This is a genomic window from Paenibacillus plantarum, assembly GCF_013141695.1.
In the GTDB taxonomy this organism is placed as follows: Bacteria; Bacillota; Bacilli; order Paenibacillales; family NBRC-103111; genus Paenibacillus_E; species Paenibacillus_E plantarum.
The window spans coordinates 1-57,671 of record NZ_WHNY01000095.1; the positions used below are offsets into that span (position 1 = coordinate 1).

Genomic DNA, 57,671 nt, shown 5'->3' on the forward strand with positions numbered 1-57,671 from the left:
TTTTTTTGAATAAATCGGTAAGCGTTTCCAAATTATGGTTATGGCGTTTAGGCTATTTAAAAGGGGGTTGTATGGATGACTAGAAAAGTTGGAAAAAGAATATTTGCTTCTTGTCTTGCTTTTACTTTAGTTTCACCTGTGTTTTATGGATTAACTACTCAGAAGGCCAGTGCTGCTACGACTGCGATCACGTTAGATCCGAGTAATATGCAACAAGCATGGGATGGGTGGGGAACTGCATTAGCTTGGTTTGGAAATGTAACAGGAGGTTGGCCAGACGCTAAGCGAAATGCATTGGCCGATGCCCTCTATTCACCTCAAGGTTTGAATTTTAATATTGCCAGATATAACATTGGCGGCGGTGAAAATCCAGCTTATGAGACGATGCGTCAAGGTGGAGAAGTGCCTGGGTTCTCGCCATCCGCAGGAGTGTACGATTGGACGCAAGATGCGAATCAACGCTGGTGGCTCCAAGCAGCAAAAGCAAGAGGAGCTAATAAATTGGAAGCGTTCTCCAATTCTGCTCCCTACTATATGACGGTCAGTGGCAGTACGACTGGTCATACAGATGCTTGGAAAGATAACTTGAAATCGACAGAGTATGACAATTTTGCTGAATATTTGGCGAAAGTTGTCGAATATTTCGATGCGGAGGGGACTCATTTCAACACACTTTCCCCGGTGAATGAGCCGAATACGAATTATTGGGGATTTGGCGGGGGACAAGAAGGTTCGCATTGGGATACGGCTTCTCAAGCCAAAATTATTAATGCCACTCGCGCTAAGCTTAATGACAAAGGATTGCAATCTGTTCAGATTTCGGCCATGGATGAGACAAGTGTAGATACATTTATGACCAATTGGAACTCTTATAACGCTACAACTAAGGCTAACATAGGACAAATGAATACCCACACGTATAGTGGATCAAATCGAACTGCTGTGAGAGATGCCGCTAAATCTGCTGGCAAGCCGTTATGGATGTCTGAAGTGGATTTGGGTCCTTCGGGCGTTGCTCACAATCACGATGATTTTGAACCGGCATTGGCATTAGCCGAAAGAATAATGACGGATATTACTTGGCTTGAACCTAAGGCTTGGGTCCTTTGGCAAGCTATTGAGAGCGAGAAAAATATGCAGAAGGAAAACATGAACTGGGGTCTCCTTCACGCTGATTTCGATACACAAGATTGGTATTTCGGGAAAAAGTATTACGCGATGGCGCAATTTAGCAAATTTATTCCCCAAGGTTCGAGATTCATTGCTGATAACAATGACAACACATTATCGGCCTATGACCCTATACAGAATAAAATCTATGTTGTATATCGAAATGCAAATACGAGCAGCCAAGACATCTCCTTAAACATGTCAAAGTTTGATTCGATTACCGGGAATGCCACACCTTATGTTTCTTCCGCTACGGAAAACGTGGTCCAGCAGGGAAGTCTTCCGGTTATGAATAACACATTGCGTGCAACTGTTGGAGCGAAATCAATTACAACGTTCGTTATTGATGGCGCCTCGTATACGAGCAGCACCGTTATTCCTCAAAGCCAGATGAGTGTAACGGCAAGCAGCGCTGCCTCAGGGGAAGGACCAGATAAAACGTTAGATGGCAATACGGGATCCAATTGGCACTCTGCTTGGTCAGGCACGCCAGCTCCGGCTCCCCATTCTGTCATTTATAAATTGGATAAAACGAATGGAACAACTTATAACGATATTTATCAGTTGAAATACTTGCCTAGACAAGATAGTAGTTTCAACGGTGTTGCAACCAAATATGAAGTCGCTGTCAGCACAGACGGCACGAATTTCACGAACGTTGCCGAAGGCACTTGGAGTAACGACAAGTCAGAGAAAACGGCCACATTCTCGGCAGTGAGCGCTTCCTATGTGAAGTTCACAGTTATTCAGTCCAATAACGGATCTGGTACACAGTACGGGTCGGCTGCTGAAATCAATATCGTGAGAAAGCCAGGGTTTACAGTAGATAAGGCCATGCTAGACCGAGCAATTACTAGTGCAGAGGCGCTGCTTGCTACTAATCCAGAATTGACTGCTTTGCAAACGTTAGTTACACAAGCTAAGACAGTTCGTGATACGGTCAACGTAACACAGGAAGATATTTCGAAGATGGCAGGCAGTCTGGCTACGGAATATAACCTCCGTTACAGCCCGATCGGACGAATTCCACAAAGCCAAATGACGGCATCGTCAACGAGCTCAGCCTCAGGTGAATCATCAAGTAAGACGTTGGATGGAGACACCGGAACGAAATGGCATACGGCCTATGACGGTTCCTATACACCACTTCCACACACGATTACTTACAATCTTGGCAAGGCTTATGACGGTGTATACAAGCTTAGCTATGTGCCTAGACAAGATTCAGATTGGAATGGTGTAGTGACTAAGTATGAAGTTTCCGTCAGCACGGATGGCATCGCTTATACGAAAGTCGCAGAAGGTGCTTGGGATGTGGACAGATTGGAAAAAACAGCAACCTTCAGCCCGCACGGTGCTACTTATTTAAAATTTACGGCACTTGAATCGAAAAGTGATACTGGCAAGCAGTATGCATCAGCTGCAGAGATCAATATCTTTAGCATGGCTGGTTTTACAATGGATAAGTCCAGCCTCGTAGGAGCGATAGCAACTGCAACTACATTTGTGAATGGCTTTACGAAAGATCCTTCCTATTTGGTTAATTTGCAATCGCTTCTTACGCAAGGTACAGCGATGCTGAGTAGTGCAACCGCTACGCAGGAAGGAATCGTGAAACAGGCAGGAAAAATTACAGCTGAGATTGCAAATCTCCAAGTTGATGAACAGAAGATTACTGGTATTAAGGTGTTTTATGCGCCAGAAGCTTATTCTTCGAATCCTGCCAGTCTTATGCTGGATAACAACAATTCGACTTACTATGAGACCAACTGGGCATCGAACGGAAGAAAATACGCATCGGGCGATTATTTGATCATAGATCTGGGTCAGAGCAAAGCTGATGTTGGCAAGATCACGATTACACCAAGGCAAGATAAAGCAAACGGTAGATTTAAACAATTCAAGGTTTACTACAGCGATGAAGATTTAACGAATGTACCCGCTAACGGCACGCAAACGTATTTAAATCAGCACTTCACTTTTGTGGCGAATGGGACATGGGATGCTACAAGCACAAGTAGTCAGACAGCTACGTTCAATTCTAACAAAGCCAGATATGTTGCTATTCAGGCGATAACCACTGGTGGAGATGGCGATACGCTGACTACAGCAGAAATCTCAGTTAGTCAGAAACAAAGAACGGCTTTCGATACAAGCAGTTTGGACAATGCAATTGTTCAATTACGTACAGCTTTGAGCACTAGTCCGAAAGTAGCAACCACGATTGAAAATCAAATTGCAGCGATCGGTACGATTAGCGATTTGACGAAGGAAAGTATTGCTTACTACACCAAAGTTCTGCAAGACATGTACAATTTATACGCGACCATAGGTCAGACAGATTCCATTAAGAGCGGTGAAGTGTGGCTGGATGGAGACGGCGTTCCTATCCAGGCTCATGGCGGTGGCATTCTGTACAACGAGAAGAACAAAACATATTACTGGTATGGCGAAGACAAAACGGAAAATAATGTTGGCTCGGGTTATGTACCGGTAACAGGCGTTCACGCGTACTCTTCGAAAGATCTGTACAATTGGAAAAATGAAGGGGTTGTCTTGCCGGTATTCAACAACCCGCAACTAGGCGAAGATGTATTGTCTGGCGGAAACCTGCCACTGTACTTGGATGAGAATTCTGAGACTTACAAGAACAGCGGAGTTCCATTCGATCCTAATCGAGTTGTCAATATCACGGATCGAAATGGCGATTACACACGTTCGATGAAATCGCCGGTCAATTCGTTAAGCAAACATAATTCACCTGAACGCATAGCTGAGCTTAATGCATTGTACGCGGACAAAACAAATGCAGAGAAGCAAGCGATGTATAAAGAATTCAACTGGGATAAAGTTGTTGAACGTCCGAAGGTCGTCTACAACAAGAAAACGGATAAATATGTGATGTGGTGGCATCAAGACGGGCCGATCGCCGGTAAGTATTGGACGGCGGCAGGCGGCGTTGCGATCAGCGATTCGCCAGCGGGTCCATTCAAGTATCTCGACACGTTCCGATTGCCGAATAGTGGATGGGGTGGCAGCGAAGGAGAAGGCATGCTTCGCGACATGACGCTGTTTGTAGACGATGACGGCAATGATGCGACGGATGACAAGGCTTATCTGATTTATGCATCCGAAGGGAACGAGCGGACTGTCATCACGATGCTGAATGATGACTACACGGGTCCGGCTACGAATGCGAACGGTCAGTCTGTGGAAGGTACTCATTATGTGAGAGCTTTCCCATGGTACAGAGAAGCGCCGGCGATGTTCAAGCAGGATGGTGTCTATTACATGATTACATCCGGACAGTCAGGTTGGGACCCGAACCAAGCGGAATATCATGTGGCGACAAATGGCATATTCGGCCCATGGGAACATAAAGGTGATCCGTTCGTGGATGACTGGAAACACACGACACACGAAAGCCAGAGCACATATGTTCTACCTTACCGAGATGGCAATGGAGATCTTGTGCCGAATAAATTCATCTTCATGGCTGATCGCTGGTACCCGAGTGATCTGAAGGATTCCAGATATGTATGGCTTCCAATCGATTTGAATGCTCAGAATCGAACGATTGCCGCAAGATGGTATGCGGAGTGGGATTATTCTATCTTTAAAACAGGTACGACAGTGAGTTTCAACACAAACGGCGGCAGTGAAGTTCGTTCCGTTTACGGAGCCGTATCCGGTTCTACTATTACTGCACCAGAAGCTCCGACGAAAAATGGATTTACGTTCGCTGGCTGGTACCAAAATGCGGCATTAACTACCGGATGGGATTTCGCTGTTAATACCATTCCAGCAACAGATATCACCCTATATGCGAAATGGGAAGCCATTGCAGCACCAGTAATTACAGGAGTTATGCCAGTAAGCGTGGCTACGGCTACCTATGCTCCGCCAGTACTCCCTGCGAATGTGACTGTCGTTTATAACAATGATACAAACATAACGGCCACTAAATCGGTCCAGTGGAATCCGATTAACGCTTCTGCGTATGCAGTAGCTGGTACTTTTAGTGTGAACGGAACTGTAAATGGCACAGCCATACCAGCTGTAGCTAATGTTACGGTTACGGATAACGTGTATAACGTACTATCGATAGCAGTCACAAGTTCGACGTCGACGATTACCGTGAAGGATGGAAGTCTTCAATTGCAAGCTTCGGTGCTCCCTGCCAATGCGACGAACAAGTCAGTGGCATGGTCCGTCTATGAAACAGATGGCGTAACCCTTACTGATCGAGCAATTATCAATAGCAATGGAGTACTTACAGCTAAGAAGAACGGAATCGTGAAAGTGGTAGCAACGGCTACAGACGGCAGCGGTATCCAAGGCTCCACGTATATTATCATTAGTGGTCAGACACCTCTGCCGACTACTGTGATGCAGTCAACACTTACGGGCCCAGTCTCGATTCTAGCTGGCGCAGCATTCTCTACGAATTTTGGCTTAAACAACGTGTCTGCTAACGAATCTTCTTCGGTATACGCGATTGATATGAAACTGAAATTTGATGTGAATTCCGTTAATTATGTATCTGTGGACTTGTTAAGATCCGATTATGAATTGATTCCGACCATCACAAACGTACCAGGAGAAATTCGGATTATAGCTGCAAGCAAAGGAGCAGCGGGGGCTATAACAACAAGCGGAGATGTATTCAAGATCAATTGGACAGCGAAACCGAATATACCATCATTGCCGCTGAACTTTGAACTGACGAAGGTAGCTGTTTCTAATGGACTAGGTCAAAAAGTGGATTCCCAGTTAACTACTTTAATGGTTTCCGTTGGAACTGTGAATAAGACAACGCTTCAGACACTTATCGACATAGCACAAAACATCTATGATAAAGCGGTAGAAGGATCTGATGTCGGACAATATCCAATTGGTAAGAAGGCAGAGCTAGCCCAAGCGATTGCCATCGCCAAAACGATCAAATCGAATTCTGCGTCTACGCAGCAAGAGATCGATAATGCAGCTAATGTGTTAAATCAAGCGGTGCAAGTCTTTAACGAACAAATGATTACTGTCTTCGCACTAGGAGATGCCAATGAAGACAATTTAATCAATATTGGAGACTTAGGCACAGTAGCTTTATATTTCGGAATGAATACAGGAAGTGCGGATTGGAATAAGGCTAAAGCAGCAGACGTCGTTCATGACGGAAAGATCGACATTCTCGATTTAACGAAAATTGCTAGTTTGATCTTAGAATATTAAATGACATGAATTGGAAAGAGAAAGGAGAATCCTTTCTCTTTCCAGTTTCCTATGCTACTAAAAAAGGAGTGTGCCAAAATGCGCAAAGTTGGTTTATTACTAATGACCTGGATGCTCTTATTGACGGTATTACCGATCGGAATGGCCCTAGGGGCAGGGACTCCGTCATTCACAGCAGAGCCAAATATTTCTCAAGTGAAGGTAGGAGAGAACGTAACCATTACAATTCAAGGTCACAATGTAACGGATTTGTACGGATATGAAGTTGTATTAACGTATGACGCAGCGCGACTGGAATTCAACAAAGATCAATCGAATGGCTCATTTGAGGGTTATAAGGTTGTTAAAAATACTGGTAATCAAATTACTTTCGCTTTGACCAAAGTAGGTAAAGTAGCAGGTGAGAGCGGCGACCTTAGTATGTGTACGTTGTCATTCAAAGCTATTCAAAGTGGATCGGCTAACGTAAGTCTGCAAAAAATGACGACAGTGACTTCACAATTATTGCCTGCTGTTTGGCAAGTAAGCCATCAAGCTTCCATTCAGATTGACGCAAAGACCACTAATCCGGGCCCAGGTGGAGGTGGAGGTGGAGGTGGAGGTACAACGCCGACAAAAGAAGATCCGACTCTATATGTACCCAAAGAATCAGAAATGCGGATTGAGGGCGGCGGGACATCGGTAACCGCAGTTATCGATCGTGAGAGACTGACTCAAAAACTAGCAGATCTTCACACATCAACCAGTATGGATCATCCAGTTCTTAATTTTGATATTCCAGGGACTCGTGCATCGAACGCTGTAGAACTGCCACTGGATATCTTGCGCAACAGTCTGAAAGATAATCAAGGAACCATTTTGACGATTCGCACGCATTTAGGCACGTATGATCTGCCGCTTTCGATCCTAAACCAAGTTGGTACGGATGCCGGTTCAGATGCTAGCGCAACACTCATCATTCGCATTGATAAAGCGAAAAGCCAGCATGAACTGCAATTTGATCAATCCATCACAGAGAATGGTATGAAGCGAGTAAGCGATATCATCGATTACAAAATCATTCTGAAATCCAAGGATAAAGAAGAAGAGATCCACAATTTTGGCAACACGTTTGTAACACGTGTCATTCAATTAGATAGTGTCATTCAGGATCCTTCGAAGGCTACTGCAGTTGTGTACGACCCGATCACGGGGGAAATGCAATTCGTTCCATCTGTGTTCACAACGAAGAACGGTAAGACAGAAGTAACCATCATCCGTAACACGAACAGTATGTATGCTATCGTTCAGAATAAGAAATCATTTGACGATATGATTGGTCATTGGGCACAGAAGGATGTTGAGGAGTTAGCTTCCAAAATGATTATTAACGGGACAACGGATCACACGTATACACCGGAGATGCAAGTGACGCGGGCTCAGTTTGCAGCACTTCTCGTACGAGGACTTGGCTTACCAACCGAAACGACGCCATCCTCATTTACAGATGTTGCCGCTACAGTGTGGTATGCGTCAGAGGTAGGTACAGCAGCGAAATACGGCTTGGTCGAAGGTGTTGGCGAAGGCAGATTCAACCCAGATGCTCAGATTACAAGAGAGCAGATGGTCGTGATGATGATGAAAGCGATTGGGCTCGTTCAAGGAACATCAGCATTTAATGCGGCTTCGACGAATACTTCGTTCGCTGATCAAGACCTAGTGTCGGATTATGCTCGCAGCGCGGTAGCAAATGCCGTGGGCAAAGGTTTGGTTCAAGGCAAAACAGAAACGACTTTTGCACCTCAAGATGTAGCGACTCGCGCTGAAGCGGCTGTCATCATCAAACGAGTGCTTCAGTATGTGAATTTGATCAATAAATAATGGCTATGTCAAAGTGATTTATGGTAAGCCCGCTGTCAGCGGGCTTGCTTCTTCCCGTTAAGAACTTATTTCTGTTTTGAGCAAGTATTAAGCGCATAGGAGGGGAATTATTTGTATAAGAGGATTTCAACATGTGTAGGGCTAATATTTATGCTTTTATTTGTCTCAGTGGCCCCCGTGTTTGCGACTACAAATAATCAAAATATAGCAAGTCCTGTTGTAAATGATAGTTACACGAATCAGAAAAACTATGTGGACCTCAGGTTTGGCATGTTTATCCACTATAACATGGGAACCTATCATGATCAGGAATGGGTAACGCCAGGACAAGATCCACTTTCTTTTAATCCTGAGCATGTGAACACGGACCAATGGGCGACAGCCGCCAAATCCGCAGGCATCAAATATACGGTTCTTACGACCAAGCACCATGACGGGTTTGCCCTGTGGCCAACCCAATATGGCAATTACAATGTGATGAACAGCTCCTACAAGAAAGATATTGTGAGGCAATATGTAGATTCCATGCGTGCGCAAGGAATTTTGCCCGGGCTATATTTCTCTATCTGGGATCGTCAGCAAGGTATCGCGAAAGGGTCCATCAGCAGAGCAGATATCGAATTTATTAAAGGGCAACTAACAGAGTTGCTGACGAATTACGGCGAAATTCCGGTACTGATTATCGACGGCTGGGCCTGGGAGATGGGCCATAATGAAGTTCCCTACCAGGAAATTCGCGAATTGATCAAGCGCCTACAGCCTAATATTCTGATTGTGGATCACAATGGACAAACGCAGCCATGGGATGAGGACATCATTTATTTTGAAGAACCTAAGGGCGTTTGGGCACCTTCCAATAATACGTTTGCCGCAAACCAGGGCATGCCGCTCGTCTCCAATCAATGGTTCTGGCACAATTGGATGACGAATACAGAGCCGGCAAGCGTAACGAATATTGTGCAGGATCATCTAGGTTATTTGGAACCGCGTTATACAAACTTTTTGCTCAACGTTTCACCGAACCCAGACGGGGAGTTGGATAACAACGTAGTCAATCGATTAGCGCAGATCGGACAAGCATGGACTCCGAATCAATCGCGTCCTCCACTGCCGCAACAGCCAATCGTGATGGAGCATCCGATTACCGCCAATTCAGCAACGGCTACTAGCGGGAATGCGAGCAATGCGATTGATGGACTTATGGATTATGTAGGCACTTACTCTGAGACTGTTTGGCAAACCAGCGGATCTCTGCCTCAATCCATTACATTGGATTTGGGCTACACGTACAATAACATTAATATGTTGAATTACTTGCCTTCGCAAAATTTAACACAAGGCATGATTACTTCCTATACGTTATACGTGAGCGAAGACGGAACGAATTTCACTTCGGTTAAAAGCGGTACATGGGATGGGGACAAGACCATGAAACGTGTGACCTTCCCATCGCAAACAGCACGCTATGTCAAAATGGAAGTGAATGCGGCCGTTGGCGGCGGTTTCGCTGCTGCAGGAGAACTGGCAGTCGGCTCTTACACCAATGAAGTTCCAACTCGGACGGGGATTGACTCCTTTGATGTCAACACGTTGTATCGCATTGTTAATAAAGCGACCGGCAAAGCATTGGGAGTTGGGAATTTATTGACGAATGGAGCGGCTGTTGCCGGACGAACCCAATCGGGTGCGCTGGATCAGCAATGGGTCATCGATGATTTGGGTCTGGGCAAATATAAGATTGTTAATAAACAAAGTGGACGAGTTATGGATGTTACAGGCGCTAGTAAAACGCCTGGAAAACCAGTCATTCAATGGACAGATTCTGAAACTGCTGCAGATCCTTCAGCCATAAACCAGCAGTGGGCCATCTCCAATGTTGGCAATGGCTACTTCAAAATTACCAACGTAAACAGCCTGTTGGCATTGGAAAACAGCAACGGTTCTACAGCTGACGGAAATCCGGTTGTTCAAAACACCTATACTGGAAGCGACAACCAATTATGGAAAGTGGAGAGACTGCCTTCTCTGATTAGAAATGTGAAAGTGAACGGAGTGCCAGTCAAAGGCCTTCATGCTGAGAATCGCACAGCGACACTGGCTGTTTTGAGAGAGAAAAACCTGGAAGTTCCAACCGTTACAGTGGACAAAGCGTCTGAAGACGTCCAATTGGTCATCACCCCAGCTAACAGCTTGCCAGGCGCGACGACCATCACAGCTACTGCTGACGGCGGTGCGACGCAAGAAGTATACACGTTGAACTTTGAACTGGTGGATCGGTATGCGAGTGATCTGAACTGGTTAAGCGCATCCTCAGGCTGGTTAACCGTTAAGAAGGATAAAAGCCTGGACGGAAACGCGATAAAGTTAATGGGCAGCAACGGCGCTGTAACGTACGAGAAAGGCTTTGGCGTACATGCCGAGTCGAGAATTATGTTTGACATTTCCGATAAAAATTACAAGTCCTTTACCGCTCTTGTCGGGGTCGACCAAGAAATGGCCAAATCGCCGTCTTACGCTGACGTGGAATTCAAGGTGCTTGTAGACGGCGTAGAGAAATTTGCGAGCGGTGTAATGAAGGTTACCGACGTGGCTAAGCCGGTCGATGTCAGTGTAGCTGGCGCAAGCATCGTGGAACTTGTTGTTAAGCAGAGCGATAGCGATAATAGCGAGGATCATGCAAGCTGGGCCAATGCGACGTTTAGAGTTGCGGATGGCAAATCCGAACAGAAGGAAGAATTGCCTAGCGTTGACTATTTAAGCGACTTGGCTTGGGTAAACGCATCCTCGGGTTGGTTAACTGTTCAGAAAGACAAGAGCATCGATGGCAATGCGATTGTATTGAAGAATGGGGATCAGAATCTTTCCTTTGCCAAAGGTCTTGGGACCCATGCCAATTCAATAGTCAAGTATGATCTTACTGGCGCTAATTATGAAACCTTCTCCGCCTTTATCGGCTTAGATAAGGAAATTTACGGTGGAAGCAACAACGGTTCGATACAGTTTAAAGTGTCAGGAGTGAAGAACGATGACACGATCGAATCACTTTACTCCGGAGGTTTGTTGAAAGAGTCGGATGATGCCAAATTTGTAAAGGTAAATGTGAAAGGTTATAAAACGCTACTATTGGAAGTTACTGATTCTGGTAATGGAAACAGCGAAGATCACGGCGATTGGGCGGATGCGAAGCTGACTGTTGAAGCAGCGGTACCAGTAATTTCGGGAGTCATGGAAGTAAACGTGGCTACGGCTACGAATGTTCCGCCGATTCTGCCTGCGAGTGTCACAGTAAAATATAACAATGCGACAACCGCTACGAAATCAGTCCAGTGGAATCCGATTAACGCTTCTGCGTATGCAGCAGCTGGTACTTTTCGTGTAAACGGAACTGTAGATGGCACAGCCATACCTGCTGTAGCTAATGTTACGGTTACGGGAAACACGTATAACGTACAATCGATTGCAGTCACAAGTTCGGCGTCAACGATTACCGTGAAGGACGGAAGCCTTCAATTGCAAGCTTCGGTGCTCCCTGCTAATGCGACGAACAAGTCTGTGACATGGGCGGTCTATGAAGCAGATGGCGTAGCCCAAACAGATAAAGCAATCATCGATACGAATGGTTTGCTTACGGCTAAGAAGAACGGGATCGTGAAAGTGGTAGCAATAGCTGCAGATGGCAGCGGTATTCAAGGCTCCAACTATGTGATCATTAGCAACCAGCTACCATTGCCGACGGGCGTGCCGCAGGCAACGCTTACGGGTCCAACAATGATTCAAGCTGGTGCTTCATTCTCTACCAATTTTGGCTTAAGCAATGTGTCCGATAGCGTATCTTCCGCCGTGTATGCGGCAGATATTACCTTAAACTATAATGCCAATGCCATTGAGTTTGTATCTGTGGATTCGTTGAAATCCAAATTTACTGTGGTTCAGAAGACTACGGATGTACCAGGACAAGTTCGACTTATAGCGGTTAGTGAAGGAGAAGCAGGAGCCATTAAAATAAGCGAAGATGTAGTCAAGTTCAATTGGAAAGCGAAGCCGAATCAACAATCAGCGACGGTGAACTTTGAACTGACCAACGTAGAAGTTACTAATGCCCTGAGTCAAAAAATGGATGCCCAGCTAACCCATTTAATGGTTTCTGTTAATGGTGTAGATGAGGTTCCTGTAGCAGATAAGACGACGCTTCAGACGGTTATGACTATCGCGCAGTCCGTTTATGGCAAAGCGGTAGAAGGAACCGTAGTTGGACAATATCCGGTAGGCAGCAAGGCTGATTTAACAGCCGCTATCAACGCTGCCCATGCCATCGAATCGAATTCTGCGTCAACGCAGCAACAACTCGATGATGCGGCTAATGTGTTAAATCAAGCAGTGCAATTCTTTAATCAACGAATGATTACAGCTTTCGCGCCAGGAGATGCCAATGAAAGTGGTTCCATCGATATTGGAGACTTAGGCACAGTAGCTTTATATTTCGGAATGCATACAGGAAGTGCAGATTGGAATAAGGCTAAATCAGCAGACGTCGTTCATGACGGCAAGATCGACATTCTCGATTTAACGAAAGTCGCTAGTTTGATCGTAGAATAAGAAGTGATTTGAAATTTAAAGTTAATTCATTCATGGCAGTGAACCTTATGCTCGGCACAATGATCTCGATGTGCTGAGCATGAGGTTATCTCGTCAAAGTTGTACATACATAGAAGGGGGGATTTATAGCATGTCCTTTTTCAAAAGGAAAGTTTTGGCCAAGCGAATAACGGCAAGCGTTCTTTCAATGGGCTTGCTAATGCAACTGCCTTTGACTATCTCAATCGCTAGTGCTGCATCAACAACTACGTATACAGGGTCGTCAACACCACCAGAACATAAGCTGTCTCTGTGGTACAAGCAGCCAGCGACAGATTGGGAAACCGAGGCGCTGCCAATCGGGAACGGTTATATGGGAGGTATGGTGTTCGGTGGTGTCGCACAGGAACGTATTCAACTGAATGAGAAAACCTTGTGGTCTGGCGGTCCCGGTTCATCATCGTCGTATACGTACGGTAACCGGGACGGGGCTGCCGATCATTTGGCAAGTGTTCGTTCGAAACTGAGTACAGGGGACATCAATGGTGCGCATTCCGAAGCAAATTCTTACTTAACAGGAGTTAATAATGGCTTTGGCAGTTATCAATCTTTTGGCGACTTATATCTGGACTTCGCTGCTTCTCCAGCGTTGAACGTAGTCAATTACCGTCGTGAGTTGGATATTGAAGATGCTGTCTCACGTGTGAAGTATACCTTGGATGGCGTCGAGTATACACGTGAATATTTTATCAGCTATCCGGATAACGTGATGGTGACGCGTCTGACGGCCAATCAACCTGGGAAGCTGTCGCTTGATGTACGTCCAACGAGTGCCCAAGGAGGCACTATTGTTGCGAGTGGCAACAACATCCAGGTTCGGGGCCATGTAACGGATAACCAAATGCTGTATGAAGGCAATTTCCGCGTCCTGAACGAAGGCGGAACCTTGACGCCAGCGGGTGGCAAGATTACGGTTTCGGGCGCCAATTCAGTCACGATCCTCTCTACTCTAGGGACGAACTATGCCAATAGTTACCCGAGTTATGTGGGCGTAGATCCTCACGATACAGAGATGGCCACTATAAATGCTGCCGTAAATAAGTCCTATGATACGCTGCTAGCTGCTCATATCGAGGACTATAAAAAGATGTTTGATCGGGTGAAATTAGATTTGGGAGATGCTAAGCCAACATTACCGACTGACGAACTTCTTGCTACTTATGCAGGTACGAAAAGTAAAGCATTGGAAGTACTATTCTATCAATATGGTCGTTATTTGCTTATTTCTTCTTCCCGCGAAGGTACACTTCCTGCCAACCTCCAAGGCATATGGAATCAATCGAACGATGCCATTTGGAGCAGCGATTATCATTTCAATGTGAATATTCAAATGAATTATTGGCCGGCGATGGTAGCGAACCTCTCGGAAACGATGACTCCGCTCATCGATTATGTGGAATTTTTGCTCGTGCCCGGCCGGATTTCGGCCGAAAAGCATTATGGCGTTACGGGAGGTGGATGGTCAGTCGGCACGATGAACAACCCTTTTGGCTTTACCGCGCCAGGTTGGGAATATGACTGGGGCTGGTCGCCTTCAGCAAATGCTTTTGTGGCGAATAACATTTGGGAAAGCTATAAATTTTCAGGAGATACCACTCTTCTAAGTACACATGTTTATCCGATCTTGAAAGAGACTGCGCAATTTTGGACGAAATTCCTGATTACTGACACAGATGGAACGTTAGTATCCAACCCATGCTATTCACCTGAACAAGGTGACATCAGCACAGGATGTGCGTTCGATCAGCAACTTGTTTACGACCTGTTTACGAATTACTTGGAAGCTAGTGCTAAGCTTGGCGTCGATGGTGCCTATCGAGCTGAAGTTCAGAGTAAGCGGAATCAGCTGTCACCGATCAAAGTAGGCAGGTACGGTCAAATCCAGGAATGGAAGCAGGATATTGACGATCCGAACAACACACACCGTCACATATCACAACTGGTGGCGCTTTACCCAGGCAAGCAAATTAATAAAACGACGCCAGCTCTTATGGATGCTGCCAAAGTAACGTTGGAACATCGCGGAGACGCCGGCACAGGATGGAGTAAAGCGAACAAAATTAACTTGTGGGCTCGCGCCCAAGACGGCACGCATGCACACACGATTCTGGAAGGTCAGCTTACCGGAAGTACGCTGAAAAATTTATTCGATACCCATCCTCCTTTCCAAATCGATGGAAACTTCGGCGCAACGTCGGGCATGTCCGAAATGCTGCTACAAAGTCATATGGACAACATCGATATTTTGCCAGCGCTCCCTGTTTCATGGCCTACAGGAAGCTATCAAGGCTTAGTGGCACGGGGGGGATTTGAAGTTGGCGTGAATTGGAAGAATACACGGGCAACCAGCATGCAAGTTAAATCGAACAAAGGTAATCGTGCGGTCGTGTCCTACCCAATTTTGGCCGGGGCTGTCGTTCAGGATCAATTGGGCCAAAGCGTCGCGTATACGACGGATAACAGCAATCAAATTTCATTCGATACCCAAGCTGGATACACGTATACGATTAGCTCGATTCCTACCGAGGAACGCGATCTGTTCGATCAAAAAACGTTCAACTTGACGATTCAGCATAGTAATCTTCGCATGGATGTGAGCGGGGGTTCCAGCTCGGACGGCACGGCGATCATTCAATGGTCCGCAGGTTCCGGGGCAAATCAACAATGGACGTTTCTTAAAACGACTCCCGGATATTACGAAATCGTTTCAAAAAGCAGCTCGAAAGCACTTGCTGTAAAGGATGCATCGACAGCGGACGGGGCAAATATCGTCCAAAACACGTATACGAACGATTCGAATTACAATGATGAATGGTCCGTGGTGGATGTTGGCGGGGGTTACTTCCAATTGAAGAACCGAGGCAGTGGCAAAGTGATTGAAATTCCAGGAAGCAGTACAACGAACGGTGCACAATTCGTACAACGCACGGCGGGCACGGGCAATAACCAGAAATTCTTATTATCGTTCGACACAAAGTTGAATGATAACGATACAGGATCAGGCGACGCCCAGTTTGTGTACAGCCCCGGATGGGGATTCAGTTCATGGGAAGGCAATGCGTACAATGGCGATAACCACTATTCCAATCAGACGGATGCTTATGTCTACGTGCGGTTTACTGGCTCCAAAGTCCAACTGTACGGTGCTAAAAACAACAATCAAGGTAAAGCGGCCATCTCGATTGACAATGGTCCCGAAACGATCATCGATACGTACGCTTCATCCAGGTCAGATCAACAGAAGATTTTTGAAAGCAAGGATCTGATGAATCAAGAACATGTCCTGCGATTGAGAGTAACGGGGGACAAGAATGCCAACTCCAGCAATACTTATGTAACAATAGATCGTGCTGATATTGTGTCTCGAATCAATACAACCGTAGAAGACATGCATTATCAGGAGCTGGCTGCTCTTATAGACAATGCTCAAAGCAAGTATGATATGGCTGTTGAAGGCGACGGCAGCGGACAATATGCGGCTGGCTCGAAACAAACACTGCAAGCAGCCATTGTTGCGGCGAATCAAGTGCTCCAAAATGTTGTAGTAACACAACAGCAAATCATTCAAGCGGTTGATGCTTTGAATGCTGCGTTGCAAGCTTTTGATAATGCCATCCATGCTTCCATGGTTCAATCGATTGCGATCACAGGCGCTTCGATGAGTATTACCGAAAATGGGGGAAGCATTCCTTTAGGTGTAACGGTACTTCCTGCAAATGCAGCGAACAAAACAGTGACATGGTCTGTTTATGAAATTGACGGTATCACAACTACGGATAAAGCAGCCATCGATACAAATGGCTTGCTGACGGGTTTGAAGAATGGGGACGTCCAAGTAGTTGCGATTGCTAAAGACGGCAGTGGTGCACAAGGTTCCACTACGATTACGATTAGCGGTCAAATACCACAGCAGACAAATATACAGCAAGCTAAGGCAACTCTTCAGGCTGTCATGACTGTAGCGCAGTCCGTCTATGATAGAGCAGTTGAGGGAACCCATGTCGGACAATTTCCGATAGACTCCAAGGCAGTGCTACTACTTGCTATCAACGATGCCGATAGTATGTACTCGAATCCTGTGGCTGCCCAAGATCAGCTCGAAGAGGCGGCCAATATGTTAAACCAAGCGCTGCAACATTTTAACCAACAGATTATAAGAGTCTATGAGCCAGGAGATGTCAATGGAGATGGTTTCATCAATATTGCTGACTTGGGTTATGTAGCTTTACATTACGGAAAGACAACAACGAGTGCGGATTGGAATGAGATTAAAGGTGCCGACTTCATGCAAGACGGTGAGATCAACTTTTGGGATTTAGTGGGTATTGCTCATTTGATTCACTAATACTTTCACGTGAGATGGAAAGAGAAAGGCCAAGTCTTTTTCTTTCCATCTTTCCTATGCATAAAATAAGGAGTTGATGTAATGATAGTCCGGAAATTAAAAAGAATGATGGCGATTACAACATCGTTTTCTCTGTTGATCACGTTGCTATTCACGTCTGGGGTTCCTCCCATCGCACATGCAGCTGTGAGCGATCCGTTCGATCAAAAAACGTTCAACCTTACCGTTCAGAATAGTCAGCTTCGCATGGATGTCAACGGGGGCTCCACCTCAGACGGGGCTAAGATTATTCAATGGTCAGCAGGCACAGGGCTGAATCAACAATGGAAGTTTATCAAGACGGACACTGGTTATTACAAAATCATCTCTCAGAGCAGTTCGAAAGCACTTGTCGTACAGAACGCTTCAACAGTGGATGGTGCTGGGATTATTCAAAATAGTTACACCCAAGACACCGTCTACAATGATGAATGGTCTGTTGTGGATGTGGGGGATGGCTTCTATCAACTCAAAAATCGGGGCAGTGATAAAGTAATTGAAATGCCCGGAAGCAGCGGGGCAGGCGGTGTGCAATTCGTACAGCGCACAGCAAGCACGGGAAACAACCAGAAATTCCTATTGTCGTTCGACAGAACAGTGAACGATAATACAACTGGAACAGGGAATGATCAATTCACGTATAGCCAGGGCTGGGGCTACTACGGATCGCAATCTGGTGCATACAACAGCGACAACCACTATTCGAACACGGTGGACGCCAACGTGGTATTGCATTTTACCGGCTCCAAAGTACAGTTGTATGGGGCGAAAAACAATAATCAGGGCATTGCAGCTGTCTCTATTGATGATGGAACGGAAACGATGGTCGACACCTATGCCGCATCTAGATCCGATCAGCAGTTGCTCTTTGAAAGCACGGGACTTTCGAATAAAGATCATGTGCTGCGCCTACGAGTGACCGGTCAGAAGAATGCCAGCGCTAGTGGTACCTTTATATCGTTAGACCGTGCAGACATCCAATCGAGGATTGTTGAAGAGGCAGCAGGCAATTACTTTAGTCAGAGCACAGAGTCAATTGGTGGGGTCAATCATACCGTCATTACCCTTAACTACGCAGGCAATGACGCCGGCGAAGCGGTAAATGCGGCTATCGAGGCTGCCAAGGGTGCTCCTAAGCCGGTTATTCTGGACTTCCCGACAGGAACATATCATTTCAAAGCTTCGACAGCTAACAATGCGCAATATTATATATCTAATGCAAGCACATCCGGACAAACGCCAGACGGTTGGAGAAAAGTAGGTCTTTTATTTAAGGACATTCATGATCTTACTATTCGCGGCAATGGCTCCACGCTGATGTTCCATGGTGTGATGACACCGATCGTTATGGACCATGCGACGAATGTCAAGATGAACGGGATTAACATTGATTTCAACCGGCCTGTTGTATCGGAGATGACCGTTACCGAGGTTGGAAACAATTATATGAAGGCCAGCATTCATGCAGACTCCTGGTATACGATCCAAAATAATCAGTTTACTTGGATGGGGGAAGAGAATTGGACGCAGAATGGCACTCAAAACGTTAGTGCTGTCCAAGAATTCGATCCCGTAACAAAGAATACGTGGAGGGTTGGAAACCCGCTAAGCGGTGTAACCAACGCACAGGATTTGGGGAATCGCGTCGTACTATTCAATTATGGGAGCCGACCGAATGTGACAGTGGGCCACACGTTCCAGCTTAGGGACACAGTTCGTAGAGAACAAGGAACACTCATTTATCGAAGCAAGGATATCACGTGGACGGATGTCAATTTTTACGCGGCGCCAGGACTCGGCATCATTAGCCAATACAGCGAGAATCTGACGCTTGACCGCTTGAACTTTGCACCTAAGGCAGGTAGCGGGCGGACAAACGCGTCGATGGCAGACTTCTTGCAAGTATCTGGAAGCAAGGGCGATATTCGGGTAACGAATTCCCATTTCGCAGGTGCACAGGATGATGCTATTAATGTTCACGGCACTCATTTGCAAATTGTCCAGATTCCGTCATCCAACCAGGTGAAAGTACAATTCATGCACCCAGAGAGCTGGGGTTTCGATGCCTTTGCCATTGGTGACACCATTGAATATGTGAACAAGTCGACTTTACTTTCCAAGGCAAGTGCGGTAGTTACCGCTGTAACGCGTGTGAACGATACGCAAATTATCCTTACACTGGATAAGGCGGTGCCTACTTCCGTAACGACTAATGAGTTTGTCGTAGAAAATGCTACATGGACGCCTAATGTCAGTATTACGAATTCGACGTTTGAAACGATTCCGACCAGAGGTATTCTGATGACGACGCGCGGGGCTGTGCGTATTGAGGGGAACACGTTTAACGGCATGCCGATGAGCGCGATTTTGATTGCCGACGATGCGAACAGCTGGTATGAATCCGGTATGGTGAAAGACGTCATTATCCGCAATAATACATTTACTAATAATGGGAACGCGGTGATTAGTGTTGAGCCTAGCACGTCCCTGGCTAATCCGAATAAAACGGTGCACAGCAATATCTTGGTTGATGGCAACCAGTTTATCCAATCTAGCGGAGACTCTAAGATTGATGCCAAGAGTGTAAACGGGTTTACGTTTACGAACAATACTGCAGTTCAAGGCGGTTTGGAGCTTAATTTAGATGCCTCAAAAGCCATAACGATTGCAGGCAACAGCTTTAACCCGAGTAATGTTACGAAGAAAATTAACATGAATAACATGTACTCGGACGAGGGTTCGATCAACGCGACTCAAGGTTTTGTTGTCTCACGAACAAATTCTCTTACGCCACTGGATCCGAATGAGATTCCGCAAGAGCTCATGACGGCTGTAGCAACTAGCAGCCGTAGCGGAAACGAGGCGAGCAACGCCATCGACGGAGACCCTTCGACGATTTGGCATACGGAATGGGATCCGATGGCGAATTTACCGCAGTCGATCACATTGGATCTTGGAAGCTCGCTATCCATTTCGAAAATGCGGTATATCCCGCGAACGAATGAACAACCCAACGGCAACATTACAACATACCAAATCGCGACAAGCACGGATGGATCTTTATTCACGAACGTTGCAAATGGCACTTGGGCGGATAACAGCAGTGAGAAAAGTGCTGAATTTCCACCGACTACAGCCCGATATGTGAAGCTTACGGCTACAGCAGGCCATGGCGGATTCGCTTCCGCAGCAGAGCTCCATGTTAGCAAGGCGGCGAGCAACGTCCATACGGAGGAACTTGTTGCGCTCATTGCGACTGCGAAAGGCAAACATGACAGCGCGGTTGAAGGCAGCAGCAACGGGCAATACCCGACTGGCTCCAAACAAACGTTGCAGACAGCTATTGATGCAGCCAATCAAGCGCCCGGTGCACTTACACAGCAGGAAATACAACAAGCCGTGGATGATTTGAACCAGGCGCTTCAAGCATTTGAATCTTCGGTCATCTCTTCCGGACAGTCCGGGCAGTCTTTCGTTCCCGATCCAACGAACCGAGAGGAATTGAATTTCAACACGGGTTGGCTGTTCGAGCGTGCAGATGTCAGCGGAGCTCAGGCACCAAATTTCGACGATAGCGGCTGGGAAGGCGTTAATCTGCCTCATAGCGTGCGTCTGGAGCCGAAGATCAACGGGGGCGACAATCAGAGCTATCAAGGCTTCGCCACCTATCGAAGACACTTTTCACTGGACAACTCTTACAGCGGTAAGAAACTGTTTGTCGAATTCGAAGGAGCGATGACGAACGCCGAAGTATGGGTAAACGGCACGAATCTTGGCATTCATCACGGAGGTTATACGCCATTTTCAGTTGATATTACGAACTATGTGCAATTGGGTGGCGCAGCGAACGTCATTACAGTAAAGCTTGATAACCGCGACGATTCGCAAACGCCTCCAGGCAAGCCGCAATACGATTTGGACTTTGCCTATTTCGGTGGACTTTACCGAGACGTTAAACTGCATGTGATGGACAAACTGCACGTTTCCGATGCAGTATATGCGAATAAGGTGGCGGACGGCGGTATTTTTGTCACCTACCCATCGGTCAGTACGGCCGAAGCGACGGTGCAAGTGAAAACGAATATCATTAATGAAAATACGACTGCTAAATATACCAGCGTCAAAACGACGATTGTCGATGATAACAATCAAGTGGTTGCCACTATGGTGAGTGATGGGCAGCAATTAGGAGCTGGCAGCGATCATACATTCGTCCAATCGACGACGATAACTAACCCGAAACTGTGGCATCCCGATCATCCGAATATGTACACGGTGTATACCGCAGTGAATGACGGGACCGATTTTGTGGATAGCTACAAGACCCGAATCGGTATACGGCGGATTCAATTTACGCCCGATCAAGGGTTTCTCATCAATGGTGAAAGATTAATGCTGAATGGCGCGAATCGCCACCAGGAGTATCTGTATGTCGGCAATGCGATGCCGAATGCTGGGCAATACCGCGATGCCAAGCTGCTAAGGGAAGGAGGCTTTAATAACGTTCGTACGGCTCACTATCCGGATGATCCCGCTTTCCTCGATGCGGCTGATGAGCTTGGACTGACCGTCATTGAACCGACACCAGGATGGCAATTTTTCGGAGATTCCGTGTTCCAACAGCGGTCCTATAAAGATATACGGGATATGGTTCGCCGCGACCGGAACCATCCGAGCATTATTATGTGGGAATCTAGCCTGAATGAATCGGAATACTCGCTGGAATATGCGCAAAATGCTCATAATGCTACCCATGAAGAATATCCGGGCGATCAGACGTATACGTCCGCGGAGTGGGGAAAATGGGGCGAGCAAATTTACGATGTAACGTATAAGGAATTGAATTCAGCAACAAAACCGCTCTTTTCAAGAGAATGGGGAGATGATTGGACGGAAAGCGCTACAGATCCGACAGGCTATCGTTCCGTTCGTAAAGTGGGCGAAACTGACATGATTAACTCCCTGATCAAGCGCCAAAACGCGCTGAATGGCAACGGAGCCTCTACCAATGACTGGGCGGGTCTCAACGCCAATCCGCGCATCGCTGGAAATGCAGTGTGGAGCTTCAATGACTATAACAGAGGATATGATAACGAACAGGGCTACACAGGCGTCGTGGACTTGGACCGCTATCCGAAATTCAATTATTATTTCTTCCAAAGTCAGCGAGATCCTGAGGTGATTCTAAACGGCGTCGATTCCGGGCCAATGGTGTTTATCGCTAATTATTGGACGTCATCTTCTGCGAGAGACGTAACCGTCGCCAGCAATGCAGAGCAAGTCAAGCTTTATTTGAACAATACACTGATAGCTACTCAGAATCCTGACAGCGGATTATCCCATGTGGAACATCCGACGTTCACCTTCAAAAATGTCTCTTGGGCGGCGGGAACATTGCGAGCGGATGGACTGATTGGCGGCGTGGTTGTGGCATCTCATACCGTGAGTACGCCAGGACAGCCGCATCATCTGGCCGTCGAGTATGATACGAAAGGGAAGGGACTCGTTGCAGATGGTTCCGATCTCGTAACGGCTTATATTACGGTGCGGGACGCGAACAACAACATCGTTCCGACGAATGCCGTTTCGGTTTCCTTAAACTTAAGCGGCCCGGGCGGGATAATCGGCAATGGGGTAACGCGAACTTACGCTAATCCGGTGGCGGTGGAAGGCGGCGTTGCCGCTGCAATCGTGAAATCTTCACGTAAGTCTGGCACACTGAAGCTGACAGCCACGGCGAATGGTTTGCTCGCAGGAAGTGCCGAAATAACTAGCGAAGCTAGTCAAAGCGTGTTCGTGCCTGGTGGAAGTGATGGCGGCGACAGTTGGTTTGAAGGCGAGAACGTCGCTTTGAACAAAAGCGTGACAACAAGCAGCGAGCAAAGCGAAAATCCCGGCTCGAACGGCAATGACGGGGACGAAGCGACTCGTTGGACAGCATCCGAAGGAAGCTCGGGACAATGGTGGGAGGTCGATCTGGGAAGCTCTTATAACATTACGGGTTCCGAACTTGTGTGGGCGAGCGAGAGCTCCTATTATCAGTACAAAATCGACGTATCCGAAGACCGAGTCAACTGGACGACGGTTTTGGACAATACACAGAATACGTCCTCGGTAGAGAGAAAGCGGGATCAGCTTGCGGCTAATGCGCGGTATGTGCGCATTACAGTAACGGGAGTTGAAACCGGACTAGCAGGGTTCAAAGAGTTTAAAGTGTATGGCGTGCCTCATATTCTAGATGAGGTGCAGCAATACCCAGCTCTGGTGAATGTCGCGTTCAATAAGCCAGCTACGGCTAGCAGTTCGATTAGCGGCCACGAACCGTCGCTAGTGAATGACGGAAACAACATTTCGTGGTGGGAGGCAAACGGCAACGCTCCTGCATGGTGGCAAGTGGACCTAGGCGCTTCCTACGATTTGAAAGGCAGCAAAGTGTTATGGGGTAAAGATAGTATTTTCTACACGTACAAAGTGGAGGTTTCTGCTAACGGGACAACATGGTCTCAAGTCGCAGGCAAGACGGCTTCTGGTCAGAATTTGAACCCTGACAACTATACGGCAACCGGTATCCGGTACGTTCGGGTGACTGTTGATTCGCTTTCCGGTGGCACCGGTAATGAGAAGCCAGCGATTAAAGAATTCCATGTTTACAGCGAACCCGTAAACATTGCATTAAACAAGCCTGCAACAGCAGACAGCTCCCAAAGCAACAACCCTGCCCAGGCCGGCAACGACGGTAATGAATCCAGCCGTTGGACGGCAAATGACGGAAACGTCGGGCACTGGTGGAAGGTTGACCTTGGAGCTGATTACAACTTATCGGGCACCCGAGTAAAGTGGGAAATTAAAAATAAAAGTTATGAATATCAAATCGAGGTTTCGAACGATAATCAGAACTGGACTTTAATTTCGCAAAAAACAAGCACGCAGCAAGCCCAATTCGACTATTTTAATGCGAGTGCAAGGTATGTGCGCATCAAAGTCACGAATTTGTCTTCGGGGACATGGGCGAGTTTCTGGGAATTTGACGTATACGGCGCAGTTCCGATTGACACGTCGTTGATTCCGCAATCGCAAATGACAGCTACGGCAACGAGTGAAGAAACAAGCGGTGCGAACAATGCCGCTTCGCAGGCGATCGACGGAGACCCATCGACGATCTGGCATACGAAGTGGGATTCGGCGGGGAATTTACCGCAGTCGATCACCCTTGATCTTGGAAGCGCGCATGTTATTTCGAAGCTAAAGTATTTGCCAAGGCAGAATGGGCAGCAATACGGCAACATTACATCTTATGAGCTGTTGACGAGTCGGGATGGATCGGCTTACACGACAAATACAAGCGGTACTTGGAGCGACGATAGTAGCCAGAAAGAAGCGGCATTCGCGCAGGTCACAGCCAGATATGTGAAGCTTACGGCTAAGGCGGGGTATGGCGGATTCGCTTCCGCGGCTGAAATTAACGTCGTGAGAAACGAGATGGATGACGACTATCAAGGACTTGCAGCGCTCATCACGAGTGCGCAAAGCAAGCACGATAATGCCGTTGAAGGCAGTGCAAACGGTCAGCATCCGGTCGGCTCGAAACAAACGTTGCTCGACGCCATTGTTCAAGCAAAGCAAGTACGCGATGGTGTATCAGTAACGCAGCAGCAACTACAGCAGGCTGTAACTGATTTAACTGCTGCTATTCAGGCGTTTGAAGCGTTCACCAGTGTGAATGTACAAGCAATTACTGTTACTAGTGCATCAGCAGCTATCGATGTGAAGGGCGGGACTCTTCAATTAGGAGCTACAGTACTTCCTGTCATTGCTACGAATAAGTCTGTGACATGGGCGGTATATGAAGCCGATGGCGTAACCGTAACGAATAAAGCATCAATCGATACGAATGGTTTGCTTACAGCCCTGAAGAACGGAACCGTGAGCGTGTCCGCAACTGCACTAGACGGCAGCGGCATCAAAGGTTCATATGCGATTACAATAAGTGGTCAATCATCATCCGTCTCATCTGTCACATCCATCTCTGTCTATGGAGAAGGTGCTGCTCAAGCGATCACCCTCAAAGACGGAACCCTGCAAATGCATGCTGTCGTATTACCAGTGGGTGCAAGCAGTCATGTAACTTGGAGCATTTGGGAAACCGATGGTGTTTCAGCAACAAATAAAGGAACCATTAATGCAAACGGCGTACTTACAGCTGCGAACAACGGGATTGTGAAAGTGGTAGCAACAGCTACAGACGGCAGCGGTATTCAAGGCTCTAATTATATTTTCATTAGCGGTCAGACACCATTGCCGACGGGCGTGCCGCAGGCAACGTTTACGGGTCCAGCATCGATTCTAGCTGGAGCTTCATTCTCTACCAATTTCGGCTTAAGCAATGTGTCCGATAGCGTATCTTCCTCGGTGTACGCGGCCGATATGACATTAAGCTATAATGCCAATGCCATTGATTATGTATCCGTGGAATCGCTACAATCTGGATTTAACGTGATTCAGACCAAAACGGATATACCAGGACAAATTCGGTTTATTGCTGTAAGCGAAGGAGTAGCAGGAGCAATAACAACAAGCGGAGATGTATTCAAGTTCAATTGGAAAGTGAAGCCGACTCCTCAATCATTGGCGGTGAACTTTGTACTGACTGGCGTAGCGGTGTCTAATGCCCTGGGTCAAAAAGTGGATGCCCAGCTAACCCAGTTAACGGTTAATGTTACTGTTGTAGATAAGACAACACTTCAGACTGTTATGACAATAGCCCAGTCCGTTTATGGCAACGCGGTAGAAGGAACCTTAGTTGGACAATATCCGGCAGGCAACAAGGCGGTGCTGCTGGCCGCTATCAACGCTGCTGCTAGTATGGACTTGAATCCTGCGGCTACCCAGGTGCAGATCGATGGGGCAGCAATTGTGTTAAACCAAGCCATTCAACATTTTAACCAACAAATCATTAGCGTCTATGCACGAGGAGATGCCAATAAAGATGGCTCCATCGATATTGGAGACCTGGGTAAAGTAGCTTTATATTACGGAAGGGATACAACGAGTGCGGATTGGAATGAGATTAAAGGTGCCGACTTCAATAACAACGGCACGATCGACATTATCGATTTAACGGGTATTGCACAGTTAATTATTCAATAACATAAATGTGATACGCAAGTAAGCGCGAGTTACGAGGAAGTTATCCCCTCCAAACTCGCGCTTTTTTATATAACCCCCAAAAAATATCAATGCAAGCACAAAAATTATCATAGGAGTACATAGAAAATGTATCTAAAATCAAAATGTAAGCGCAAACAAATTTGATGGATATACATAGTATGTGTATTTGGTTGCAGTGACTTACTTGCGAAGTAAGGGGGAGTGCGAGTGAATCCAATTCGCTTTTTTAAAAAGAGTATCTTAAATAAACTAATGATTTCGTTTCTATTAGTCCTGTTATTACCTACCTCAGTGATTAGTATAAGTTCGTATTTGGTATCCGTGAAAATATTGAAAGAGAAAGTAAGTGATTCATTTCATGAGAATCTCTTATATATTGGCAACTCTATCGAAAAGGAATTATCGGGAATAGAAAAAATTACAGAATTAATTTATATAAATGAGGATATTCAGCAGGCAATTAGCTCAGATAATCATAACCAGTTAGATTACTATGCCAACTATAAGAAAGTGGATCAAGTTATAAATAATGTGGAATTTTATTCAAACTATTATAAATATGTCACTTCACTTTTTATTTTTGGAGTGAACGGAAGTGAATTTAGATATGGGAACGGGAGTGACGCTTATGCGATTGATACGAAATTGCTTCAATCCGCGGAATGGTATAAACATTCGGAGGAGTTAGGCGGGAATGTACTATGGATTGGTGTGCATGACAACGACAATAAATCCGGAATGACACAATTTAAGCAAGTATTCTCGCTCTCTAGATTTATCAGGGATTTTAACAGTAGGAATATTGGCAGCTTATATGTGAGTTTAAATACGGATGTATTTACGGATATTTTAAGTAAGGCTTCTCCCAATACACAAAGTCAACTATATATTGTAGATCAGCTGGGAAAGATCGTCTACCCGCAAGAAAAGCTTGCTATGAGTCTGGAGTCGGATGGTATTATTTTGCCCAAAGAACAAAAGCTTTCTAATTTCGAGATTAAGAAAAACGGCAAAGCCTATTTAGTATCTAACTATGATTTGGATAAGTATGGCTGGCGAATTGTTCAAATGGTTCCTATTGAAATGCTAACGAAGGATAATAAAAATATTTTTAAAATTACGACGGTTGTATTTATTCTTTCCTTGCTTTTCTCAGGCGTTCTTTGGTTTTTTATTTCCACTGGGATTGTAAAACCTATTCAAAAGTTAACGTTGACGATGAAAGATGTCAGGGGGTCTAATTTGCTAGTAAAATCCAACATCTCCAATATTGATGAAATTGGTCTGCTCAGTGTCAACTTTAACTACATGATTGAGCGTATTAATTCACTTTTTAACCTAGTCATAGAAGAAGAAGCCCAAAAAAGAAAAGCAGAAATTAAGGCGCTGCAAGGGCAAATCACACCTCATTTTCTGTACAACACCTTGAATACAATCCGATGGATGGCTATCATTCAAAAGTCGGATGGCATCAAAGAGGTTGTAGATGCTTTGGGAAGACTATTGAGAAATACATTCAAAGAGAGAAGCACATTGACTACATTGCGTGATGAATTGGGTATGATTAAGGATTATATCTATATTCAACAAACCCGATATCGTGAAAAATTTCAGGTTTTCTATGACGTAGATGAGCAATTACTTTACTTGAAATGTGTCAAATTCATCTTACAACCGATTGTTGAGAATGCCATCTTTCATGGTCTCGAACCAAAAGAAGAACCTGGATGCATACGAATTAACATATACACTGATCAATCAAACATGCAAATCGTTGTTGAAGATAGCGGCGTGGGTATGTCGGCTTCTCAGATATCCAAAATTTTGAATGAGAACATGAAAGAAGAAGATTACGCGGGCGGGATTGGTGTAATGAATGTCAATCTTCGTATCAAAATGATCTGTGGTGAACGATACGGCATTCAGGTGGAAAGTGAACTTGGTGTATATACAAGGGTTCGTATCGTGCTTCCTATGGACTTAATGGGAGAATAGGTAGGTGAACATGATGTTGAAAATACTAATTGTTGATGATGAAGCCCTTGTCAGAATAGGAATAAAATCGATTATACCATGGGAAGAATTGGGCTTTGAGTTGGTGGGAGAGGCTGAGAATGGGAAAAAAGCATTAGAGATGGCGAGAACGCATTCACCTGATATTATTTTGACAGATATTAAAATGCCTGTTATGACGGGCATTGAATTAATTAAGCAATTAAAGCATGAGAATCATCCTGCAAAATTCATCGTTTTAAGTGCCTATGATGATTTGGCCTATGTGAAGGAAGCCATGAAGCACGGTGCTGAGGATTATATATTGAAACTAGAACTGGAGCCAGAGCAATTGATGAAGATGATGGAGGAGCTTAGAGTTGCCGTACTATCGTCTCAAAAAAGGGATTTGAACAGGTCGATATCTCAAGCGTATCCGCTTATACATACAGCACTTCATAAAGAAAAATTTATCAAAGATTTGCTGTTAGGTGTTATTCAGAATAAAGAAGAAATTCAGCGACAATTGCATGTGCTCAATGCAAGTTTTTTGGAAAAAAATCTGAGTTGTTTCATCGTCGAGGTTGATGATTTATCTATTTATGATAAATACGGGGAATCCCCGCATTTACTTGATTACTCTATTCTTAACATCGTAGAAGAAGTTTTATCCAGCTATGCCGAAGGGCAGGTTGTAAGCCTTTATCCGAAACAATTTATAGCCATTTTTTCATTGAAGAAGAATGAGAGAGTTGATCGTGGAGAAAGAATAACTGAGTTGACAAACAATATGAGAACTTCATTGCGTAAATATTTAAGCACGTCAGTTTGCATCGGGATTAGCGATGACCATCAAGCGGATATGCCCATCAAACAAGCCTTCAAAGAAGCGAAAGAGGCTATCCGATATAAATTTATTTTCCCCAGAGGGAGCAATATTCATTATCGTGAAATTAAGCAAATGTCCTTACAAGAAAACGAGGATATTTCGGCAGAAATGAAAAAGGTTGAATCCGCATTGCTTGATGGAGAAGTCAAGTCGATTCATGATGCGCTACAACTGTTAGCCCAGAAAATGAGCCAATCCAATAACTTAACGAAGGAATTATTAACGGGGTTATGTTATTCCATTTATTATTTATTTCAAACCTTTGTAGAAAAATACCAATTAACAGGAAAAAACATCATTCATAAAGAGATGTACAACGAGATAACACATATGAATTTAAAGGTTGATTTTATTGAATGGATTAACCATTTGAAACGACGAATTACGGAGCAATTGATAGATAACAATGAAAATATGCGGGTATTTATAACGAAACAATTTATTAATAAGCACTACAAAGAAGATCTTTCTTTAGAAAAGGTTGCCGAACATTTGCAGCTATCTACAGCTTACTTAAGCAATCTCTATAAAAAAGAAACAGGTCAAAATTTTATTGAGTATATTACAGAGGTTAGGATCAGTCAAGCCAAGTTTTTATTAAAAACGACGGATTTAAGAATTGCCGAAATAGCCAGAGAAGTCGGATACTCGGATGAATATTATTTCAGTAAAGTATTCAAAAAAAATGTAGGAGAGCCGCCACTCAAGTATAGATAATTGGTATGATCTCAAAAAAAACCATTTTTTCTTTATTTATTACAAAATGAAAAGATGAACAATTTATGGGAAGTAGAGAAAGGTGAAAAACTCGAAAGATATTACATTTGAATGGAAGGTGTTAAGAATTATAGTAAAGAAGTAGCAGAAACAAACGAAAAGGGGTATGAAAAGTGGGGGAAATGAACGGTAGAAACGCAAGTGTTACCTTATTAATCGGCGGTATGATCGTATTGTCTCTAGCAGGCTGTAGTACGAAGAAAGATGAAATTGCTGCCAGCGCCGCTCCAACAGTTTCACCATCAAGCAGTGCAGTGACTACACCAGCTGCCAACAAAGAACCAGTAACCCTCAAATGGTATTCCACTTCTGGAAATGCTAACTTACCAGCAACTAAGACACTATTAGAGGATTATAAAAAGGTTTCTGGTAACACAGTTGAGTTGGAAACGGTTGCGGGCGATGGAGATGTGATCTATAAAAAGATCGATATTGATCTTTCGACGTCTGGGAATGTAGATGTGATCCCACTTCAAAACCCAATCATTCACGCTAAATATGCAAACAGTGGGTTCCTCCTCCCCTTGAATGATCTTTACAAGCAGGCGGGAGTTGATTATGAGAAGAAATACGGCAAATACTTGACCAAATTTAACGATAAAGTTTATATGCTGCCAACGGGCGCAGGAACATGGGCCGTATTCTATAATAAAAAGATTTTTGATGATGCTAAAGTAGCATATCCGAAGGGTGAATGGACATGGGATCAATATGTGGAGACCGCTAAGAAATTAACGGATCCAAGCAAGGGTATCTACGGTTCAAACTTCCCAGATTACGATAATACATTCTATTTATTAGCTGCACAAAGAGGTATTAGTGGTTATAAAGCGGATGGTACATCGAATTATGATGATCCTGCATTCAAAGAATCTTTACAGTGGTTAGGGGATCTAGGGAATCTATTAAAAATTCAACCGAGCTGGCTTGAAACAAAGTCCAAGAAAATTCCCTATGATGTCTTTATGAACGGAAAATATGCCATGCAATTCACGGGAACTTGGTTTGCCTTTGCACCAATTGACTTGAAGACCTATCCACGCGATTGGAAGGTGGGGATTACGCAACCGCCAGTTGATCCGAGTGGCAAGAACATGATCGGTATTACTTCTGGTAATGGTATTAATAAATTTTCTAAACATCCGAAGGAAGCAGCTGATTTTGTGAATTGGCTTGCAGACAATCAATATAAGTATGGCGGATCCGGCACGCCAGCACGTGTCGATTTAACCAAAGACGATACGGATAAAATATTTAATGAAATGGCAGCCAAATTCCCCGCTGCAGATAGTATTACTTCAGAAGATCTGAAGGATGTATTTTTGACCCCTAACTTAGGTCTCAAACCAGAAAAAATTACAGGTTCGATTGCTGCGGAATATGGGAAAATTATTTTGCAAGAAGGCGAGTCGTATCTTGTAGGACAAAAACCGCTGGATGACGCGATTAAAGCGATCAAATCACGTGCAGACGAAGCCATTGACAAAGCTAAAACCTTGAAGAATTAATACAATCAATTCGGAAGGAGCACTTAGGAAGATAGGGTGCTCCTTTGTTGTAGGAGGAAGTCGGAGATGTCTAAGCAGAGAATAAAGAGAACTATCGGAAGCCTAGAGAAACAAGAAGCTCGAGCTGCATTTGTATTTGTTTTACCCTTCTTTATTGGATTTATCATTTTTCAATTTGCACCTTTATTCTATGCCTTTTTTATTAGTTTTGTGGATTTGAATAATTTCAAACCATTGAACGCAGTTACATGGGTGGGCTTAGCCAATTACACAGCCATTTGGAAGGATCCCATTGCAGTCTCATCGTATCTTAAGAGCTTTTATTATACGATCCTCTATGTGCCATTCCTTACGGCGGTTGGGTTTATCGCTGCTGTGCTTCTGAATAAGCATTTCTATTGGAAAAGCTTTAGTCGATCACTATTTCTAATGCCTTATGTGGCAAACATTGTTGCGATCTCAATTGTGTTTTCATTGCTGTTCGATCCATTCGGTGGGTTTGTGAATGCTCTGCTTAAAGTACTCGGTATTTCCAATCCACCCTTATGGTTTGCCAGTGCCAAGATGGCGATTCCTACTACAGCAATGGTAGCCATTTGGTTGAATTTTCCGTTCCAAATGATTGTTTATTTGGCGGCACTGCAGGGTGTATCCAAGGAATTATATGAAGCTGCTGAGATAGATGGGGCATCCAAACTTAAAAAATTGGTTCGTATTACATTGCCAATCATCTCGCCAACAAGCTTCTTTTTAATAATAACAGCCACGATTGGTTCTTTTCAGAATTTCACCATTTTCAACGCGCTGACCAAAGGTGGGCCAGGAACAGCATCCCGTGTGAGTTCTCTTAATATCTACGAAGAGGCATTTTCATTCAATCACTACAGCTATGCTGCTGCACAAGCCATTGTCCTATTTCTAATTATTATGATTATTTCAGTTATTCAATGGGGAGGGCAGAAGAAATGGGTGCATTATTAATTGCCAAACAATCGACTAAGCCATTCATCGCAAAAAATAGACTATCGATCGCTACACTTGCTTACTCATTCTTCGTATTCATTGTAGCGTTGATGATGTTATTTCCTTTTCTATTTATGATATCTGCCTCACTTAAAACCACGGCTCAAGCGTTTAATGAACCGCTTAAACATATGATTCCCGAACAGATCTATTGGGGTAACTATCGAACGTTGCTAACCTCACCGAACTACTTTCGTTGGATAGGGAATTCGCTGAAAGTAGTAGCGCTATCGATTTTATTACGTGGTATCGTCGTAACAATGGCTGCATACGCCTTTGCTAGATTGAATTTTAAAGGAAGAAATGTACTGCTTTTCATATCCTTATCCACATTGGCCATTCCTCCCGATACAACAATCGTAGCTAGATTTTTAATCTATAAGTACATGCATCTGATAAACACACATTGGGTGCTCATTATTCCTGCTGTTTTTGATGTATTCTTTTTATTTCTCTTAAGGCAATTTTTTATGGGTATTCCAAAAGAACTTACGGAAGCGGCAATTATTGACGGATGTTCCCATTATCGTGTTTATTTTCGAATCATCCTCCCGCTTGCTGTTCCCGCTTTAATGACCATGATTGTTTTCTCTTTCGTTTATATTTGGAATGACTATGCAAGTCCATTTATCTTTATTTCAAGCGAGAAGAAACAAATGGTAACCGTCGGACTTCAATATTTTTCAACACAATATGGGTCCAATTATTCACTTCAAATGGCTGGGGCTTCTATTGTTATCTTATTGCCTGTACTACTTTTTGTTTTTGCACAAAAATTTTTCGTTGAGGGCATTACTTCAAGCGGTATCAAGGGATAAGCATCCTATTTAAGTTTCTAATTTATACAATGAGTTTTAGCTGAAAGGGGAAGCGAGAGCTTCCTCTTTTCACATTTTATATCTTCGACGATTCTCACCTCAATTATTGCTCATTCTTTTTCTTTCCCTTTATCTCTATATTCTTTAGGGCTCATCCCATACATTTTTTTGAATAAACGGCTATAATACGATAAACTTGATAGCCCTGTAATGTAAGCGATTTCTTGTATGGGTTGATCAGTACTTCTCAACAATTCTAAAGAGCGTTCTAAACGTATCTGACCCATGCGATCTATAATGGTTTGGCCGCTTAATTTTTTGTACTTTCGAGCTAGGTGCCCATAACTCATATGGAGGGATGCGGCTAGTCGGTGAACATCTACATCATAACTTTGATCATCATTTAAATAGATTTCAACCTTACGGAGCAACGAGTGATCAGAATTAGTTTCGGTTTCAGTCCAACGCTTTCTTTCCGGCGACAACTCGGTTATAGAAAATATGGCTTGCACGACTTGGAGCAAGGTGGCAAAGGATGTGCCTTTCTGCTTGGCATTTTCAAAGCATGACGTAAGAAGCATGCCTAACCCAAACTCATCAGCGTAGACCCCGGGCTTCCAACGCGATAAGACGTTGAGTTGTTCGTATGTGGAGAACGTATTCACGGGCATATGCGCCGTGCCATGATCCACACGCCACCGTAAGCACGCGCCTTTATGTGGATCATTGGGTTCATAAGCATGAGCATGTTCCATCCCCGGAGGGATGAGGAAAAACTCACCTGCATGAATATCCATCATGGATCCCCCGAAGCTCGTTTGCATATGCCCCTCAAACACATAATTGAGCTCATACCACGTGTGGAGGTGTGGAGGGCACTGAGCGAAGCCCGCAGGTACTTCTACTAAAAGATCGATGATTTCAACGACAGCATCATTGATCGTTAGGTTCCCACTAAGCATAGTTTGATAAGGCTGGACACCCAGAAATGGTATTTCTTGCGGATGGCGTTGATTCAATAGACTCATTATGATCACCTGTATGAAAAATTAAGATGTATGTGCTTAGTATAACACAGCGTTCTTTACATGTTATTTTTGTTCAAAAACTTGTGATTCCAGTGAATATACGCAAGGGAGAGATTCTGAGAAAATGGGAGCAGATGACATTGATTGAGGATCAAAGAGGAGAGATTACTATGCGAAAACTTCATCTATTAAGCAATGCACATTTGGATCCGGTATGGCAATGGGAGTGGGAAGAAGGGGCGGCAGCTGCGGTATCAACCTTTCGGGCTGCGGCTGCATTTTGTGAAGAATATGAGGGGTACGTATTTAACCATAATGAAGCGTTGCTATACAAATGGATTGAGGAGTATGAGCCTTCGTTATTTCGTAAAATACAGGGGCTGGTACAAGCGGGGAAGTGGCACATCATGGGAGGGTGGTATTTACAACCTGACTGCAATATGCCTTCTGGGGAGTCCATGGTGAGGCAAATCTTGCTTGGGCGGACCTATTTTAAAGACAAATTTGGAGTACGTCCAACCACAGCTATTAATTTTGATTCCTTTGGACACTCGAGAGGCCTTGTACAGCTCATGAGTAAAGCAGGATTTGATTCCTATTTATTCATGCGTCCTGAGGATCGCGTTGCAGGTCCAGCGCAAGAGTTCGTCTGGGTCGGGTTCGACGGTTCTGAAGTACTTGCCCATCAAATACAAGACGGGTATAATACGCTGCTTGGTCAAGCGCATATTAAGGTGCAAGAGAGAATGAATAAGCAAACCTCTCAGGATTTAGAACTTGTGCTTTGGGGTGTCGGCAATCACGGTGGTGGACCGTCACGGATAGATCTAAACCATATAGGTGCCTTGATTGAATCGACGACAGGTCAAGTTGAAGTCTTACATTCAACACCAGAAGCCTACTTTGCTGATCTCGCAAAGAAAGCGGATGCGCTGCCGCGCCATGAACGAGACCTGAATCGACGGTTTGTCGGATGCTACACCTCGATGATCCGAATCAAACAAAAGCATCGTCAGCTGGAGAATGAGCTATATCAAACAGAAAAAATGCTATCCTCAGCCGCTATGCAAGGATACCTTCGCTATCCACAGGAAGAGCTTAAGGATGCGTTCCATGATCTCATGGTGGCTGAATTTCATGATATTTTACCAGGAACTTCGATTCAGCCTGCAGAAGAGGCTTCCCTTCGTTTAATGGATCATGGTTTGGAAATCACATCAAGGCTAAAAGCACGTGCATTCTTCGCCTTATCGAGCGGTCAACGGGAGGCAGGAGAAGGGGAGTATCCGATACTCGTTTACAACCCGCATCCTTATCCCGTTCGAGGTGTGTTTGAATGTGAATTTATGCTTGCAGATCAGAACTGGCAGGAACAATTCTCGATGCCTGTCGTCTATCAGGATGGCGTGCGTATTCCATCACAAGCGGAGAAGGAACATAGCAATCTAAGTTTGGACTGGCGTAAAAGAGTTGTGTTCGAGGCGCAATTATCGCCTTCCGCCATGAACCGATTTGATTGTCGGATCGAGTTACTGACTTCGAAGCCTACACCGCAGGTGAAGCTTGAAGACGGTGATATTCATTTCCGAACACCATCGCTACACGTGGTCATTAATAACCAAACAGGGTTGATGGATCAATATATGGTTAAGGGTATACCTTATCTCAAAGAGGGAGCTTTCCAACCCTTGGCTGTTTCTGACAATGGGGATCCTTGGCGGATGGATACGGACAGATTTGAGGACGTGAAGGGGACTTTCCGTCTCATGACACCCGAAGAGGGGACGGCTTTCTCGGGTATCTCTGAAGGAACTCTCCCTTCTGTCAGGGTAATTGAAGACGGTGAAGTACGTACCGTTATTGAATCGTTGTTGGTCTATGGTCATTCCGCTGTCGTTATCACGTATAAACTACCCAAGCATGGGACGGAGATAGAGATCCATGTACGTGTATTTTGGCAAGAGAAGGACACGATGTTGAAACTTGCCATTCCAACCGTACTCCAAGAGGGCAGATATGCAGGGCAGACGATTTATGGTGTGCAGGCGCTTGAAACGGATGGAACGGAAGTTGTTGCTCAAAAATGGACAGCACTCATGTCCGAAACTGATAACGTCGCAGTTACTCTAATCAATGATGGGATCTATGGATCGGATTGTTCAAATGGCGTAATGAGACCTTCCTTACTACGAGGAGCGGCGTACACGGCTCATCCAATTCTTGACCGACCTTTGATGCCGAATGATCGTTTTTCCCCACGAATTGATCAAGGTGAACGAATGTTCAGGTTCTGGTTGAATGCGGGCTCCAAATCGGAAAGACTCGCACGCATTGAGCGCGAGGCGCTTCAGTGGAATGAGAAGCCGTATGCACTTTCATTTTTCCCTCATGGCGAGGGGCAAATACCTGCAGCAGCGGTTCAACTTGATGATGATGTGATTCAAATGACGGCTTTCAAGCGATCCGAACACAGTGAAGACACGTATATCTTGCGATTATTCGAGCCAACAGGGCTAGCAAGATCAACCGTGGTTAGAATTCCGAGCATGGACATGGAAATACGCTTTGACTTCAATGGTTTTGAAGTAAAGACATGTAAGCTGGATATGCAAATGAGAAGCTTATTTGAATGTGATCTAATGGAATTGTAATTTTGTATAGGATTGCCTTACGATGGTTCGGGATTAAAAGGAATCATCTTCATAGAGTTAACACAACGCCTTATCATCTCATTTAGGATGGTAAGGTGTTTATTTTTGCAATTCTTTTAGTGAGAATTATTCTCAATTGTGGTATGATAGTTTCTATAGCTGGTAAGAAAGGAATGACCGATATATGAAAATTAACGACCATCTCGTGTTGTGGAATCATGTTCTCATCAGAGTGATGGACGTTCGCCGTATGATGCTTGAACCTGGCGAAGTGATGCGCGATTATCGCGTACCGACAAGCGCCTTCCTATATGTTACTGACGGCAGTGCCCAACTTCATATAGACGGAATCGAAAGCCGTATGCAGCGATTCCAAGTTCTGCACGTAGGGAAGGGACTTAGGCTGAATATTGCAGCCGTGGAGCAGCTGGAGTATTTTATGGTGCTATATAAGGCTATATTGCCGCTTCCGAGTGGATATGAACTGGTCCATCTCATGGAGCGTGAGAATCCGTTCCAGCTGCGCTATAGTTTGTCGCCCAAGTATCCGATCTCTTGGCTGCAGAAGCTGGAGCATATGCATCAGATCTGGCAAGCACCGAGTCCACTCGATAAATTTAAGGTGAAAACACTATTCTATCAATTGCTATACGAGCTGGTAGAGCAGTTATACGAACAAGGTGTCGAAATCATCCGTCCCGATCTTGTGAGCCAAGCCATCTATTATATGGAGGAACATTATCAAGAAGCGTTGTCGCTGGAAGAATTGGCTGACACGCTGGAATGTACGTCTAGACAATTGCTTCGTTTGTTTAAAAATCAAATGAATACAAGTCCAATCGACTATTTGATCCAGTTGCGGGTGAACAAGGCGAAGGAGCTTCTCATCTATACCGACAGAACGTTGAAAGAGATCTCGGAGAGTGTCGGCTATGCGGACAGTTATTATTTCAGTCGGATTTTCAAAAAGCAGGAAGGTGTATCTCCCAAAAGGTTCAAAGAGACGTATGAGGGGGATTGGCGTCGAAATAATCCATTCTCGTCGTCGACATATTCCATTGTGGATGGGGGGCTTAAACGCTATAGTAATAATGGTTATGAGAATCATTATCACTATAAGAAAGAAGGAAATTCACACATGTATAAGAAGTCAAGAGCCTGGATGACAACCATGGTCGTCATCTGTTTCACATTACTGCTCAGCGCCTGTTCAACCGGATCCACATCAACGCCAACCACGACCAATGGAGTGACGACGGCCCCAGCCACTAGCAGTGCTCCAACGGCCGCAGTAAATAAAGAAGCCGATTCAACGCGAGTCATTAAACATGCGATGGGCGAAACGACGATTAAGGGTACGCCATCCCGTGTCGTTATTTTGACCAATGAAGGGACAGAAGCGCTGCTTGCAGTCGGTGTGAAACCGGTTGGAGCTGTCATGTCTTGGCTTGGTGAACCATGGTATGACCATATTAAGAATGATATGCAGAATGTGACGGTAGTCGGAGATGAATTGCAGCCGAATCTTGAATTGATTGCCAGCTTGAAACCGGACTTGATTATCGGGAATAAAGTGAGACAGGAAAAAATTTACGATCAGCTGAAGCAAATTGCGCCTACGGTGTTCGCTGCAGACTTAGTTGGAGATTGGAAAATCAATTTCAAACTGTACTCAGAGGCAGTCAATAAGGTAGATGAAGGCGAGAAAGCCATGGTTGCTTTCGACAAACGTGTAGCGGACGTGAAAGCGAAGCTTGGCACCAAGGCGGCAACGAAAGTTTCGTTGGTACGTTTCTCGGCGTCGCAGGTTCGCATTTATCAGAAACAGACATTTGCTGGTGTACTGCTTGGCCAACTTGGCATTGCGCGTCCCGAGTCGCAGGACAAGGACTCTTTCATTGAAGTCTTGAATAAAGAAAATATCGCCAAAATGGACGGAGATGTCCTGTTCTACTTCGTTACGGAAGCGAAAGGGAAGACCGATGCTGCGAATGTGGTGAAAGAATGGCAGAATGATCCGTTATTCAAAAATTTGAACGCAGCGAAAACAAATAAAGTCATTCAGGTTGATGAAGGAATATGGAACTCCGCAGGTGGATACAAAGCGGCAAACTTGCTGTTGGATGAATTGATCAAGTATTTCGATGTCAAATAACTCGGCCTCTTTGCTCCACAAGCGTCAAAGCAAGATCATTGGATTGTCAGTAGGAGCTGTATTGCTGCTCGTACTAGCTACAGCTAGTGTGTTACTCGGCGCGCAAACGTTCGGGTTTGGCGATTTGTGGGAGAGTTACAGGCATTTCGACGGCTCGAACGAACATTTGATTCTTAGAACGACCCGGGTTCCGCGGGTTCTGGTCGCAGCTGCCGTAGGTAGCTGCCTCGCAGTAGCAGGCGCCGTTATGCAAGTGCTGACTCGAAATCCGTTGGCATCTCCTTCCGTATTCGGCATTAATGCCGGAGCTTCCTTATTCGTCGTCATTGGGCTGGTGCTGTACGGATCGTCGCTTACGATGAATTCGATGATTTGGATCGCTTTTGCGGGTGCATTGTTCGTCGCGCTTTGCGTCTACGCAATGGCCATGCGGGGCAGTTGGTTCGAGCCGGTCAAGCTGACGCTGGCTGGCGCGGCAATGGGAGCTTTTGCCTCATCGATCACGTCCGGATTAATTCTAATTAATAAACAGTCGCTGGATACGGCTTTGTTCTGGATGATTGGCTCCGTATCGGGGAGGAAATTGGAGCATTTGCTTGCCGTAGCTCCCTACATGGCGATTGGTATAGGCCTCGCGCTGCTGCTATCCAATTCGCTCAACATTATCATGTTAGGCGAGGATAGTGCCCGAGGGCTGGGGCAAAGGGTGACGCTCGTGCGGCTGCTGTCAGCGCTTGCTGTTGTTTTGCTCGCCGGGAGTTCAGTCTCCGCCGCAGGTCCAATCGCGTTCGTCGGACTGATTGTTCCACATCTGTGCCGGTCTCTGATCGGCACAGATCACCGTTGGCTGCTGCCTTGTTGCGCCATATACGGGGCTGTGCTGCTCGTGGCGGCGGATCTTGCTGCGCGTTTCGTCCTGATGCCAAAGGAGGTTCCCGTCGGGATCGCTACAGCGATGCTCGGTGTTCCCTTTCTGGTTCATGCAGCAAGGAGGAAGGAACATGACTAACTTACGCTCGAGAAGATCAGCTCTGATCATCATCAGTTTACTCCTCGGGATGATCGTGCTTGCGATGTTCTGCCTCTCTGTCGGCAGTGTTAATATCCCAATAAGAGAAGTTTTTCGCACGTTGACCGGACAAACCGGTGGTAGCTCGGAACTGATTCTGCTCAAATTCCGTCTGCCACGAATTCTTGCCGCGATCCTGATCGGAGCGGCACTGGCTGTATCAGGAGCTCTACTGCAGGGAGTGATTCGGAATCCACTCGCTTCGCCGGATATTCTAGGTGTCACCGGAGGTGCATCGGCAGCGGCTGTTGCTTTCCTCACCCTGTTCTCCGGCTACAGTGTACACTGGGTTCCTGTAGTTGCGGTAATAGGGGCGCTGCTTGCCGTTCTGATCAATTATACCCTAGCCTGGAAACGAGGGGTTTCGACCTACAGGCTTGTGCTTATTGGCCTTGGCCTCTCGACCGCATTAGGAGCGCTCACCATGTTCCTGCTTATAAGCGGGCCGGCTTATTTGGCGGCTCAGGTGTTGAACTGGATGACAGGCAGCATCTACGGGATAAGCTGGAAGTACGTGCAGGTCATCTCTCCTTGGATTATTGTCTTTATCCCGCTTTCCTTTGTATATGCCAAAGAACTGACGATTCAGTCACTAGGCGATCCGATGGCTACGGGGCTTGGCAGCCGTCTCCAGATTACTCGCATTATGGTGCTGCTCTACAGTGTTGCACTCGCTGGTGCGGCTGTCGGAGTGGCAGGGATGATTTCATTTCTTGGCCTCATGGCTCCTCATATTGCTCGCAGGCTCGTAGGTAACTCGTATTCGCTCGTGATTCCCGTTTCGGCTTTGATCGGCGCCATTCTGCTTCTGTTAGCTGATTTGGCCGGACGTATGCTGTTCATGCCGCTTGATATACCGGCAGGGGTATTCACGGCGGGGATCGGGGCACCGTTCTTCTTGTACTTATTATTCAAACGCAAGCCGATGCATTGACGTAGATCAAATCAAGTCCGCCTAACTAGCGGGCTTTTTTTTGTTTTGGGGATAAAAGGAAACCTCTCCGAGCGTATTGTTCAAAAAGTTCTTAGGAAGCATTTTTGCGCTTTATTTTGCTGTTTTACTTCTGAATTAGCAGTGTGTATGAGCCGTCTTTCCATGCAAATATTAGCGTTTTCGTTTGTGGGAGGAATATGTGTGAGGTATACACAGATTAGATTCTAGATATGCTGAACGGCAGCTGAGTCTCGTTCGAATCCTAGATTTTCCTTTATTTTAAAAGGTTTTCTGGTTACAAATTCATTTTACAATAAATGGAAATACAATGTTTTTAGCGTGTATATTTAATAAAACAGGGAGAGATTTGTCATCATTTTATTTGTATTAAAAGAGCAAAGAGTATAGATGAATTGTAAATTAATAAAAAGCACAATAAATAAATATATTGTAAAAAACAGCATTATATATTGCTTGATAATGCTGTTATTACTATACTGAACAAGGAGAAACATGAATAAGTGGGAGGAGAAAATGATTGTTATTTTAAACGGTATGTTAGGTAAACGGCTGGTTACATGTCTTCTGTCTCTATGGTTGCTAATCGTAATTTGGCCTGTACATTCAGCTAGCGCACATATGGCAACGACAGGATATTCGGATGTATCTATTGACAATTCTACCATGCGCTATCAGTTATATCTGGACCCGGAAGAGTATGCTCAATGGCTTGATAGCAAATCCAACAAGTCAACGTATGTTTTCGATCCCGCTGCGCCACAACAGTCTGCCTGGAAAATTGATGATGTGCAGCGAATGATTACGGAGGGGCTTTTTGTAAATAGTGCGAATGTGACCGAAACAGCTACTTTACAGGGAGTAACACTTAAGCAGAGGGAAAATCGTTCCTATATGATGATCGATTTGGTTTATGATTTCCCTGCTGCAATCCAGGATTATGCCATTAACTATGAGTTGTTTTTTGATGATTTGGATCCTCAACATCAAAATTTCACGAAAATCCACTACAAGGGCAGCTCGGTAGATATGGTTTTTAACAAAGATCACCGACTTGTGGCGGAAGAAGCAGAGGGGATGAAATCTGGGAGCAGGAGCCTAATGCTGCCCGATTGGTTGGTGTCGATAATTGAATATATCGGAATTGGCGTCCACCACATTTGGACCGGAATTGATCATCTACTTTTCGTTACCGCACTTATCATACTTCCGCAACGCAAGCGAGACTATTTGAAGACGTTGACGGCATTTACGATTGGTCATAGCATTACGCTTATTCTAGCTTCTCTCAAGATTGTTAATATCCCGTCATCTGTAGTTGAACCTTTAATTGCACTGAGCATCGTGTATGTGGCAGTAGAAAATATATGGTTAAGGAAGATCAATAAGCGTTGGGCATTGTCTCTTGGTTTTGGACTTATCCATGGTTTAGGATTCGCTGAAGTGCTGCGAGATGCATTTCTGAATCATTTTATCTTATCTCTATTCTCCTTCAATGTAGGGGTCGAGATCGGACAGATCGGTGTATTGCTTGTATTGCTGCCGATTGTCGTCTTTGCATCAAAATGGCGCAATTATCGCTATGCCCTAGGCATTGCATCTGGGTTGATTGCGCTGATGGGAGCAATATGGGTCGTGGAGCGAACTCTGCTTTAACTTTGCAAGTACGTGGTAACAAGAGTCGAAATATGAACAAGGGAGTGAATATGTATGTGGCATGATAGCAATCAAACATTGGGCAGACTGAAGAAGGGAATAGCTCTACTTAGCACGATGACGATGTTGTTGGCGAGTATCGGGGGAATGACACAGCCTGTTGCAGCAGCAGCTGATTACGAACTTCAATTGAACCTTAATTTTGATAACAGTACAATTGCAGACAGTTCAGGAAAGAATCTCGCAGGGGTGCTAACCGGTACGCCTAGTTATGTGGACGGTGTAGCTGGAAAAGCCATGTATTTCAAAGGTAATTCCTTTATTGACATGGGTAAACCGGCTGAGCTGCAATTCGGCACCAGTACCAATTTCTCCATCGCTTTCTGGATTGACAATAAAGATACATCGAATACGAACATTGTATCTAACAAAAATTGGTCGAGCGGAGCGAATACGGGGTTTGCGATCACGCCATGGTGGAATACGGTCAATACCGACAAAGTGAATTTTACGGCGGCGGGCAAAACAAGGCTGGATTTATATGCAGCTCCTACCTTCGCCAACAAAGGCTGGACGTTCATGGCCTACACCTATGACAGAAACGGTATGCTGACGGTATATCAGAACAACGTGAAAATCGGTGAACTTAACATCAGTTCCCATAAGAATGCATCCATTGATTCTCTAAACTTCGTTATTGGTGCTGATGGAAATAAAAATCTAACTTTCTCCTTGAAAGACGCCAAACTTGATGAGTTCCGGGTCTATAAGGGGCTAATCGATCAGGCTGAGATGGATGAGTTGTATATGGATGGTGTTCCCAAATTAACGATTAGCAAAGTTGAAACGGCAATTAGCGATGCAAGAGCAAGTGATTTGGTATATCCAGAAAGTGCTTATGACAAGCTCGGACAGGATCTTGCTGCTTTCAAAAACGGAATTGATGCAGCATCCACTTCTGAGAAGGTCGCCATGGTAGCTGCGCTTGAGCGATCGTTGGCTGCTTTTCAGGCTACAGGACTTTCCAATGTCGTGTATTTGGATTTTGATGACGAGACAGCGACAGACCGTTCCGGAAAAGGGAATAACGGAGTGCTGAACGGGGCGCCGACTTTTACAGAAGGTGTCCTCGGGAAAGCCATGTATTTTAAAGGGAATAGTTATATTGATATGGGCAAGCCGGCTGCTCTGCAATTTGGCGCTAACATGAACTTCTCTATAGCCTATTGGATCGATAATAAAGATTCAACGAATACAGCTGTAGTATCTAACAAAAACTGGTCAACTGGCGCGAATACCGGTTTTACGATCTCGACATGGTGGGAGCAAGCCAATAAGGATAAAGTGAATTTTACGGCAGCAGGCAAAACGAGAATTGATACCTGGGCAACAACCGTAGCTGGCAAAGGCTGGACGTTCATGGTGTATACCTATGACAGAAACGGCATGCTGACGGTGTACCAAAACAACGTTAAAGTTAGTGAGGTTGATATTTCCGGTGTTAAGGGTGCATCAATCGACTCGCTAAATTTCGTCATTGGGACTGACGGAGCTAAAAACGTGAGCTTTAACTTGAAGGATGCCAAGTTGGACGAGTTTCGCGTATACCGTGGCATCATTAACCAGAACGAGCGGGAAAGTCTGCAGAGAGATGTGTTTGCCAAGCAGTTAGCTGAAAAGGTAGAAAAGGCGATAGCTGATGCTAACGCAAGCGGTATTATTTTTCCGCAAACTGCTTATGATCAGATCGGGCAAGCACTTGCTCGGTATAAAACGAATTTGGATACAACGTCCGCTGAGAGCACGAAGACGCTGATGGACGAACTGACCGCTTCACTACAAACATTCGAGGATTCGCCGGGTGTTACCTCAGGTCCGGATTTGCTCCATATGGATTTTACGCAATCCGTTGGCGGTGATAGCAGTCCTGGCCAGCATGTAGGCAGTGCGGTCGGAGCGCCGGTGATGTACGATCATCCCCTTTTTGCCAAACCTGTATTGGCGCTTGATGGAATTGATTCGTATGTCCGCATACCAAATGAGACTAAACTAAGTCCGAAGCAAATGTCAATGGCTGCTTCATTCTCACTCGATACACTCAGTCGTGCGCAAACGATATTAGGGAAAACGCATGAATCGGATTATGCAATGGCTTTCAATCCAATTTCCAAAAAACTCGAAGCCATGTTTTATGTGAAAGAGGATGCTGGCACAGAAGGTTATGTGACTGTCGATAGCGGTAAACCGTTGGAGGCGAATAAAATCTATTATGCGTTGGCGACATATGATGGAGCGACTGCAAAGCTTTATATCAATGGCGAAGAAACGATGTCCAGATCCAGAGTAGGTGAGATCGGAGGCGCAACGAAAGTTGATTTGGCCATCGGGGCCAGCGCGAATTCGGTTGGATCTCAAGACTACATGCAAGGCAAGATCGGTCTGGTGCAGTTGTACAGCCAAGCTGTAAATGCGTTTAAAGCCAAATTCTTGTATAAGCAGTATGTACGCGATTATGCATCAACGGTCACGTCCATTCGCTTGGATATTCCCACTAACTGGGTCGTTGGACAATCAGGACAAGCTGTCGTCCAACTGATCGACAACTCGGATAGCGAAGTCAAGGCCAAGCAGCAAGGCATTGTTTATCAAAGTCAACATCCAGAAGTAGCGACCGTCAATGCTCAGGGCATCATCGTACCCAAAGCTCCAGGCAAGTCTCTGATTACGGTTCAGTTAGGCACATTCAGTGCTTCAGTCGAGATTACAGTGAGAGCAAAAGTAGTGCAGTATCTTCTGATTGATGGACCGCAAACGATGCAACCAGGGGATGTTGCCAATCTGCAAGCCAAATTTATTAATAATGATGGCAGCATGGATTCCGTTACGTTGGCAACTTATTCATCCGATAATCCAAACGTTATTCAAGTTGATGCGAGTGGAAAGGTTAGAGCGGTAGCTCCTGGTACTGCACTCATTCATGTTGAAGCAAATGGATTAACAGCGGATCTGATGATCGTCGTAGCATTTACGCCACCTGTCGGTGAGCCAGGCAAGTCTCACATCATCTCACTTCAATTTGCCGGTCCACACACACTTAAAGTGGGGGACACAGCATCAACCGTTATTCAAGCTGTATATGATGATCATTCACTCTTCCCTGTAAACCAGTATGTTAGTTATCGAAGCGACAACCCAAGCGTCGTTCAAATCGATGCTGTAACGGGAGAGTTAACAGCTTTAACGTCAGGGGTAGCACGACTTTATGCCACCTACCAAGGGTTTGCTGCGAATTATGCGATAGCTGTGGTCCCAAATCAAGGACCTCTTCTGCAAGGCATTAATCTTACTGCTCCTGCGAGCATGAAAGTTGGCGAGCAAGTTTCCTTACAAGCGCAAGCCATCTACGATCACGCAGATCCAATCCAAATTGCTTCTATGGCGGAATGGACTGTGGATGATTCTTCCATTCTAAGCATAGATTCACAAGGCAAGTTGATTGGACTAAAGCAAGGAACGACGGTAGTCACCGTAGTTTATCAGGATAAAGCTGCGCAGTCGTCCATTCGTGTGCTCTATGTAGATAATGGAAGTGGCGGCGGTGGAGGTGGAGGAGATTCTTCTACTAATGAAGGTAACTCTTCAGGCTCGTCCAATCCTGCGGATCAAAAGCCAGGTTCAACGCTTGTAACAGATGAACAACTCCAAGGGCAGACAGGGAATATCCGTGTTGATATCGCGTCAGATATTACACAAGTTTTGTTCCCGGCTGTGGCGAGCAAATTGTCGGGCAGCCAAGTGGTTACGATTGGGCATGATGATCTTTCCCTTCATGTGAGCGGAAAACTGTTGCAAGCGGTAGCAAAGGAAATGGCACTTAAAACTGCGGGCGAAGGCGAACTTGCCGTATCGTTTCCGGCCATGTCTGAGCAAGACCAACAGAAATGGGAGAATACATTGAAACAAGATGCAGGAGCGATGTCACTAATCTCCCGCATATATGATTTCTCAGCTGAACTGCAAATGGCTAACGGACAGAAGATCGCTACGGAACTGCCTCAAGGCTCTGTGCAAATTGAGTTCGTAGTACCTCAAGGTGCGGACAAGGAATTGCTTGGTGTGTATCAACTATTCCAAGATGGAAGCACGAAATACGTGAGAGGTCATCTGACAGATCGAGGCATTGAATCAAATTTGGATAATAATGGTAAATACGCTGTGTTATCGTATAAGAAAACGTATAGCGATGTCCCTGTCGAGCACTGGGCATTCCGGACCATTCAGGTCATGAGCGCTAATCATACGGTTAAAGGGGTAAGTGATCAATATTTTCAACCTGAGAGGAGTATTACAAGAGCGGAATTCGTTGCGCTATTGGTTAACTCGCTAGAACTTACGCCGAGCAAAGCTGAGAAGTTTACGGATGTGCCAAGCAGCGCTTGGTATGCAGCATATATAGATTCGGCGGCAGGGGCAGGTTTGATTGACGGTAAGGGAGACAGCTTATTCAAGCCGGAAGCGGAGATCAGCCGAGAAGAAATGGCGGTTCTACTTGTACGAGCTTATGAGCGTAAGTACGGCAAGGTGGAGCTGAAGCAAGCTTCCATTTTCCTAGACATGGATCAGACTTCAACATGGGCACGCGATTCTGTTCAGATGGCAGCACAATTAGGCCTGTTGAATGGTCGAGGTAATGGTGCATTTGTTCCTGAGGAGTCATCCAAACGGGCAGAAGCGGTACAAGTCATGATGAAATTGCAAGCGAAATAGGCATTCATATTAAAGATAAAGGAGTGACCAGCTTTGAAAACGGGTTTATGGAAAAAACGAATAATGGTCATACTGCTGCTCGCGCTATTCCTCCAAATCCTACAGCCAGTCGGCGTATTGCCTACTAGCACTGCGAATGCAGCGGTTACCGCCAATTGGGCGGATACGGATCGGAATTACCGAATCAAGATAAGTTTCGACAATCAAGCGGCTGTGGAAGATTTGCAGGATTTCCCAGTTCCTGTGAAGCTTGATGCTTCCAAAATCAATTACACGGTCACCAATCAAGATGACTTGCATTTCTTCAATGACGACCAATCGGTACAATTGCCGTATGAAGTTGAGAAATGGGATCCGCAAGGCGAAAGTATCGTATGGGTGACAGTGCCAAAGATTCGCTCAGCCTCCAGCACGGATCATATGTGGCTTTACTATGGAGGAAGCTCTCTCAAGACGAATGATCAGTTGCAAGCTTGGAATTCGGACTTCTTGTTAGTCTATCACTTCGGTCAACGGATTGTGGACAATTATGCTAACCCGAGTCAAGTGGAGCAGTTCAAGGATTCTACATCAAATGCCAACATCGGCTTGCGCCAATCGAAAAGTGCCACAACAAGCGGCACGGCCTACACACTGGAGGGGGCAGATCCTAAATATCATAGGGTTGGACGCTATTTTGAGAATAGCTTGGGGACGATCTATCCAGCCAATACAACCAACAATGGGAATATAGGCGACGGAGAGCCGCAAATCACGATTTCCGGTTGGGCGCGATTAGCTCAGGGGAAAGTAGCGGGCAGTATGTTGGTTCGGGAAAATGCGTATTGGTTAAAAGCGGTAGCCGGCAAATGGATGGCTAACGTCTTTACCGATGCAACGGATAATAACTTAAATGGTCAAACAGCCAGCCTGCAATTAAATGGAGGGGCTACGGATTACAATTGGACGTACCTCTCGCTGACCTATAATAGCTCACTTGCAGGCAATAACCTGATTTTGTATCGCGATGGAGTCAAGGTTGCCGAGGGTCGGCGTACAGGAAATATTAAGGCGGGCAGCGCCTTAACGATAGGAGGCAGTTCATTCAAAGGAGGGATCGATGAAGCGAGAATATCCCGAACGGCTAGAAGCGCTTCATGGGTACAAGCTGAATATTTGAGTATGATGGATACCTTTCTTATTTACGGAGAAGCGGAATCCCAGAATGCCGCTTTACAGATGACGGTTTTTCAACCCAAAGAAGGGGCTACTTATTATTCACCTGATCTTACGTTCAGTGGATTTATTAGTCAGTCTGCTGTCATTACCTACAGGTTAGACGGCGGTGCGCCAGTTACGATCAGCTCCCAATCAACAGCATTCCAAACGACGTTATTATCGTTGAAAAGCGGCCAGCATACGCTCACAATTGACGCTGTCGCGACTTCCAACTCCCAGTTGGTAGTCAGTAAACGTATTGCATTCCAGATTGATGGAAGCAAGTTGAAGCCGATTGTTTCACTGAAAGGTGCTGACGGTGAGATTGTCGATGCCAACGGGAAAGTATCATTGAAAGCTGATGTAATCGAACCGACGGACGATACGATGGATCTCGCATTTTACGAGAAAAATGTACAATTTGTAAGCGATTTTCAAACGAATTCGTCGACGAACAAAGCGTATGATTTCACGAATTCCATGGATCCGCCGAAAACCGATGCGATTACCGTGGAGCAGCCGTTGCCGGATAACGCTTTAAAGTCCATACAGGCTTCTGATAGTTCATACTATAGTACGCAATCTTTGAAAAATTATCCATATCAACGGTTCGATATGACCGTTGAGGGTGATCTATCCCAGATAGATGAGTTGGAAGTAACTTGGCAAGGACATTCCAAGCAACAAGTAATGATCTATGCATGGGACTTTATCGCTAGTAAATGGAAACAAGTTGCGATGAAGGTGGGAAATGCGAACAATAGCGATTTCGAACTCACAGCTATTTTAAATACAGCAACGATGGTGGATGCGAATAAGAAAGTGAAGCTGTATGTTGCAGCTACACAGCAGAATACCATGCTGCCAGGGCAGAAGCCGGAACGTGACCAGTATGATTTCTCCTTCGCTTGGATGACGGATACGCAAATGGAAGCACAGGACTTTCCGGATGTTTACGATAAAATGACCCAATGGGTCGCAGACAATAAAGATAGTAAAAACATTCAATATGTCGTCCATACCGGAGATATTGTCAATGTAGCTACGTCTGAGCCTCAATGGGTAAATGCGGATCGCAGTATGAAAATATTGGATGACGCTAATGTGCGATATGGTGTACTTGCCGGTAATCATGACGTAAATTCACCTTATACGAATACAAGCTCAAGTCAGTTATATTATAAATATTTCGGTGAGGATCGATTTAAGAACAAACCTTATTACGGTGGAACCGATCGTAACAATAAAAACCATTATGATTTAATTTCTGCTGGCGGCATGGATTTTATTATCGTCTATATGAGCTGGGGTGTTGATCAAGCTTCCATCGACTGGGCGAATGATGTGCTGAGCCGGTACAAGGATCGCAAAGCCATCGTTACTACACATTCGTACTTGTTATATGATACAGGCAACTATGATACACAAGATTTTGGCGGACAAAAAATTATGGAAAAAGTCATTGCACCGAACAGCAATGTCTTCATGGTGCTATGCGGACATCGTCAAGCTGCCTTCTATAATGTGAAGCGTATTGACGGGAAAGTCGTCTATGAATTGCTGCATGATTATCAGGATACGTCGTTAGGTGGAGCAGCTTACTTGCGAATGCTTTATTTTGATGTGAAAAAACAGCTGGTTTATATGGTTCCTTATTCGACGATAACGAATGATAACTATGGTTTTTTTCAAGAGCAATATGAAACGTATACGCTGCCGCTTAACACGGATGTTGGCGATATCGAGTTGGCGACAGGTTATATCGGTCTCAAAGGAAGTAAAATACAGCAACTTGCAGCGGCTCAACCTGTCGCGAGCGGTGGACAATCAGAGTGGGAATGGTCAGGTCTGACTACAAACTCGACTTATTCCTGGTACGCGGAAGCGACGGATTCGTATGGGAATACGACGAAATCGGTGGAGAAGACGTTTACTTTGAAGGATGCTCCAGTGACGTCGATCCGTTTGAAGGGACTTGCGCCAATGAAGATTGGTGAGCAGAGAAGCACGGTTGTCGAGGCGACTTATCAGAATGGCAAAGTGGTGGAAACTACGGAGGGATACTCGTTTACCAGCAGCAATTCGGCTGTTGCTTCCATTACGGGAGCGGGAGTGGTAACCGCTCATTCGCGAGGTGAGACAATCATCACAGCGACGAACGGGGATGTATCAGGTTCTTATAAGTTGATTGTGCAAGATCCGTCAACGGCAGGTGCTGTTATGCAATCACTGCAAATTGATGGCTTGAAGCAGGCGATGGTTGGGGATCATCTGCAAACGGTTGTCACAGCCGTATATAGCGACAGCAGCAGCTCGGTGCTGCTCGATGCGAATATCCTAGCACCATCTGGATTAAACTTGTTCATTTCGGATGAAACGGTTGCGATGCTAGATCGAAGGTCAGGCGCGGTTACCGCGTTGAAAGCTGGCCAGACGGTCATCACGGCAACGTATCAGCAGTTGAGCACCAACTATACGATTAACGTTCGAGACGATTCGATCGTGACTCCTCCACAGCTAATAAAGTTGGAGATTACTGGGTTGAATCCATTGAAAATCGGAGAAAAAGCGAAAGTGAAGTTGCTGGGAACGTATAGTGATCAGAAACTAGAAACGATTACAGAGGATTTACAGTTTGCCAGCAGCGATGAAAGTATCGCCTCGGTCGATGCCGATGGGCTTGTAACGGCGAAGAAACAAGGGACGGTAACGATCACCACTTTTCATCATGAGCTTAAGGCTACCTATGAGCTGACCGTAAAGGCAGCTGATCCAGGCGGCAATTCCGGATCATCAGGCGGCGGCACAGGTGGAGGGGGTGGAGGTCAAAGCGGCCCTATACCGACGGATACTCATCTTGTATCTGAGCCATTTGTGCAGGTTATTAAACCTGATGATTTACATCTGAAGAATGAACAGGGCACTGCCACGATTCGAGTGGAAGAGGGGAAATCCCAAGTTGCTGTTCCGTATGAAGTAGCTGCACAGTTTGCCGGGGACCATCTTCAGCTTGTATTTGATTGGGGATCGGCAAATGTTTCGATGAAAGCCATTCGCGAAGCAGGCTCCAGTCTTGATGACGAGAATAGGAAAAAAAGCTCGCTTGTGTTGACTTACAACTCGATCACCGATGAGTTGCTGGGTGGCATCCAATCGGATTCCAGCCAAAGAACGGTGTTCTTAACCCCGGTGGTCCAAGTGAACTGGCAATTCCCGACAAACGCTAGCAGCAGCTTGCAAGAGCAAAGCAAGCACTTCGCACCTATACAACTAAGTATGAAAGTACCTCCGCAAGGAAATGCCAAACGGGCAGGACTATACAAGGTTTATGAGGATGGCAGTTTGGAATATCTGTCGGAAAATACGGCATGGGATAAGCCTGAAGCTGTGTTTAACGTGTCAAATGGAGGCTCCTACGTTGTTCTGGTCTACAATGTGAAATACCAAGATACCGGCGGCCACTGGGCAGCAGAGGTCATCGGTGACTTGGCAGCTAGACATATTTTTGAAGATATCGTGGCTGAACCGATTGTAAAAGGGAGAGAGACTAGTCAATTCGAACCAGACAAACGTGTAACACGGGCTGAATTCGCTGCACTTCTTGTCCGGGCGATTGGCCTATCAGGGTCAATAAAAAATAATTTCGATGATGTTCCGAGCACAGCTTGGTACAGCCAAGATGTTGCAGCTGCTGTGGAGAGCGGCGTTGTACAAGGTGTTAGCGACTCCAGCTTCTCGCCAGACGATCTGGTAACCCGTGAACAGATGGCTGTCATGTTGATGCGTGCATGGGCAATTATGCCTGAACATGCCTTGTTAGATCCACGTGCTATTCAATTTCAAGATCAAGACGAGATGTCGTCATGGGCGAAGCAGGCTATTCGCGATGCAGCTTCAATCGGGCTGCTGAATGGAACGGGAGAGGGGCAGTTCTCGCCAAAAGGCAATACTTCACGAGCGGAAACTGTTCAAGCTATACACAACTATTTATTTGGGAAATGAAATTGAAAGATGCTTGCAGAGAACACATGTTCTTTGTAAGCATCTTTTTTTGCTTAGAATATGAATGATGGTCTCTAATTCTACGGTCGTAACCGACAACATATGCAATGTCACATTTACTACACCAAGCATTTTTGCTAGGATAGAGACATACAACGCAGATGGATGCGTTAATATGGAGGAGATACGAAATGCTTGCACCAGAAAGGCATCGATTAATATTATTGGAGCTAGAATCCAAGGGGCAAGTCACGGTTGTCGAATTAAAGTCACTATTGCAAGTTTCCCTTGATACCGTTCGCAGGGATCTTGAACGTCTGGAACAAGAAGATAAGCTTCAGCGTGTACATGGAGGAGCCGTTTCCAAAAGAGACGAGTTGGCTACGAATCAAGCTTTCTTTAAGCGGAAGATTACGCAGAACGAAAGGAAGCAGGAATTAGCCGCGTATGCTGTTGAACTGGTGAGAGAGTATCAAGCTGTTTCTCTCAATGCTGGCACGACGAATATTGAAGTTGCCAAGCGGCTCGCTGCTCGTTTTGAGAAGCTAACCGTCATAACGAATTCGCTTCGGATCGCAGATATTTTGGCCCAAAAGAAGGGCTTCACGGTTATCATTCCAGGAGGCTATTTGAATCATGAGGAGTTCTCCTTGTACGGCCGCTCGATTGAACAAGAAATTATGAGTTTTAATATCGATTTTGCATTTATTAGTATTAATGCGATATCCCTTGAAAAAGGGCTGACCGATTTTCGCCAGGGCGAAGATGGGGTCATTAATGCCATGCTAAAGAGCGCCAAGCGGAAGGTCGTCGTAGCGGATTCGAGCAAATTCGAAACGGTATCGTACCTGAACATTTGTGGATTGGATCAGATTGATACGATTGTAACCGATTCTTATATGGATACTGATCTTCTTGAGATGTATAAAAAACAACGTATTTCCATAATAAACGCAGGCTAATCGCAGCTTGCGTTTTTATGTTGTTATTCGGTGTTAGAAGAGGACAAAGCTTCGTTTCTCGAAGATCGCTCGCGCTCCCTTGAGACTCCCTTAGTGCTGCTCCACCGCAATAACTGGAAAACCTCCATCTAAATCAGCCCAATTGGCCCGATCTAAGAGAATAACTGTAAAAACTCCAGCTAGTTTCAACCATTTGCTCGCTTTTCGCGACAAAGGTGAAATTTAACTGGAGTTTTTACATCTAGATGGAAAAATCAGCCGAATCGAGCGGAATTAGATGTAGCTTTTCCATCTAATCACATCCATGGCTGCGAAATGCAAGAAGGAGGCCAGCTGTATGAGTTCAGTCGTTTTCTTTAACAAAACGCAAGTTTTTATGACTTGCGTTTTTGTTATGTTTTCGCAGTGTTAAAAACAGCATATAACAGCATATAATTGTAAATTTCACGTAAACTATAGCAAAAACTATTGCATGTTTGCTTTGTGCCGATCTATAATTGAAAATATCAAAGCCACCAAGAAATGAGGAGTCATGTTGATTCACACAGAAAGCATCAAAGCAGTTATTTTTGATTGGGCTGGAACCGTAATCGATTACGGTTGCTTTGCACCCATGCACGCATTTATTCAAACTTTTGAAGAAGCAGGAGTACCCATCACGGATCGGGAAGCAAGAATTCCAATGGGTCTTCTGAAATGGGATCATATTCACGCTATTTTGGAGATGGAAAGAGTTAAGCATGCATGGATTGACGCGTATGGAACGCACCCCGTTAAGGAAGATGTTGATCGTCTATATGTTCGATTCGAAGCCATCTTGATGGAGTCATTGAAAACTTATACCGATCCGATTCCGGGAGCTTTGGAAACGGTGGAACACCTTCGTAATGCAGGGCTTGCAATCGGATCGACGACGGGATATACAGCAAGTATGATGGCGGTTATCGTACCGGAAGCTAAGCGGAAGGGATATTCACCAGACTGCATGGTCGCATCGGATGAAGTAAAGGCCGGCCGGCCGTATCCGTATATGATATTCCAGAACTTAGTGGAACTCGGCATCTACCCTCCGAAAGCGGTCATCAAGGTTGGAGATACGGTGTCCGATATTCATGAAGGCAGGAATGCTGGGGTATGGACGGTTGCTATCATACTTGGAAGCAGTGAGTTAGGTTTAACGATGGCTGAAGTTGAGAGTTTGCACCCTGATGAACTTGCAGAGCGCATGAATCAAACGAGACTTACTTTTGAACAAGCAGGAGCAGATTATATTATCGGTTCAATTACTCAACTTCCAATTGTCATTGAAGAGATTGAACAAAGCGGTTTGGAGCGGGTAATCAGATGAACCAATTTTATAATCCAGTAGCGGTATCCTTAGGAACAGAAGCGGCGGAAGCATTCGCTGAGTCGTTTAACAAACGTTATGCAGATGTCAAGAGAGTGTTGTTACTGACAAGAGGCGGGGGCGTTGAGAAGAGTGATTGTTTACAGCCTGTCTTAAACGCACTCTCCAAGAAGGAAACTTTACTGATTGAAGTGACCTTGAACAACCCTAATGTGGCAGATATCTTGAACCTGAAACAGGAGATTGAGCCTTTCCAGTATGACCTTATCGTGGCAATTGGCGGAGGCAGTGTCATGGATGCAGCTAAAGTGATGTCGGCATTGCAGCAAAATACGTTTCATACAATCGCTGAAGTTCGAGAAGCGATCACAAGTGAGGCGTACCGCAGTGAGCCCTATTTTACCCCTTGGATTGGGATACCAACGACATCGGGAACAGGCTCTGAGGTGACATGCTGGGCAACGGTATGGGACGAAGAATGCGGAAGCAAATATTCGGTTTCGGATGAGCGGCTGTATGCGAGATCAGCTTTAATTCTTCCAGAGTTAACCGTTACAATGCCGCTCCGTTTAAGCGTTTCTACAGCGTTAGATGCCTTGTGTCATGCAACTGAAGCATATTGGTCTGTTCATACAAACGCAGTTACCCGTGTTTACGCGCTGCAAGCGATCGAACGAGTTCGGCAAACGCTCCCCTTATTAATCGAGCAACCAGATAACTTGGTATGGAGAGAAGAGTTATCCTTAGCAAGTTTGATGGCGGGATTGGCATTTAGCAATACGAGAACGACGGCCTGCCATTCCATATCTTATCCGCTTACGATGCTTTTCGGGATCGATCATGGTATTGCCGCTAGCATAACATTATCAACGGTTCTGAAACATAATTTCGAAGCATTAATCGAACCGGATAAATTACTACGTGCATTTGGCGCAGCGAATGTGGAAGAAGTGGATAGTCTAATCCGAAATATATATACCATCTATGGATTGTCAAGCAATCTAAGCCTATATGGTGTTACCGTCGAAGGTATCCGTGAGGTTGTATCTCACTCGTACACGAAAGGGAGAATGGATAATAATCCAGTTGAAATCTCTCCTGAAGAACTTGAACGTATGCTCGTTTCATTATTATAGGATAGCCGCTTTTATCATAAAATATTAGGAGGCATTTTAATTATGAAAAAGAAAATGTTAACGCTCATGATTTCTTTATCTTTAGTAGCTGTATCAACAGGTTGTGGTGTGAAAGCCGATGACGCTAAGAATGACACAAAAGCGGTAAAGACCAAAGACACCATTACCCTGGCTTGGTACCCGAATGAATCTGGTGCAGATATGAAATCTTCACGGGACGAAATTGGTAAAGTCGTAGCAGCCGCTACTGGGAAAAAGGTAGAGCACAAAACGACGACTGACTACACGATCGCAATCGAAGCGATTGCTAGCGGCAGTGCAGATATTGTCTATATGGGTGCACAAGGTTATGTTGAAGCAAATGCAAAGAATAAGAAGGTCCAACCGCTAGTTGTTCAGAGTGGAGAGTCAGGAACGCTGGATGATGCTGTTTACAATAGCTGGTTAAACGTGCGTAAAGGCGATGGAGATGCCTACAAAGTCGGCAGCATTTATTCCATTGACAATATTGCAGGCAAAAAGTTCTCGTTCGTATCCAACTCCTCCACATCCGGATTTAAAGTTCCTTCCGGCAGAATCGTTACTTTTTTTAGCAAAAAAGACAAGTATAAGAGTTTAACTGCGGACGATTTGATTATGGGTGGCAAAGATAAATTCTTTAGCGATGTACTTTTTGGAGGTACTCACCAAGGTTCAGCAGTTAACTTGCTGACAGGTAAAGCTGACGTAGCTGCTTTCTGTGATACTTGCGTGGCTAACTACATCGAACTCGGCTCAGGAACGGCGAACACGCCAGGAGCTGTATACAAAGTAAAACAAGGGGCTGCAGAACCGTTTAATACACTAGTTGGTAAAGAGTTCGAGGTTATCTCCGTAACGCCAGTTCTGAACCAACCATTTGTCATTAACACAGGTACGATAAGCGCAGAGGACACGAAGAAATTAAAGGATGCATTCACATCCGATGCGGTAACGAAGAACCCTCTGATCTTCCTGCCGAAAGATTCAAAGGATGCAGGCATGTTCAAACAAAAGACCGGTAAAGAAAAATTCCTTACTGTGGATGATGCGTTTTTCAACCCAATCAGAACGCTCTACAACAACTAAAATGTATGACAACAACATGTGAAACCGATTAAGGGAGCAGCCATGACAATGTTACTGGAATTCAAGCAGGTATCCAAGCAATATGGCACGGATACAAGAGCGTTAACAGATGTTAATTTCGCTGTGAAAGAAGGGGAGTTTGTGTCGATTATCGGCCCGTCAGGGGCCGGTAAGTCGACGCTGCTTCG

The 57,671-nt window shown here is 45.1% G+C and carries 23 protein-coding genes (1 of these 23 running past the window's edge); 22 read left to right on the forward strand and 1 reads right to left on the reverse strand.

Annotated elements, in window-relative coordinates:
* Nucleotides 1–75: 75 nt before the first annotated feature.
* From GC096_RS38255 to GC096_RS38300, 10 genes are all read left to right on the forward strand, one after another.
* Nucleotides 76–6,399 carry a discoidin domain-containing protein gene (locus tag GC096_RS38255; RefSeq protein ID WP_171638555.1) on the forward strand — a complete coding sequence of 2,108 codons (6,324 nt, stop codon included), beginning with the start codon at nt 76–78 and terminating at the stop codon, nt 6,397–6,399.
* Nucleotides 6,400–6,477: 78 nt separating this feature from the next.
* On the forward strand, nt 6,478–8,259 hold the full coding sequence (locus GC096_RS38260) for an S-layer homology domain-containing protein (protein WP_171638557.1): 1,782 nt from the start codon (nt 6,478–6,480) through the stop codon (nt 8,257–8,259).
* Nucleotides 8,260–8,370: 111 nt separating this feature from the next.
* On the forward strand, nt 8,371–12,855 hold the full coding sequence (locus tag GC096_RS38265; RefSeq protein ID WP_171638559.1) for an NPCBM/NEW2 domain-containing protein: 4,485 nt from the start codon (nt 8,371–8,373) through the stop codon (nt 12,853–12,855).
* 130 nt (nt 12,856–12,985) lie between these two features.
* A complete protein-coding gene (locus GC096_RS38270) occupies nt 12,986–17,239 on the forward strand; it encodes a glycosyl hydrolase family 95 catalytic domain-containing protein (RefSeq protein WP_171638561.1) in 4,254 nt (1,417 codons plus the stop codon).
* Between the two features lie 81 nt (nt 17,240–17,320).
* Nucleotides 17,321–26,425, forward strand: a complete 9,105-nt coding sequence (locus tag GC096_RS38275) for a discoidin domain-containing protein (RefSeq protein WP_171638563.1) — start codon at nt 17,321–17,323, stop codon at nt 26,423–26,425.
* Between the two features lie 228 nt (nt 26,426–26,653).
* Nucleotides 26,654–28,441, forward strand: coding sequence for a cache domain-containing sensor histidine kinase (locus tag GC096_RS38280; protein ID WP_171638565.1), 1,788 nt, complete (start codon nt 26,654–26,656; stop codon nt 28,439–28,441).
* 10 nt (nt 28,442–28,451) lie between these two features.
* Complete coding sequence (locus GC096_RS38285) at nt 28,452–30,044, forward strand: response regulator transcription factor (RefSeq protein ID WP_246303297.1); 1,593 nt, start codon at nt 28,452–28,454, stop codon at nt 30,042–30,044.
* 182 nt (nt 30,045–30,226) lie between these two features.
* Nucleotides 30,227–31,612 (forward strand): ABC transporter substrate-binding protein, encoded by a 1,386-nt coding sequence (locus tag GC096_RS38290; protein WP_246303298.1) that lies wholly within the window; start codon nt 30,227–30,229, stop codon nt 31,610–31,612.
* A 66-nt stretch (nt 31,613–31,678) separates the two neighbouring features.
* Nucleotides 31,679–32,593 carry a carbohydrate ABC transporter permease gene (locus GC096_RS38295; protein WP_171638571.1) on the forward strand — a complete coding sequence of 305 codons (915 nt, stop codon included), beginning with the start codon at nt 31,679–31,681 and terminating at the stop codon, nt 32,591–32,593.
* Nucleotides 32,578–33,453 carry a carbohydrate ABC transporter permease gene (locus GC096_RS38300; RefSeq protein ID WP_171638573.1) on the forward strand — a complete coding sequence of 292 codons (876 nt, stop codon included), beginning with the start codon at nt 32,578–32,580 and terminating at the stop codon, nt 33,451–33,453. Before GC096_RS38295 ends, GC096_RS38300 begins: the two co-directional genes overlap by 16 nt.
* 110 nt (nt 33,454–33,563) lie before the next feature.
* Here the strand turns inward: GC096_RS38300 and GC096_RS38305 are convergent, their stop codons facing one another.
* The gene (locus GC096_RS38305; protein ID WP_171638575.1) at nt 33,564–34,481 is read right to left on the reverse strand and encodes a helix-turn-helix transcriptional regulator; all 918 of its coding nucleotides are present in this window, start codon (nt 34,479–34,481) and stop codon (nt 33,564–33,566) included.
* Nucleotides 34,482–34,651: 170 nt separating this feature from the next.
* Between GC096_RS38305 and GC096_RS38310 the strand changes: the two genes are divergently transcribed.
* The 12 genes from GC096_RS38310 to phnC form a co-directional block, all read left to right on the forward strand.
* Nucleotides 34,652–37,132: a glycoside hydrolase family 38 N-terminal domain-containing protein gene (locus GC096_RS38310; RefSeq protein ID WP_171638577.1), complete on the forward strand. Its 2,481-nt coding sequence runs from the start codon at nt 34,652–34,654 to the stop codon at nt 37,130–37,132.
* 184 nt (nt 37,133–37,316) lie between these two features.
* On the forward strand, nt 37,317–39,287 hold the full coding sequence (locus GC096_RS38315) for an ABC transporter substrate-binding protein (RefSeq protein ID WP_171638579.1): 1,971 nt from the start codon (nt 37,317–37,319) through the stop codon (nt 39,285–39,287).
* Nucleotides 39,277–40,296: a FecCD family ABC transporter permease gene (locus GC096_RS38320; protein WP_171638581.1), complete on the forward strand. Its 1,020-nt coding sequence runs from the start codon at nt 39,277–39,279 to the stop codon at nt 40,294–40,296. Before GC096_RS38315 ends, GC096_RS38320 begins: the two co-directional genes overlap by 11 nt.
* Nucleotides 40,289–41,290 (forward strand): FecCD family ABC transporter permease, encoded by a 1,002-nt coding sequence (locus GC096_RS38325; RefSeq protein WP_171638583.1) that lies wholly within the window; start codon nt 40,289–40,291, stop codon nt 41,288–41,290. Before GC096_RS38320 ends, GC096_RS38325 begins: the two co-directional genes overlap by 8 nt.
* 513 nt (nt 41,291–41,803) lie before the next feature.
* Nucleotides 41,804–42,964 (forward strand): HupE/UreJ family protein, encoded by a 1,161-nt coding sequence (locus GC096_RS38330; protein WP_171638585.1) that lies wholly within the window; start codon nt 41,804–41,806, stop codon nt 42,962–42,964.
* Between the two features lie 54 nt (nt 42,965–43,018).
* Nucleotides 43,019–47,731, forward strand: coding sequence for a LamG-like jellyroll fold domain-containing protein (locus tag GC096_RS38335; protein WP_171638587.1), 4,713 nt, complete (start codon nt 43,019–43,021; stop codon nt 47,729–47,731).
* Nucleotides 47,732–47,764: 33 nt separating this feature from the next.
* Complete coding sequence (locus GC096_RS38340) at nt 47,765–52,930, forward strand: DUF2341 domain-containing protein (protein ID WP_171638589.1); 5,166 nt, start codon at nt 47,765–47,767, stop codon at nt 52,928–52,930.
* A 191-nt stretch (nt 52,931–53,121) separates the two neighbouring features.
* Entirely contained in the window at nt 53,122–53,892 is a 771-nt protein-coding gene (locus GC096_RS38345; protein WP_171638591.1) for a DeoR/GlpR family DNA-binding transcription regulator, read from the forward strand.
* A gap of 532 nt (nt 53,893–54,424) precedes the next feature.
* Complete coding sequence (gene phnX / locus GC096_RS38350; RefSeq protein ID WP_171638593.1) at nt 54,425–55,240, forward strand: phosphonoacetaldehyde hydrolase; 816 nt, start codon at nt 54,425–54,427, stop codon at nt 55,238–55,240.
* Nucleotides 55,237–56,376 (forward strand): phosphonoacetaldehyde reductase, encoded by a 1,140-nt coding sequence (locus tag GC096_RS38355; RefSeq protein ID WP_171638595.1) that lies wholly within the window; start codon nt 55,237–55,239, stop codon nt 56,374–56,376. The genes phnX and GC096_RS38355 overlap by 4 nt, the downstream gene beginning before the upstream one ends.
* A gap of 42 nt (nt 56,377–56,418) precedes the next feature.
* Nucleotides 56,419–57,483, forward strand: a complete 1,065-nt coding sequence (locus tag GC096_RS38360; RefSeq protein WP_171638597.1) for a phosphate/phosphite/phosphonate ABC transporter substrate-binding protein — start codon at nt 56,419–56,421, stop codon at nt 57,481–57,483.
* A gap of 42 nt (nt 57,484–57,525) precedes the next feature.
* Nucleotides 57,526–57,671 carry the start of a phosphonate ABC transporter ATP-binding protein gene (phnC, locus tag GC096_RS38365; RefSeq protein ID WP_171638599.1) on the forward strand. Its footprint extends 688 nt past the window's final position, so 146 of the gene's 834 nt are visible here — the first part of the coding sequence; the start codon lies at nt 57,526–57,528; the stop codon falls past the right edge of the window.

Bases quoted from the DNA above. Each gene is read 5' to 3' on its own strand.
- phnX (WP_171638593.1), top strand. From the start codon at position 54,425: ATGTTGATTCACACAGAAAGCATCAAAGCAGTTATTTTTGATTGGGCT.
- GC096_RS38255 (WP_171638555.1), top strand. From the start codon at position 76: ATGACTAGAAAAGTTGGAAAAAGAATATTTGCTTCTTGTCTTGCTTTT.
- GC096_RS38260 (WP_171638557.1), top strand. From the start codon at position 6,478: ATGCGCAAAGTTGGTTTATTACTAATGACCTGGATGCTCTTATTGACG.
- GC096_RS38305 (WP_171638575.1), bottom strand. From the start codon at position 34,481: ATGAGTCTATTGAATCAACGCCATCCGCAAGAAATACCATTTCTGGGT.
- GC096_RS38310 (WP_171638577.1), top strand. From the start codon at position 34,652: ATGCGAAAACTTCATCTATTAAGCAATGCACATTTGGATCCGGTATGG.
- GC096_RS38290 (WP_246303298.1), top strand. From the start codon at position 30,227: ATGAACGGTAGAAACGCAAGTGTTACCTTATTAATCGGCGGTATGATC.
- GC096_RS38360 (WP_171638597.1), top strand. From the start codon at position 56,419: ATGAAAAAGAAAATGTTAACGCTCATGATTTCTTTATCTTTAGTAGCT.
- GC096_RS38325 (WP_171638583.1), top strand. From the start codon at position 40,289: ATGACTAACTTACGCTCGAGAAGATCAGCTCTGATCATCATCAGTTTA.
- GC096_RS38335 (WP_171638587.1), top strand. From the start codon at position 43,019: ATGTGGCATGATAGCAATCAAACATTGGGCAGACTGAAGAAGGGAATA.
- GC096_RS38295 (WP_171638571.1), top strand. From the start codon at position 31,679: ATGTCTAAGCAGAGAATAAAGAGAACTATCGGAAGCCTAGAGAAACAA.
- GC096_RS38270 (WP_171638561.1), top strand. From the start codon at position 12,986: ATGTCCTTTTTCAAAAGGAAAGTTTTGGCCAAGCGAATAACGGCAAGC.
- GC096_RS38275 (WP_171638563.1), top strand. From the start codon at position 17,321: ATGATAGTCCGGAAATTAAAAAGAATGATGGCGATTACAACATCGTTT.
- GC096_RS38320 (WP_171638581.1), top strand. From the start codon at position 39,277: ATGTCAAATAACTCGGCCTCTTTGCTCCACAAGCGTCAAAGCAAGATC.
- GC096_RS38345 (WP_171638591.1), top strand. From the start codon at position 53,122: ATGCTTGCACCAGAAAGGCATCGATTAATATTATTGGAGCTAGAATCC.
- GC096_RS38300 (WP_171638573.1), top strand. From the start codon at position 32,578: ATGGGTGCATTATTAATTGCCAAACAATCGACTAAGCCATTCATCGCA.
- GC096_RS38315 (WP_171638579.1), top strand. From the start codon at position 37,317: ATGAAAATTAACGACCATCTCGTGTTGTGGAATCATGTTCTCATCAGA.
- GC096_RS38330 (WP_171638585.1), top strand. From the start codon at position 41,804: ATGAATAAGTGGGAGGAGAAAATGATTGTTATTTTAAACGGTATGTTA.
- GC096_RS38355 (WP_171638595.1), top strand. From the start codon at position 55,237: ATGAACCAATTTTATAATCCAGTAGCGGTATCCTTAGGAACAGAAGCG.
- GC096_RS38285 (WP_246303297.1), top strand. From the start codon at position 28,452: ATGATGTTGAAAATACTAATTGTTGATGATGAAGCCCTTGTCAGAATA.